We start from the raw sequence: 57671 nt of genomic DNA on the forward strand, positions 1-57671 counted from the left end.
CTGGATGAAGCGATCGGCCAGCGTCGACTTGCCATGGTCAATGTGGGCGATGATGGAGAAATTGCGGATATGACTCAAATCACTCACGGATCAACACTCAAAAAGGCTGCAGGCATAGCCCGCCGAAAAATAGCCGGGAATTGTACCTGATACACGGCGCAAGCGTCACGTTCGCCTGTCACCCGGATTGCATGCAAAAACGCCCCGATCTATCGATCGAGGCGTTCTCAAAGCTGAAACATTGGCAAAAATGCGCCGATCAACCGGCTCTTCGCAGCAGCCAGACACCCGCCAGCGCACAAACCCCGGCCGGTACCAACACCGCGAACAGCGGCGAGAAACCAAACACCAGGCTCGACGGGCCGAGCAAATCCTGGACGATACGGAAGGTGAAACCCACCAGCACACCGGTAAACACTCGCTGACCGAGGGTCACCGAACGCAACGGGCCGAAGATGAAGGAGATCGCCATCAGCACCAGCGCAGCAGTCACCAACGGCTGCAACACCTTGACCCAAAAAGCCAGCCAGTAGCGGCCATTGCTCAGACCTTGCTCGGACAGATAGTGGATGTAGCCCCACAGACCGCTGATCGACAGCGATTCCGGAGCCATGACCACGGTGCTGAGCAATTGCGGGCTCAGGGACACGTCCCAGCGCTCGGTCGGCGTATTCACGACTTCCGTGCTGCGCTCATTGAATCTGGTGGTCGCCACATCGGTGAGCTGCCAGTGATTGCCGTCGAATTCGGCCTTCTTGGCGAAGCTCGAACTGAGCAGATGGCGCTCTTTGTCGAAGTGATAGCGGGTCACGCCATACAGCAGGCCGTTTGGTTGCACGGCGTTGATATGGATGAATTCTTCACCCTGACGGTGCCACATACCGTGCTTGGCACTTTGCGCGTCGCCGCTGCCCTGCGCCAACGAACGATTGGCCTGGGCCATGCTCTCGGTCGCCGGAGCAACGTATTCGCCGATCAGCACGCCGGCCAGCATGAGCACCAGCATCGGCTTCATCACGGCCCAGACGATACGGCCGATGGATACCCCAGCGGCGCGCATGACCGTCAGCTCGCTGCTGCTGGCCAGACTGCCAAGGCCGATCAGGCAACCGATCAAAGCCGCCATTGGCAACATTTCGTAGAGACGGCGTGGCGCGGTCAGCAACACGAAGCTCAGAACATCAACGAGGGTGTAGGTGTCGCTGACGTCACCCATCTCATCGATGAAGGCAAACAGGGTCGCCAGACCGAGGATGATTGCCAGCACGGCGATGATCGCCATGAACACGCTGCTGCCGATGTAGCGGTCGAGTTTAACCACGGGCCACCTCCAGCGCAGCGCTGCGACGGCTGGCCATCTTCAGGCGCAAAGGCTCCCAATAGAGCAGGCCGAGGCCGATGATCAGGAAGATCGCATGCACCCACCACAAGCCGAGGGCCGGCGGGATCTTGCCTTTTTCAAGGGCGCCGCGCGCGGCAATCAGGATGGTCAGGTAAGCCATATAAAGAAGAATCGCCGGCAGCAGCTTGAGGAAACGCCCTTGACGCGGATTCACGCGCGACAGCGGCACCGCCATCAGGGTCACGATAAATACCAGCAGCGGCAGGGACAAGCGCCATTGCAGTTCGGTTTTGGAGCGGATGTCATCGCTGCCCAGCAGAGACGAGGTCGGCATGGCGTCACGGTCGGTGACTTCTTCGCTGACGTCCGGCTTGGGTAGCAGCACGCCGTAGGTTTCGTAGTGGATCGCGCGGTAATCGGCCTGACCCGGACTGCCATCGTAGCGGTAGCCGTTGTCGAGGATCAGATAGCGATTGCCGTCGGGGCGGACTTCCTGGCGACCGCTTTCAGCCACCAGTACGGAGATTCCTCGATCCTTTTGATCGGCACCGAGGTTCTTCTGCGAAATGAACACACTGCCCAGATTGACGCGATCGTCGCTCAGCGTCTCGGTGTAGGTCACCCGAGTGCCGTCGCGCAGGGCTTGAAAGCGCCCCGGCTCGAGGGTGTCGAATTCAGTCAGCGCATCCTGCTTGTTCAGCAGCAACTGAAACTGGTTGGCACCTTGCGGAGCCAGGCCCAGGCTCAGCCATGCTACCACCAGCGCCACCAGGGTCGCCGGGAACAGGGTCATGCGAAACAGCTTCTGCTGGCTCATGCCGGTGGCCGACAGCACGGTCATTTCGCTTTCGAGATACAGGCGACCGTAAGCCAGCAGGATGCCGAGAAACAGGCCCAGCGGCAGGATCAGCTGCAGGAAACCCGGCAGACGAAAGCCCATGATCAGGAACAGAGAGCCCGGATCGAGCTGGCCGGCAGCGGCCTGAGCCAGATATTTGATGAAGCGACCGCTCATGATGATGACCAGCAGCACGGCACTCACGGCGCTGAGGGTCAACAGGACTTCGCGGGACAGATAACGGAAGACGATCAAACCAGACACTCCAGGGTTGTCAGGCTAAGGCGGCCAAACAAGCAAACACATCGACCGGCCCGCAACGCAGAGCCGTCGGAAAAAGATGCGGCATTATCCTGTGATTGAGGTCGCCTGTCACTGCGCACACTCATCCATGTCTGTAATCCTTTGCAGATCGTACAACCTAGGGGGCGTTCTCAATTAGTTTTCACACCGCGCCGGGTCTGCTGTTGTGCAGGGCAAGGCGCGAGAAGCGTGGTTTGGTCATTCCAAATAAGCTTCGAGCAACGCAGCCCTGCACAACAGCAGGCCCGGCCCTTCGGGTTGTGCCTTAAAGCCGGCCAGTCTGCGTTGCAGGCCTTGGAAAGGGAACAACCATTCCCAGCGGCCTGCGCCTTGCCTGGCTGGCTTTAAGACGACAACGCGGTGTGAAAACTAATTGAGAACGCCCCCTAGGGTTGTCAGGCGCAGGGAGCGAGGTTCAAACTGCGGCCCTTGTCGCAGGCTTTGGCCTGCGCCTCTTCTATCTATAAGCAGGCGACTGCGGACACCGTCGAACGCCTGCGTGTTGACCATTCATTCAGGGATCCGGACATGGAACTGGTTGTAAAAAGCGTTAGCCCAGAAACGTTGAAAACCGCCACCCTGGTGGTTGCTGTCGGCGAAGGCCGCAAACTCGGCGTCGCCGCCAAACAAGTCGACGAACTCAGCGGCGGCGCGATCAGCGCCGTCCTCAAGCGTGGCGATCTGGCCGGCAAGGTCGGTCAAAGCCTGCTGCTGCACAGCCTGCCGAACCTCAAAGCCGAGCGCGTGCTGCTGGTCGGCGTGGGCAAGGAAGAAGAACTGGGCGACCGTCCGTTCCGCAAAATCGTCGCCGGCATCCTCAACACCCTGAAGGGTCTGGGCGGCAGCGACGCCGTGCTGGCGCTGGATGAAATCATTGTCAAGAACCGCGACAGCTACGGCAAAACCCGTCTGCTGGCGGAAACCCTGGTGGATGGCGAATACACCTTCGACCAGTTCAAGAGCCAGAAAGCCGAACCGCGCGCCCTGAAGAAAATCACCCTGCTGACCATCAAGGCTGCTCAGGCTGAAGTGCAGCGCGCGGTGAATCACGCCACCGCGATTGCCAACGGCATGGCCTTCACCCGCGATCTGGGCAACCTGCCGCCGAACATTTGCCATCCGACGTTCCTTGGCGAACAAGCGAAGAACCTCGGCAAAGAGTTCAAGGATCTGAAAGTCGAAGTCCTCGACGAGAAGAAGATCAAAGCGCTGGGCATGGGCTCGTTCTACGCCGTCGGCCAAGGCAGCGAGCAGCCGCCGCGCCTGATCGTCATGCAATACAACGGTGGCAAGAAATCCGAGAAGCCGTACGCCCTCGTCGGTAAAGGCATCACCTTCGACACCGGCGGCATCAGCCTGAAGCCGGGCGCCGGCATGGACGAAATGAAGTACGACATGGGCGGCGCGGCCTCCGTGTTCGGCACCCTGCGTGCGGTGCTTGAGCTGAAACTGCCGATCAACCTGGTATGCATCCTCGCCTGCGCGGAAAACATGCCGAGCGGCAATGCGACCCGTCCGGGTGACATCGTCACCACCATGAGCGGCCAGACCGTGGAAATCCTCAACACCGACGCCGAAGGCCGTCTGGTGCTGTGCGATGCGCTGACCTACTCCGAGCGCTTCAAGCCACAAGCAGTGATCGACATCGCCACCCTGACCGGCGCTTGCGTCGTTGCACTGGGAGCGCACACCTCGGGCCTGCTGGGCAACAACGACGAACTGATCGACCAACTGCTGAGCGCCGGCAAAGCCGCTGACGACCGCGCCTGGCAATTGCCGCTGTTCGACGAATACCAGGAGCAACTGGACAGCCCGTTCGCCGACATCGCCAACATTGGCGGGCCGAAAGCCGGCACCATCACTGCCGCGTGCTTCCTGTCGCGCTTCACCAAGAACCTCAACTGGGCGCACCTGGACATCGCGGGCACCGCATGGACCAGCGGTGGCAAGGACAAGGGCGCAACCGGCCGTCCGGTGCCTCTGCTGACCCAGTACCTGCTGGATCGCGCCAAAGCCTGAAACCGATGACTTGCGGCGGCGTTACTCTCCTGTAGCGCCGCTGGCAACTCAGGAACCGCAATGACCAAAGTCGACTTCTATATCCTGCCCAGCGCCGATCCTTCGGCTCGTCTGGATTTTGCCTGCAAGCTCACCGAAAAAGCCTGGCGCATGGGTCACCGCATCTACCTGCACTGCAGCGACGCAGCCCAGCGTGACGATCTCGATGCGCGATTGTGGGCATTCAAGGGTGAAACCTTCGTTCCCCATGGCCCGGCTGACAGCGAACCCGATGGCCTGATCGTTCTGGGCGTGGGTGATGACTGCGGTCAACACCAGGATTTGCTGGTCAATCTCGACCTGAAAGTCCCGGCATTCGCCAATAAATTCGCCCGTGTGGCGGAAGTGGTGGTCGAAGACCCGACGATTCGAGCCGCTGCGCGGGACAGTTTCCGTTTCTACCGCGAACAGGGCTATCCTCTGCAAGATCACCGTTTACAGCGACTCTGAGCATTCCAATGGACACTCCGAAACCGCAGCAAAAATCCGCACATCTGCTGGACGATCTCGAATCGATCCGCCAGTTGCTCGGCGATGACAACCTGCAACCGCCACTGCTGACCGATACGGTCGACGACGGTGAGCAGGAACAGATTCCGATGTTGTTCGATTCTGTCGGCAGCGAGCCGCCGGCCGTCGAATCAGCACCTGCGCCAGCGCCAACAGCTGCCGCACAACCTGCCGCGCCGGTGGATAAAGGCCCGGACGCCTTGCTTCATCTCGACAGCGAACTGCGCGCCGCCGCGCAATTGATCATGCAAGACGTGATCGACGACTTCGCCCCGCACATCGAGACCGAAATCAAACGCCGCCTCGATGCTCGGATGGAACGGCTGCTCAGCCAGTACGAATAACGCACCCCGAGTAGGAGCTGCCGAAGGCTGCGATCTTTTGACCTTTGTTTCTTAAAACAAGATCAAAAGATCGCAGCCTTCGGCAGCTCCTACATTTAAATCCCCTCCGGGCCCGCCCCGCTCGCCCTCGGCCCCATGCCCCGCTATACTCGTCGGCTTTTCCTGAATTAATGCCAATAGGGTCCCGCCGCGCATGGATAAGACCTACCAGCCGCACGCCATTGAAACTTCCTGGTACAACACCTGGGAGTCCGAGAACTACTTCGCCCCGCAAGGCGCGGGCGACTCCTACACCATCATGATCCCGCCGCCGAACGTCACCGGTAGCCTGCACATGGGTCACGGTTTCAACAACGCGATCATGGACGCGCTGATCCGTTTCCGCCGCATGCAGGGTCGCAACACCCTCTGGCAGCCGGGTACCGACCACGCCGGTATCGCCACGCAGATGCTGGTGGAGCGTCAACTCGAAGCCCAGGGCCAGAATCGCCACGATCTGGGCCGCGAAAAATTCCTCGAGAAAGTCTGGGAGTGGAAGGATCAGTCCGGCGGCAACATCAGCCGTCAGATCCGCCGCCTCGGCTCGTCCGTTGACTGGAGCCGCGAGCGCTTCACCATGGACGACGGCCTCTCGGAAGCGGTCAAAGAAGCGTTCGTGCGCCTGCACGAAGACGGTCTGATCTATCGCGGCAAGCGTCTGGTCAACTGGGACACCAAACTGCACACGGCGATTTCCGACCTCGAAGTGGAAAACCACGACGAAAAAGGCTTCCTGTGGAACCTGAAGTACCCGCTGGCCGACGGCGTGAAAACCGCTGAAGGCAACGACTTCCTGATCGTCGCGACTACCCGTCCGGAAACCATGCTCGGCGACTCCGCCGTCGCGGTTAACCCGAACGACGAGCGCTACCAAGCCCTGATCGGCAAGTTTGTCGAGCTGCCACTGGTTGGCCGCCGCATCCCGATCATTGCCGACGACTACTGCGATCCTGAATTCGGCACCGGCTGCGTGAAAATCACCCCGGCCCACGATTTCAACGACTACGAAGTCGGCAAGCGCCACAACCTGCCGCTGCTGAACATCTTCGACAAGAACGCCAACGTGCTGCCGGCAGCCCAGGTGTTCAACCTCGACGGCACGCTGAACGACAGCATCGATGGCGCGATTCCGGCTGAATACGCCGGCCTTGAGCGTTTTGAAGCGCGTAAGCAGATCGTCGCTGCGTTCGACGCCGCCGGCCTGCTGGTCAGCGTCAACGACCACGGCCTGAAAGTGCCGAAAGGCGACCGCTCCGGCACCATCATCGAGCCGTGGCTGACCGACCAGTGGTACGTATCGACCAAGCCTTTGGCCGAGCCTGCGATTGCCGCCGTTGAAGACGGTCGTATCCAGTTCGTGCCCAAGCAGTACGAAAACATGTACTTCTCGTGGATGCGCGACATCCAGGACTGGTGCATCAGCCGTCAGCTGTGGTGGGGCCACCGGATTCCGGCCTGGTACGACGAGTCGGGCAAGGTCTATGTCGGTCGCGACGAAGCCGAAGTGCGTGCCAAGCACAACCTCGGCCCGGACGTGGCGCTGCAGCAAGACAACGACGTACTCGACACCTGGTTCAGTTCCGGCCTGTGGACCTTCTCCACCCTTGGCTGGCCGGAAAAAACCGAATTCCTGAAGAAATTCCACTCCACCGACGTACTGGTGACGGGCTTCGACATCATTTTCTTCTGGGTTGCCCGGATGATCATGCTGACCATGCACCTGATCAAGAACGAGGACGGCACCCCGCAGGTGCCGTTCAAGACCGTTTATGTGCACGGTCTGGTGCGTGATGGCCAAGGCCAGAAAATGTCCAAGTCCAAGGGCAACGTCCTTGACCCGCTGGACATCATCGACGGTATCGAGCTGGAAGAACTGGTGCAGAAACGCACCTCAGGCCTGATGCAGCCGAAACTGGCGAAGAAAATCGAGAAGCAGACCCGCGACGAGTTTGCCGACGGTATCGCCAGCTATGGCACCGACGCCCTGCGCTTCACCTTCTGCTCGCTGGCTTCGACCGGTCGCGACATCAAGTTCGACATGGGCCGCGTTGAAGGCTATCGCAACTTCTGCAACAAGATCTGGAACGCCGCACGTTACGTTCTGGACAAGGGCGAAGACTGCGGCCAGAACGGCGAAGCCTACGAGCTGTCGCTGGCGGATCGCTGGATCATTTCGCAGCTGCAACGCACCGAAGCCGAAGTGACCCGTCAGTTGGATCAGTTCCGTTTCGACCTTGCCGCGCAAGCGCTGTACGAGTTCATCTGGAACCAGTACTGCGACTGGTACCTGGAATTGTCCAAGCCAGTGCTGTGGGACGAGAACGCCCCGGTTGAGCGTCAGCGCGGCACTCGCCGTACGCTGGTGCGGGTACTGGAAGTGGCGCTGCGCCTGGCGCATCCGTTCATGCCGTTCATCACTGAAGAAATCTGGCAGCGCATCGCGCCGCTGGCCGGCATTCAGGGCAAGACGATCATGCTGCAAGCGTGGCCAGTGGCCAACGAAGAACGCATCGATCCGGCCGCCGAAAATGACATCGAATGGCTCAAGGAACTGATGCTCGGCACGCGTAACATCCGTGGCGAAATGAACATCGGCCCGGGCAAACCTCTGCCGATCTACCTGAAGAACGTCAGCGCTGAAGACCAGCGCCGTCTGACCGAGAACGAAGCGCTGCTGAAGAAACTGGCGCGTCTGGAATCGATCACTGTTCTGGCAGCAGGCGAAGAAGCACCGCTGTCCGCGACCGCGCTGGTTGGCGAGATGGAAGTGCTGGTGCCGATGGCCGGTCTGATCGACAAGGGCGCTGAGCTCGCGCGCCTGGACAAGGAAATCCTGCGTCTGCAGGGTGAAGTCCAGCGCGTTGGCGGCAAACTGTCCAACGCCGGTTTCGTTGACAAGGCCCCGCCTGAAGTCATCGAGAAAGAACGCGCCAAACTGGCCGAGGCTGAACAGGCCCTGGGCAAACTGGCCGAGCAGCATGCGCGGATTGCCAGCCTGTAAGGGCAAATCGCAATGAAAAAGGGAGGCCCGGGTGGCCTCCCTTTTTTATTCCTGCAATAAACACGAATCCCTTGTAGGCCTTCGCCTGCTCGCGATGACGGAGTGCCAGTCGACAAATATTCTGGCTAATCCACCGCAATCGCGAGCAGGCTCACTCCTACAATTGGTCGGTGTTGCCTTTAGATGTGGGACAATACCCGCCACTTTCAGCCATACCCGAATCGACCACGCCCATGAACGCCCCCCGCACACCCAAACCTGCGCGCAAGAAGCCTGACTCCGCGACCCCGGCCAAAGCCGTTGCACCGCGCGAAAAGGCCAGCCTGCACCCGCGCAATCGCCATCAGGGTCGTTATGACTTCCCGGCGCTGATCAAGACCACGCCGGAACTGGCGAAGTTTGTGATCACCAACCCGTACGGCAAGGAAAGCATCGACTTCGCCAGCCCCGATGCGGTGCGCGTGTTCAATCGGGCGCTGCTCAAGTCGTTTTATGGCATCCAGCATTGGGACATCCCGGCGGATTACCTCTGCCCGCCTGTGCCGGGCCGTGCCGATTACGTGCACTTCCTCGCGGATTTGCTGGCGAGCATGAACGACGGCAAGGTCCCGCGCGGCGCCATCGTCAACGGGCTGGACATCGGCATGGGCGCCAACTGCGTGTATCCGCTGATCGGTAACAGCGAATACCGTTGGCACTTCCTCGGTTCGGAGATCGACCCGACGGCCGTGGCTGCTGCCAAGGCCATCGTTCAGTCCAACGACCTGAGCAAGGTCATCCAACTGCGCCAACAGGAAAACCGCAAGCACATCCTGATTGGCTTGCTGGAGCCAGGTGAGCGTTTCGACCTGACCATGTGCAACCCGCCGTTCCACGCCTCGATGGACGAAGCGACCAAGGGCAGCGAGCGCAAATGGCGCGCACTGGGCAAGGCTGATCCGAAACGTAAACTGCCGGTGCTGAACTTCGGCGGGCAGTCGGCGGAGTTGTGGTGTGAAGGCGGGGAAGCGCGTTTTGTGACGCAACTGATCGCCGAAAGCGCGAACTTCCAGCACAAAGTGTTGTGGTTCAGCACGCTGGTCTCGAAAGCCTCGAACCTGCCCGCCATTGAAACTGCGCTGAAGAAGGCTGGCGTACTGGAAAGCCAGGTTGTAGAGATGTCGCAGGGGCAGAAGCAGAGCCGCTTCGTGGCGTGGACGTTCCAGACCAAGTCCGAGCAGCAGATCTGGCGCCGCGAGCGCTGGACGCGCTGACACCTGCGTCGTTGCCCCCTGTAGGAGCTGCGGCACGCTGCGATCTTTTTTGATCTTGACCCTGAAGAGCCAGATCAAAAGATCGCAGCCTCGTTTCACTCCACAGCTCCTACAGGCGGCGTAACGCCTCGCCAAATCGCAGACACAAAAAAACCGTGCCCGGATCACTCCGGAGCACGGTTTTTTATTGCTGCGTCTTACTTGTTCACAGCGTCGGTCAGGCCTTTGGCCACAACCAGCTTGATCACTTTCTTCGCAGGGATTTCGATGGCAGCGCCAGTCGAAGGGTTACGGCCAGTGCGGGCAGGACGCTCGGTCACTTTCAGCTTGCCGATACCTGGCAAGGTGATTTCGCCGCCGTTTTCCAGCTGATCGGCAACGATTTGGCCCAGTTGGTCCAGAGCGTTACGCGCGGTGGTTTTCGGCGCGTCGATAGCTTCAGCGATGTCGGCGATCAGTTGGTCTTTAGTAAGAGCCATGTAGTGTTCCTTCCCTATCAAATTCATATGGATTGCAGAGTGCAGTGTCAGCCATCGAGCCCGATCTTCTGGATCTGGCACCCTCGGCGATAACCACGACGAGTCGGGTTATAGATGCCGAAATCAGGGTTTGGTTCGACCTGACAAATGCTGATTGCACGCTTAACGCAGTGACTTCGCGTAAGACCGGGCAAAACTAGCACAGAGACGGGGAAATATCCGCCTCTAGCTACCCATTTGGTCAGCTTTATTGCTCTAAATCGGTAAAAAACTGCATAAGCCCGGCAGCACGACCCGGTTTTGCCCTACAACCCCCCGTTTATACTGCCGTCGACACAGTTTCCCGGTTATGCAGGAGCTGCCGAAGGCTGCGATCTTTTGATTTGGCTTTTGAAAAAAACAAGATCAAAAGATCGCAGCCTTCGGCGGCTCCTACAGAGAGTCTCGACCGGAGATTCGGGTACACTTAGCGCTTTTTCGGGGGAGCCTGCCCTCCTCCCTTCCAACAGCCGAGAAGCCCATGCCGATCCGTCATTGCATCGTCCACCTGATCGACAAAAAACCCGACGGCACGCCCGCAGTTCTGCACGCCCGTGACACGGAACTGGCCGAGTCTGCAGCCATCGAGAACATGCTCGCCGACCTCAACGAGAGCTATAACGCCAAACAGGGCAAAGCCTGGGGTCTGTTCCATCCGGAATCCGGTGCGTTCCCGTTCAGTGGCTGGCTGAAGGAATACATGGAAGGCGGCAAGGACTTCACCGCGTTCAGCAAAGTCGCGGTCGAGCATTTGCAAAAGCTGATGGAAGAATCGAACCTGTCGGTCGGCGGCCACGTGCTGTTCGCCCACTATCAGCAAGGCATGACCGATTACCTGGCGATCGCCCTGCTGCACCACAGCGAAGGCGTGGCGGTGACCGATGAGCTGGACGTGACCCCGTCGCGCCACCTCGACCTCGGTCAGTTGCACTTGGCGGCGCGCATCAACGTCTCCGAGTGGCAGAACAACAAGCAGTCCAAGCAGTACATCTCGTTCATCAAGGGCAAGAACGGCAAGAAGGTTTCGGAATACTTCCGTGACTTCATCGGTTGCCAGGAAGGCGTCGACGGCCCGGGCGAGACGCGCACGCTGCTCAAGGCCTTCAGCGACTTCGTCGAGAGCGAGGACTTGCCGGAAGAATCCGCCCGCGAGAAGACCAAGACCCTGGTCGATTACGCCAGCAGCCAGGCCAAACTCGGCGAACCCATGGGCCTGGAAGAACTCTCCGAGCTGATCGACGAAGAGCGCCCGAAAGCCTTCTACGATCACATCCGCAACAAGGATTACGGCCTGTCGCCAGAGATTCCGGCGGACAAACGCACCTTGAATCAATTCCGCCGCTTCACTGGCCGTGCCGAGGGCCTGTCGATCAGTTTTGAAGCGCACCTGCTGGGCTCGAAGATCGAGTACGACGAAGAAGCCGGCACCTTGGTGATCAAGGGCCTGCCGACCTCGCTCACCGATCAGCTGAAGCGCCGTAACTGATGCTCGGCAATGTGCTGAAGAAGGTTGCGCTGGTTCTGCTGGTGGTCGTGGTTTATCAGAACTGGGGCAAGATCGAGCGGGTGTTCAATCCGTCGCAAATGGTCTCGGAGCAGACACGGGCGCAAGCCAATGTCGTGCTCTACGCCACCGACTGGTGCGGCTACTGCAAGCAGACCAAACGCTTTCTCGACAGCAAGGGAATTCCCTTCAAGGAGTTCGATATCGAGAAGGATGCCGAGGCGCGCAAGGCGTATGAGGCATTGGGTGGACGCGGGATTCCGTTGATTGATGTCAACGGCACGTTGATTCGCGGGTTTGACCCGAACGAAATCCTCGCAGCCCTGAAATAACCTGTAGGAGTGAGCCTGCTCGCGATAGCGGTGTGTCAGTCGATAAATCCGCCGATTGACACACCGCTATCGCGAGCAGGCTCACTCCTACAAAGTTTTGCTACAGACTTGAGAGATCAGCGGGCTTCGATGCGGAAACCAAAGCGCGGGAAGTGCACATGCACCACACCGCCACGCTCGTCTTCGCGACGAATGATCAACTCTTCGCTACCGGCAAACAACAACTCACCCACCACCGGATCAACCCCGTAATCCGTCGCCGAGATTGCCACCTGCTGGCCAGCCTTGAAGCCGTTCGGGTCAACGAACTGCTCATCCGGCAAATCTGCCGGCGTCGCGCTACGAGCAACTTCCAGTGCTTCCTCAGAGGTCATCGCGCTCGCCGCGCCATGGCCAAAGCCCAGCACTCGACCCAACCACGCCGAAACGGCCGGATACTCATCCACCAGCGGCGCCGTGACGTGAGTCGCCTTGAGGAACCACATTGGATGCGCCAGTGCGAAGTCGGCAATCGACGGCTCACCGAACAGGAAGTCACCCTGCTCGCGCTGCAATTGCTGCTCCAGCCGCGCCATGATCGTCGGCCACTGATGCTTGGCCTGTTCGGCGGATAAACGCGTGGCACTGCCACCCGAGAACAGACCTGCACGGTCGGCGATAAACGCCTTGATCGCTTCCGGTGGCAGCTTGGCGAAACGCACAGCCACCGATTCCGGCTGGAATACCAGACTTACGGCATGCTGGAACACCACCGAATCAACCCAGGTGGCGAAACTCGCGGTGGTCATTTCCTGACCTTCAGGAAAGAAGCTCGGCAGGGCTTTTTCCTGCTCCAATCGACGGGCGATCAGCGAAGTGTCGCAATAGATGTCTGCGCCGATTTGCAGCACCGGAGTCTTGCGATAACCGCCGGTCAGGGCGGTCAGATCAGGTTTCGGCATCACTGGCGAAATGTGTACCGAGCGCCACGACAAGCCTTTGAAGCCCAGTAGCAGGCGGGCCTTCTCGGCAAATGGAGAGGTCGGGTAATGATGCAGAATCAACTCGGACATGCTCGGCTCCGCCGCTCAGATAGTGAGCTGGCAGCTTAGCGTGCATTTGCTTAGCAGCCTACAGATCTGGCTGATGGGAACCAATCAGTCAGATTGATAAGACGCGACCAGACATTCCTTGGCACTCTTGCGCAACTTTTTGATCAGCCGTTCCTGGCGCAACGCATCACTTTTGTCGCGGCACAGTTCAGTGTAAACCAATGCCATGGCCGGGCTGGAGAGGAAGAACCGTGCGCCTTTGCCACTTTGATGCTTGGCGAAACGACGCACCGGATCGTCGCTGATCCCGCAATACAACGAACCATTGGCAGCGCGAACGAGGTAGACGAACCAGGATTTGCTCACCGGCTCGGCAACATCGACAGATTTTTCGCTAAGGCTGGTCACTTCGGGATCAGAACGTGTAGGAAACAGGCGGCGATCTTATCAGCGACTGGCCTGAAATGCCCTCAGTCCCTTCAACGCCTGCGCTCGCACGGCATTGCGTACCAGCGGCGTCCAGCCGAGCAGCAAGCCTTTGAACCCCAGTGCCTGACGGGACCAGCGCCACAGATCGAAGTGGTCGTGGTGCTCGCAGATCCTGCCGTCACGGAAGACGAAACGCGCCTGGATATCGTTGATGACGATGTTGCCGGTCTGGCTGAACAGGTAAGTCGCGACCCAATGCGCGCCGCCGCTGCGCTCGTCGGCGCGGACGTTGTCGAAGGTCAGCGAGAAATCCCTGGCCCGAGTGGTAAGCATGCGCCACATGTCGCCGGCATCGCGCCCGCGCAGTTCGCCAAAGGCCTGGTCGCTGAACACCACGTCGTCGGTATAGCACGCGGCCATGGCCTCGGCATCCAGACGCTGGAAGGCTTCGTAGAAGCGGGTGATCAACTCGGCGTGGACTTCACTCATGGGCAATCTCCAGATAGGTACAGATTGCCAGCACGATAATCTGCAATGGGCGGAAACACTATCGGCATTCGCCCACCGAATACGGCAACACACAAAACTCCTGTAGGAGCTGCGGCACGCTGCGATCTTTTGATGTTGATTTACCAAGGATAAAATTCAAAAGATCGCAGCGTGCCGCAGCTCCTACAGGGGTCAGATTCTTTCGCTCTGCACTTGCACGTACAGCGCACGCCCGGCTCCGAGGCCGGCGAGGATCGCACCTGTGCCAATGATGCCGAAGATCCAGCCCACCGCGTTCCAGCCGCCGGTCCAGTCATGCACCACGCCGACCGCGAACGGCCCCATCGACGCCAGCGTGTAACCGAAGCCCTGAGACATGCTCGACAGGTTCGCCGCAACATGGGAATCGCGCGAGCGCAACACGATCAGGGTCAATGCCAGACTGAACGTACCGCCCTGCCCCAGACCCAGCAGAATCGCCCAGCCCCACAAACCTTCGATCGGCGCATAGAGACAGCCGAACAGGCCACCGAGGGTCAACGCCATGACCACGACAATCGCCAGACGCTGATCCTTGCCACGGGTCGCCAGCCACGGCGCTGCCAGCGAACTGGCGAGCTGGATAATTACCGAACCGGACAACACCAGACCTGCCTGAGTCGGCGTCAATCCACGACCGATGAGGATCGACGGCAACCAGCCGAACACGATGTACGCCAGCGACGATTGCAGGCCCATGTACAAGGTCACCTGCCAGGCCAGCGGATCACGCAGCAAACCGCGCACGCGATAGGCGACATTGTGTGCGCCGTGTTTCTGGCCGACCTGCGGCAGCCAGAACAACGCCGCCACCAGCGCCGGGATGACCCAGAAGCCCAGGCCAATTGTCCAGTCGCCGCCAAAATGCTCGCTTAGAGGCACGCTCGTGCCCGCCGCCATTGCCGCGCCCAGGCACAGGGCCATGGTGTAGACGCCGGTCATGGTGCCGGCGTGTTTGGCGAAGTCGCGTTTGACGATGCCCGGCAGCAATACGCCGACGATGCCGATACTCGCGCCGCCCAGTACGCTGCCGGCGAACAGACCGATTTCACCAAAGCTGCTGCGCAAAATGATGCCGCCGGCCAGTGTCAGCAGAATCCCCAACACCACACGTTCAGCACCGAAACGCCGCGCCAGAATCGGCGCCAGCGGTGCGAACAAACCGAGGCACAGCACCGGCAGCGTGGTCAGCAATCCTGCCTGAGCCGCCGACAGACCGAGGCTTTTCGACACGTCGCTGAGCAGCGGCGCCATGCTCGACAGGGCCGGACGCAGGTTCAACGCGACCAGAATCAAGCCGAGCAGCAACAGCCAGGGCCGGCGCACCAGCGGATGGCTTTGTTGCACTTGCTCGTCATCGGCCTCGGCATCGATCAGCAGCTCTTCAAGCTCCGTTGTGCGTTTGGGGGTTGTGGATATCTCACTGCGGGACATGGATTTCTCGGTTTCAAGGTTCATTGATCAACTGCCTCGACAAGGCTTTGGCCCGCTCCGGGTCGCGTTGTTCGACCGCATCGAGCAACGCGATGTGCAGGTCGAACACTTCCTGACGGCGCGGGACGATGTTCAGGGTCTGGCGCAACTGCGCGCCGACGATGCTGGAGAAATAGCCGTACAGCTCGCTGAGGGCCGGGTTGTGCGCGGCGTCGACCAAGCGGCGGTGGAACACCAGATCGCAAGCGATGAAGGTGTCGAGGTCGCCGTGGTAGTGACTGCCGCTGGTGCCAAGGGCCTCGCGCAACGCAGCGAGGTCTTCGTCGGTACGCCGCAATGCCGCCAAACCGATGGCTTCGACTTCGAGGATGTGCCGGGTTTCACGCGCCTGATCCAGCGAGCAGCGCGACAGCGCCTTCAGCGTGTCGAGCGGATCGACCAGCGCGCGCAAATAACTGCCGTCGCCCTGACGAATCTCGATCAGCCCGGAAAACGCCAGCACCCGCATGGCTTCACGCACGGTGTTGCGGCTGATGCCCAGCTCAGCGCACAGCTCGGGTTCGGTCGGCAGACGCTCGCCGACTTGCCAGGTACCGCTGTTGATGCGCTGACGAAGTTGATCCAAGGCCTGATCGACCAGGGATCGTTTGATGAGTGGAGAAATGTCTGACATAGGATTCGCCCTTTCATCCAATCATAGGATGAATTTTCTGACATGTTAGTCAGACCCGTGTAGGACGGCAACCACCTAGGGTCAATCGGAGACCCATGAAGCGGTATTTTCGATTGGTCAAAATTACCCTTTAAGGGTAATTTCAGGGACAGGGTTTTGGTTTCTTATGGAAAAGAACACACCCCATTATGAGCTGGCGGTGATAAAGGCTGAGGTGAGGCGGTTAGGTCAAAAAGCTTTCACCAAAGCTTCGGTCAAATCAGCGGAGAAGCTCGGCTTCAACCTCAGCGAAATGCTAGAGATCGTTTTCGAGCTAAAAACCAGGATGTTGTACAAATCGATGACTACTTATGACGATCATCGAATCTGGCAAGACGTGTATCACATCAATTCACGAGATCAGGAGATTTACATCAAGGTGACCTACCGCCCCGGCGGCAGCCCACCGGTAATCTCCTTCAAGGAGAAGAACCCATGAAAACCCAGCAATGTGTCAGCTGCGGTGCACGTGAGGGAATGAGGCATTTCCAGGGTCGCGGAGAAACCCTGAGTGTCAAAGGCATGGAGCGCCGTGTAGACGATCTATCTGGTTGGGAGTGCCAGAAGTGCGGTGAAGTGGAATGGGATTTCGACACCGATAGTGCTGAGCGTTATTGTGATGCCGGTGACGAGCTGGTTCTCGCTGGCAGACAAATGATCGGCGCCGAGATGAAACGTATTCGACGCAAATTGCACCTGACGCAGAAAGAGACGGTACAACTGCTCTCTGGTGGCGGGCATAACGCATTCTCTCGCTACGAACGCGGCGAGTTACTTCCACCCAAAGCATTGGTGCTGCTGATGCGTCTATTGGATCGTCATCCCTACATGCTCGTCGATATCCAGACCTTGGCTGAAGGCGCAGACCTGCGAGGTTTCACGCACACCGTACACAAGGAACACGAAACCCTCAGCGTTTCCTGACTCCAAAAAACAAACCCGGCACAAGGCCGGGTTCGTTTTACTCACAAACCATCAATGCAAAATCTGACTCAAGAACAACTTCGTCCGCTCATTCTGCGGATTATCGAAGAAGTCATTCGGCGCCGCCTGTTCAACGATCTCACCCTTGTCCATGAAGATCACGCGGTTGGCCACGGTGCGGGCAAAGCCCATTTCGTGGGTTACGCAGAGCATGGTCATGCCGTCTTCAGCCAGACCGATCATGGTGTCCAGAACCTCTTTCACCATCTCCGGATCAAGCGCTGAAGTCGGTTCATCGAACAGCATGATTTTCGGTTTCATGCACAGCGCGCGGGCGATCGCCACACGCTGTTGCTGACCGCCGGACAGTTGCCCCGGAAACTTGTGCGCCTGCTCCGGAATGCGTACGCGTTCCAGGTAATGCATGGCAATTTCCTCGGCCTTGCGCTTGGGCATCTTGCGTACCCACATCGGCGCCAGGGTGCAGTTCTGCAAAATGGTCAGGTGCGGGAACAGGTTGAAGTGCTGGAACACCATGCCGACTTCGCGGCGGATCGCTTCGATCTGCTTGAGGTCGTTGGTCAGTTCCACGCCGTCGACGACGATGCGGCCCTGCTGGTGTTCTTCCAGACGATTGAGGCAGCGAATCGTCGTCGATTTACCGGAACCCGACGGGCCGCACAGGACGATACGCTCGCCCTGTTTGACGTTGAGGTTGATGTCTTTGAGCACGTGGAACTGGCCGTACCACTTGTTGACGCCCTGCATCTGAATAATGCCTTCAGGACCTGCAGGCTTTTTGATTGCTTCACTCATTTACACAACTCCTAACGCTTGTGGCCAGTGTCGAGCTTGCGTTCCAGATGCATGGAATAGCGCGACATACCAAAACAGAAAATCCAGAACACCAGGGCGGCGAACACGTAGCCTTCGGTGGCCATGCCCAGCCATTTCGGATCGGCAGCGGCTTGCTTGACGCTGTTGAGCAGGTCAAAGAGGCCGATGATGATCACCAGACTGGTGTCCTTGAACAGCGCAATGAAGGTGTTGACGATGCCGGGGATCACCAGCTTCAGGGCTTGCGGCAGAATCACCAGGCCCATCGAACGCCAGTAACCGAGGCCCATCGCCGCAGCCGCTTCGTACTGACCTTTGGGGATCGCTTGCAGACCGCCGCGCACCACCTCAGCCACATAGGCCGACTGGAACAGGATCACGCCGATCAGCGCCCGTAGCAGTTTGTCGAAGTTCATGCCCTCAGGCAGGAACAACGGCAGCATCACCGAAGACATGAACAGCACGGTGATCAACGGCACGCCGCGCCAGAACTCGATGAAGGTCACGCAGACCACACGAATCGCCGGCATGTTCGAGCGTCGCCCCAGCGCCAGCACAATCCCCAACGGCAAGGCACCGGCGATGCCGACGGTGGCGATCACCAGGGTCAGCATCAGGCCGCCCCACTGGCTGGTCGCCACGTTGGTCAGACCGAACCCGCCATGCAGCAAGGTGAAGGCAATGATCGGGTACAGCACCAGAAAGCTCAGCCCGTAGATCGCTTTGTGCGGCACACGCGCGATGAACAATGGCGCCGCGCCGATCACCGCCAGCCACACGGTCAGGTCGACGCGCCAGCGCAGTTCCGGCGGGTAGTAGCCGTACATGAACTGGCCGAAACGCTGCTGAATGAACACCCAGCAGGCGCCGTCCTTGGTGCAGTCGGCGCGAGTGGTACCGACCCAGTTGGCATCAATGATTGCCCAACTGAGGATCGGTGGCACGACGAGGTAGATCAGGTAGAACGCAAACAGGGTCAGCAGGGTGTTGAGCCAGCTGGAGAACATGTTCGCGCGCATCCACGCCACCACGCCGATGCTGCTGTTGGGTGGAGGCATGTCGGGTTTGAAAGTATGAGTACTCATGCGCTTTTCCTTACCGCTCGATCAGCGCAATGCGCTTGTTGTACCAGTTCATCAGCAGAGAAATGCTGATACTGATCGCCAGGTACACGCTCATGGTGATGGCAATCACCTCGATCGCCTGACCGGTCTGGTTAAGCACCGTGCCGGCGAACAGCGAGACCATTTCCGGGTAACCGATACCGGCGGCCAGCGAAGAGTTTTTCGCCAGGTTGAGGTATTGGCTGGTCAGCGGCGGAATGATCACGCGCAGGGCTTGCGGAATGATCACCTTGCGCAGGGTCGGGCCGTTGCGCAGGCCGAGCGAACGCGCCGCTTCGGTCTGACCATGGCTGACCGACTTGATCCCGGAACGCACGATCTCGGCAATGAACGCCGCGGTGTATACGGTCAGGGCCAGAGTCAAGGCGAGCAATTCCGGGATCAGCACCCAGCCGCCGACAAAGTTGAAGCCTTTGAGCTCAGGCATTTCCCAGTGCAACGGGGCACCGAAGATCAGTGCGCACAGGGTCGGGATCACTAGCAGAATCGCCAGACCAACCCAGAACTTGTGGAACGGCACGCCGGTTTCTTCAAAGCGCTTGTTCGCCCAGCGTGTCATCAGCACGATGCCGACAATGGCCACCACGATACTGATCACGAACGCCCAGAAACCGTCGGCGGCCAGCGCGGCCGGCATGTTCAGGCCACGGCTGCTGACGAAGAAGGTGTCACCGAAGTTATGGCTGTTGCGCGGCCCTGGCATGGTCAGGAATACCGCGAAGTACCAGAACAGAATCTGCAGCAGTGGCGGAATGTTGCGGAAGACTTCCACATACACGGTTGCCAGTTTGCTGATGATCCAGTTCTGCGACAGGCGCGCCACACCGATGATGAAACCGAGGATCGTCGCCAGAATCACGCCGATGACGGTCACCAGCAGGGTATTGAGCAGACCGATGACAAAGACGCGGGCATAGCTGTCCGCTTCGGTGTAGTCGATCAGGTGTTGAGCGATGCCGAAGCCGGCACTGCGCTCAAGAAAGCTGAAGCCGGAAGTGATGCCCCGGTGCTGCAGGTTGGTTTGGGTGTTGTCGAACAGGTACCAGCCCATCGAGACCACCGCGACAACGGTGATGATCTGGAATAGCCACGCACGCACTCGTGGATCGCTGAGGCTGAGCCTCTGCTTTGGTGCGCCGATTGAATTTTGCATGAAGTGCCCCGCAAGAAATGGAACAGAACATCACCCGGCGGTTGGCCCGCCGGGTGATAGAACCATTAGCGCACTGGTGGTGCGTACTGAATGCCGCCGTTGTTCCACAGGGCGTTCAGGCCACGGTCGATTTCCAGCGGAGTGCTCTTGCCGAGGTTTTTCTCGAAGATTTCGCCGTAGTTGCCGACTTGCTTGACGATCTGCACAACCCAGTCCTTCGGCAGTTTCAGGTCTTTGCCGTATTCGCCGTCGGCACCGAGCATACGAGCGACGTCCGGGTTCTTGGTCGACTTGGCTTCAGCCTCGACGTTCTTCGAGGTGATGCCGGCTTCTTCGGTGTTGAGCAGCGCGTAGCCAACCCAACGCACGATGGCCAGCCACTCGTCGTCGCCGTTACGCACGACCGGACCCAGTGGTTCTTTGGAAATGGTTTCCGGCAGAACCACGTAGTCTTTCGGCGATGCCAGCTTGGAGCGCTGGGCAAACAGCTGAGACTTGTCGGAGGTCAGTACGTCGCAACGACCGGATTCCAGCGACTTGGCGCTTTCATCGGAGGTGTCGAAAGTGATCGGGGTGTATTTCAGACCGTTGCCGCGGAAGTAGTCGGAAACGTTCAGTTCGGTAGTGGTACCGGCCTGGATGCAGATGGTTGCACCGTCCAGCTCTTTGGCACTTTTCACGCCCAGCTTGTTGTTCACCAGAAAGCCGATGCCGTCGTAGTAGGTAATGAAGCCCGGGAATTTCAGGCCCATGCCCGCATCGCGGGAACTGGTCATGGTGGTGTTGCGCGACAGGATGTCGATCTCGCCCGATTGCAGCGCGGTGAAGCGCTCCTTGGCGTTCAACTGACTGAACTTGACCTTGGTCGCGTCGCCGAATACGGCAGCGGCCACAGCGCGGCAGACGTCAGCGTCGATCCCGAGGATCTTGCCGGTAGCGTCCGGTACCGAGAAGCCCGGCAGACCGTCGCTCACGCCACACTGCACGAAACCTTTCTTCTGCACTGCATCCAGGGTTGCACCCGCCTGAGCGAACCCGCTGACACCGAGTACTGTTGCTGCAGTCACGATGGCCAGGGTGGATTTCAACATCTTCATTCAAACCTCCAGTTTTGCTCTTGTTGTGTCGGAGCTTGAGTCCAGTCGCACCCTTTTGAGGCGTTGTTGACCCGTGTTGGCTTTTTTTGGGGTCAACCGACGTAAGACCTTCGCTATGAGTCTAGTAGGAGAAAATCCACATCATGGACAACTCACTTCTCACCAATCGGCCGAACGGGCTGTAGCCCTTTCACGTTCGCTGCGCCCGTAGCGGCCATTGGCGAACATCCATCACCGGATTTTTTGCAATCCCGTCGCCAGTCGTACACTGATAGTGTTACCGCCGGGCGTAGGATCTTTCGTACAGTTCCCTCCATAGCAAAGCCCGTACCACACCGACTGCGGAAACGATTCGGCGACAGGTCAATAGCAAAACTTGTAACCTTGCGACATCTTCTTAACGGATCAACCAGACGCGCACTCGAATCACGCACTCAATGAGAGCGCCCGCACATATTTGGAGCAGACATGACCGAGCCCTTGATTCTTCAGCCTGTTAAGCCCGCAGACGCCTGCGTGATCTGGCTGCACGGCCTCGGCGCCGATCGCTATGACTTCCTGCCCGTAGCGGAAGCCTTGCAGGAAAGCCTGTTGAGCACGCGTTTCGTGCTACCGCAGGCGCCGACTCGTCCAGTGACGATAAATGGCGGATATGCCATGCCGAGCTGGTACGACATCAAGGCGATGAGCCCGGCGCGAGCGATTGATCGCGATGAGCTGGAAGCCTCTGCCGATCGCATCATCGAATTGATCGAAAACGAGCGCGCCAGCGGAATAGACGCCTCGCGGATTTTCCTCGCAGGGTTTTCCCAGGGTGGCGCCGTGGTCCTGCACAGCGCATTTGTGAAATGGCAGGGGCCGTTGGGCGGTGTGCTGGCGTTGTCGACGTATGCGCCGACCTTTAATGATGAGATGCAGCTTTCAGCCAGTCAGCAGCGGATTCCCGCGATATGCCTGCACGGCCAGTTTGATGGCGTGGTGCAGAACTCGATGGGACGCAGCGCCTACGAGCATTTGGTGAAGCATGGTGTCACCGTGACATGGCAGGAATACCCAATGGAGCACGAAGTGTTACCCGAGGAAATTCGCGACATTGGCGTCTGGTTGAGCGAGCGTCTGCGCTGATCACGCCAGCATTGCCTGTCCTTTGATCATCCCACTACGCCGCGCCCGTTTCTTGCATTACACTGGCCGGCGTACATTCCTTAACCAATTGATGAGATGACCGTGCTCGAAGCACTCAAGAAAATGTTCGGTAAAAGCGAGGCTGAGCAGCTCGCGCCAGTTCCCAGTGTGCCGTCGCACGCCCCCGGTCATCGCCACGATGCGCCCCAGGCCGACCGCCCCGCTGCCGTAGCAGCACCGAAGCAAGACCCAAAACCCGTTCCGGCCGCGCCAATCGTCGCCGAGCCTGCACGCAGTGAAGAGCCGAAACCGGCCAGACCGCGTCGCGAACCGAAGCCCAAGGCTCCGGTCATTCCGTGGAAGCTCGAAGATTTCGTCGTCGAGCCACAGGAAGGTAAAACCCGCTTTCACGATTTCAAACTGGCTCCAGAACTGATGCACGCCATTCAGGATCTGGGCTTCCCGTATTGCACGCCGATCCAGGCGCAAGTGCTGGGTTTCACCCTCGCCGGCAAAGACGCCATTGGCCGCGCGCAAACCGGTACCGGTAAAACCGCCGCGTTCCTGATCTCGATCATCACCCAACTGTTGCAAACACCGCCGCCGAAAGAACGCTACATGGGCGAACCCCGTGCGCTGATCATCGCGCCGACCCGTGAGCTGGTGGTGCAGATCGCCAAGGACGCCGCCGACCTGACCAAGTACACCGGCCTCAACGTCATGACGTTTGTTGGCGGCATGGACTTCGACAAGCAGCTCAAGCACCTCGAAGCGCGCCACTGCGACATCCTCGTCGCGACCCCGGGCCGCCTGCTCGACTTCAACCAGCGTGGCGACGTGCACCTGGACATGGTCGAAGTGATGGTGCTGGACGAAGCCGACCGCATGCTCGACATGGGATTCATCCCGCAAGTGCGGCAGATCATTCGTCAGACCCCGCCGAAAAGCGAACGCCAGACGCTGCTGTTCTCCGCGACCTTCACCGAAGACGTGATGAACCTCGCCAAGCAGTGGACGACCGATCCGTCCATCGTCGAAATCGAAATCACCAACGTCGCCAACGAAAACGTCGAGCAACATATTTACGCCGTGGCCGGTGCCGACAAATACAAACTGCTCTACAACCTGGTCAACGACAATGGCTGGGAGCGGGTGATGGTCTTCGCCAACCGCAAGGACGAAGTCCGCCGCATCGAAGAGCGTCTGGTGCGCGACGGTGTGAACGCTGCGCAGTTGTCCGGCGACGTGCCACAACACAAACGCATTAAAACCCTGGAAGGCTTCCGCGAAGGCAAGATCCGCGTTTTGGTCGCCACCGATGTTGCCGGTCGCGGCATCCACATCGACGGCATCAGCCACGTGATCAACTTCACCCTGCCGGAAGTGCCGGACGACTACGTGCACCGCATCGGCCGTACCGGTCGTGCGGGCGCTGACGGCGTGTCGATCAGCTTCGCCGGTGAGGACGACTCCTACCAGTTGCCGTCCATCGAAGAGAAGCTCGGTCGCAAGATCAGCTGTGAAACGCCGCCGACGCACCTGTTGCGTGCGGTTGAGCGCAAACGTCCGCAGTAAGCGCCGTTTGAAAGCGAAGCGCAGCCGGCAACGGACTGCGCTTTTTTTTCGCCCGGGATTTGATCGGAGCTTGCGAGACACAACTAAAAGTCCATAATGGACAAATAAGTTTAAATAAAAACTCCGGAGCCTGACATGTCCAGTACGCCCTACGTGATCGACCAGCATCAGGCCCGCGAGTTATTGGCGCGTCTCGATGTGCCGCAGATCCTGCGCAAGCTGTTTCACGACCTTGCAACGGGTAACGCCGTGCAGCCGGCGCAGCAGCTGGTGGAATTCCCGCAGGGTGCTGGCGACTTCATCAATTATCTAGGCGTGCTGGCCGAGGATGGCGTTTACGGGGTCAAGACTTCGCCGTACATCGTTCGCGAGCAAGGTGCGCTGGTAACGGCGTGGACGCTGTTGATGTCGATGAAAACCGGTCAGCCGTTGTTGCTGTGTGATGCAGGTGAACTGACCACTGCGCGTACGGCGGCGACTACAGCGGTGGCGGTTGATGCGCTCGCGCCTTTGGACGCTGAACATTTGGCGATTATTGGGAGCGGCAAGGTTGCTCAGGCGCATCTGCACTATGTGAAATCGCTGCGTGACTGGCAGAGCATCAGCCTGTATTCGCCAAGTTTGTCCGCCGACATGCAAACTCAATCACTGTTGAAAGCCATTACGCCCAATCTGAAGATCGCTGACAGCCGTGAAGCGGCCATCGCCGAAGCTGATGTGATCATGCTCTGCACCTCCTCAGCCGGGCCGGTGATCGATCCGGCCGCGTTGAGCAAACCGACGCTGATCACCTCGATCAGCACCAACGCCCCGCGCGCCCATGAAGTCCCGCCGCAGAGTCTCAATGACATGCAGGTGTTCTGTGACTATCGTCTGACCACGCCGGGGTCGGCGGGTGAGATGTTGATTGCCAGTGAACAGCATGGCTGGAGCCAGGATTCGATTGTTGGTGACCTCGCCGACCTGCTCAGCGAGAAAGTGCAGCGCCCGGGTTACGACCGTCATGTGTTTTTCCGCTCAATCGGCTTGGGCCTGGAAGACATTGCCCTGGCCAATGCGGTTTATCACTTAACCCACTAACACCAAAAATCCCTTGTGGGAGCGAGCCTGCTCGCGAATGCGGTCTGACATTCACCGAAGATGTCGACTGATACGCCGCTTTCGCGAGCAGGCTCGCTCCCACAGGGGACTAGCGAACGCCTTGATATTGCGTACTCACTGGAGAACCTCATGAGCCAGGCAGATTTCATCATCATCGGCGGCGGGATTGCCGGCGCTTCCACTGGTTTCTGGCTGTCGCCCCACGCCAAAGTCATCGTGCTCGAGCGCGAATCCCATCCGGCCTATCACTCCACCGGCCGCTCCGCTGCGCTGTTCACCGCCGCCTACGGCACACCGCAAGTGCGCGCACTGACCCAGGCCAGCCGTGAGTTTTTCGATCATCCGCCCGCCGGTTTCTGCGAACATCCATTGCTGACCCCACGCGGCGAAATGACCGTCGATTTCACCGGTGACCCCGCCGAACTCAACAACCAATACCTCAGCGCCAAAGCCACAGTCCCTGAGATGCAGTTGCTCACTGCCGACGAAGCCTGCGCGCGGCTACCGATCCTGCGCCGGGAAAAAGTCCACGGCGCGATCTACGATCCAAGTGCCAGCGACATCGACACCGACGCCTTGCATCAGGGCTACCTGCGTGGCATTCGTCGCAATAACGGTGAAGTCCACACCGAGTGCGAAGTGCTCGGCCTGAGCCGCGACGCCGACGGCCTCTGGCAGGTGCAAACCAACGGCCAGACTTTCAGCGCACCGATGATCATCAACGCCGCCGGCGCCTGGGCGGACAAGATCGGCGCACTGGCCGGCGCCAAGCCGCTGGGCCTGCAGCCGAAACGCCGCGCCGCGTTCATCTTCGCCGGCCCCGAAGGCGTCGACATTCATCACTGGCCGATGCTGGTCAGCCTCGATGAGTCCTTCTATATGAAGCCCGACGCCGGCATGTTCCTCGGCTCGCCGGCCAACGCCGACCCAGTCGAACCTCACGACGTGCAACCGGAAGAACTGGACATCGCCATGGGCATTTACCAGATCGAAGAGGCCACCACGCTGACCATCCGCCGCCCGACCCGCACCTGGGCCGGTCTGCGCAGTTTTGTCGCCGACGGCGATCTGCTCAGCGGTTTTGATCAACAGGTGCCGGGGTTGTTCTGGGTCGCCGCGCAAGGTGGCTACGGCATTCAGACTTCGCCGGCAATGGGCCAGGCCAGCGCGGCGTTGGTGCGTGGCGAGCCCCTGCCCGAGCACTTGCGCAACTTCGGCCTGAGCAGCGCCATGCTCGCCCCGGCCCGCCTCGCCTGATCGCCCCATCCGGATGACGCGCCCAACGGATTGCGGCACACTCGCAGCGCCTCCTGATCACGGAGGCGTTGACGCTGCCTGGAGTTCCACTGTCATGACCGCCCCTGAATTCGACCCGGCCCTGGATAACTTCCGTGCCATCGCCGATGCCATCGCCACGCTGTTCTTTCCGCACGCCGAAGTGGTGCTGCACGATCTGCGCACGCAGAAGGTCGATTACATCGCCAACAACCTGTCCAAGCGCGAGATCGGTGACGACTCATCGCTGGAAGACATGCTCAGCGAAGATGTCAGCGACAGGAACATCGGCCCGTACGAGAAGCTCAACTGGGACGGTCAGAAGATTCGTAGCCTGAGCAGCGTCCTGCGCGACAGCGAAGGCCTGCCACTGGCGGTGCTGTGCATCAACCTGAATATTTCGTTGTTCGAGAATGCCAAGGCTGCGCTGGACCTGTTCCTGTCGCCGAGCAAACTGATCCCGCAACCGGATTCCCTGTTTCGTGATGACTGGCAGGAACGCATCAACACCTTCCTCCATGCCTGGCTGCGCGAGCGGCAACTGAGCCTGAATGTGCTGACCCGCGATCACAAACGGGAGCTGGTGCTGGCACTGCACGCCGAAGGCGCGTTCAAGGGCAAGAGCGCCTCGAACTATGTGGCCAATGTGCTGAACATGGGGCGGGCGACGGTGTACAAGCATTTGAAGGAAATGAAGGGCTAGAGATTTGCGGTGATTGAACCGACCCCATCGCTGGCAAGCCAGCTCCCACAGTTTTTTTGTTGCACACAACATCTGTGTACGACTCAATCACTGTGGGAGCTGGCTTGCCAGCGATGACGGACTATCAGTCGCCGTAAATGTCGGACTTGAAATACTTCTCGGAAATCTTCTGGTACTCGCCACTCGCGCGAATACCATCAATCGCGCCATTCAACTGGCTGACCAATTCAGTATTGCCTTTGCGCACCGCAATCCCGGCGCCCTCGCCGACGTACTTCGGATCCTTCAACTCAGGCCCGACAAACGCATAACCCTTGCCACGCGGCATCGACAAAAAGTCGTTCAACGGAATGGTATCGGCAAAAATCGCATCGAGGCGCCCCGCCGCCAGGTCCATGTAGATCTCTTCGTTGTTACTGTAGCGCTTGACGTTGATGCCCTTCGGTTCGAACACCTCGGTGGCGTAACGATCAGTAGTCGTTGCGCGCTGCACGCCGACGTTCTTGCCCTTGAGGCTGGCGTATTGATCATCAACCGTGGCGCCTTCCTTCATCACCAGACGCGACGAAGTGAAGTAGTACTTGTGGGTAAAATCCACCGACTTCTTGCGGTCTTCGTTGATCGTCATCGACGACAGCGCCATGTCGATCTTCTTCACTTTCAGCGAAGGAATCAGACCGTCGAACTCACCTTCGACCCACACGCACTTGACCTTCATCTGCGCGCACAGGGCGTTGCCGATGTCGTAGTCGAAACCGACGATTTCGCCCTTGTCGGTTTTCGACGCGAATGGCGGGTAAGCGGCTTCAATGCCGATGCGCAGGGTTTGTTCGGCGGCGAACGCGCTGGCGCAGGACAACAGGCTGAGGGCCAGACCGGTGATGAGGGGGAGTTTCTTCATGTTCGTTCTCTCGCGGGTTGTTGTTGGTTTGGCAAGAAAGAGCTGAAACGGAGGGAGATACTTTTTTGTACTTATAAATCCATATTGGACTTATATGTATAGGCAGTCAATCAGGCAAAGACAGAGGTTTTTGGTGTTGCAGATGACGTCATCGCGAGCAGGCTCACTCCTACAGGGGGAACGCATTCCAATTGTAGGAGTGAGCCTGCTCGCGATGGCTGACTAGAGGGCGACTCAGGGTTTATTTCTTCCAGCGATCCGCAGCCGCATGATCGCTGTCCCGCCCCTCAACCCAACGCGGCCCGTCACTGGTGTTTTCCTTCTTCCAGAACGGCGCACGGGTTTTCAGGTAGTCCATCACAAAGGCGCAGGCATCGAACGCGGCCTGGCGATGGGCACTGGCGGCGCCGACAAACACAATCGGTTCACCCGGCTCCAGCGCGCCGATGCGATGCAGCACTTCGAGCTTCAACAGCGGCCAGCGCTGCTCGGCTTCGATGACGATCTTGCCGAGGGCTTTTTCGGTCATGCCTGGATAGTGCTCAAGGAACATTCCCGCCACATCCAGTCCATCGTTGAAGTCGCGCACATAGCCGACAAAACTCACTACCGCGCCGACGCCGACATTGGCCGCATGCATCGCGTTGACTTCAGCGCCGGGATCGAACGGCGTGGCCTGCACACGAATCGTCATGGCTCAGCCTCCGGTCACGGTAGGGAAGAACGCCACTTCGTCGCCATCGACCACCGGCTCGTCGAGCTGGCAGAGGTCTTCGTTGCGCGCGCACATCAGGTTCTGCTCGCTCAGTACTTCAGCGCCATCACGTTTCGCCAGCAATGCGCGCACGTCTTCAACGGTGGCGAAATCGCCTTCAACGTTCACCGAATCGACGCCCAGCGCTTCACGGTAACGGGCAAAAAACTTCACGGTCAGGTTCATGGCTGCTCCGCTTGAAAGTGCCCGCTCTTGCCGCCGACCTTTTCCAGCAGACGCACGCTTTCGATGGTCATGCCGCGATCCACGGCTTTGCACATGTCGTAGATGGTCAGGGCGGCGACGCTGGCGGCGGTCAGCGCTTCCATCTCGACGCCGGTCTGCCCGGACAGCTTGCAGCGGGCGACGATGCGCACCGCGTCTTCACCTTCGGCGCTGAGTTCGACTTTGACGCCAGTGAGCAGCAGCGGGTGGCACAGAGGAATCAGATCGCTGGTTTTCTTCGCCGCTTGAATGCCGGCAATGCGCGCCACGGCGAACACGTCACCCTTGGGATGGCCGCCGCTGACGATCATCTGCAGGGTTTCGGGGAGCATGCGCACCAGCGCTTGGGCCGTCGCTTCACGGAACGTCACGGCTTTTTCGGTGACGTCGACCATGTTGGCGCGACCTTGGGAATCGAGATGAGTCAGCACGGGATTACTCCTGATCAGGAGCGGGGATTGTAAACCTGCGGGTCAAATTTCTGCGAGTGAGATTACCGTCACCCCGCAAATCCCCTGTAGGAGTGAGCCTGCTCGCGATAGCGGTGTGTCAGCCAACACTCATGTTGAATGTCACACCGCTATCGCGAGCAGGCTCACTCCTACAATGGTTTTGTGTTCAGGCATAAAAAACCGGGCGGCTGTTGGGCCGCCCGGTTTTGGGTGAAGGGTTACAAATGGGTTTCGGCGTATTCAGCCAAGATCGAGCGAGGCACCCCTTGCAGGGTGATGTGCACACCGTTGGGGAAATCCTTGAAGCGTTCGGTCAGGTAGGTCAGCCCGGAGCTGGTCGCGGACAGGTAAGGGGTGTCGATCTGTGCGAGGTTGCCCAGGCACACCACTTTGGAACCGGCGCCGGCACGGGTGATGATGGTTTTCATCTGGTGCGGCGTGAGGTTCTGGCATTCGTCGATCAGGATCAGGCTCTGCTGGAAGCTGCGACCACGAATGTAGTTGAGCGATTTGAACTGCAACGGCACTTTGCTGAGGATGTAATCGACGCTGCCATGGGTATTTTCGTCATCCATGTGCAAGGCTTCGAGGTTGTCGGTGATGGCGCCCAGCCAAGGCTCCATTTTTTCCGCTTCGGTGCCGGGCAGGAAGCCGATTTCCTGGTCCAGGCCCTGCACGCTGCGGGTCGCGATGATGCGGCGATAACGCTTGCTGACCATGGTCTGCTCAATCGCAGCAGCCAGTGCCAGAATGGTTTTACCGGAGCCTGCGGCACCTGACAGGTTGACCAGATGAATGTCCGGATCGAGCAGCGCGTACAGCGCCAGACTTTGATAAATGTCGCGCGGTTTAAGGCCCCACGCTTCCTGGTGCAGCAGCGGTTCCTGGTGCAGGTCGAGAATCAGCAAGCGGTCTTCTTCAATCTCCTTGATCCAGCCGACGAAGCCCTGCTCATCAATGATGAACTCATTGATGTGTACCGCCGGCAAATTGTCGATCAATTGCACCTGGTGCCAGGTGCGGCCGTGATCCTGACGGGTTTCAACCTTGCTCACGCGGTCCCAGAAGGAGCCGGTCATGTTGTGGTAACCGTTGGGCAGCAGGGATACGTCGTCGACCAGTTGGTCGGTGCTGTAGTCCTCGGAGGCGATACCGCAGGCGCGCGCCTTGAGGCGCATGTTGATGTCTTTGGTGACCAGCACCACCGGTTTTTTCGGCTCGCGGGTGTGCAGGTCGATCAGTTGGTTGATGATTTTGTTGTCGTTCAGGTGCTCGGGCAGAATCAGGTTCGATTCAGCCTGCTTGCTCATCAGAATTGACAGCAAGCCCTTCGGCCCGCCCTTGCCGCGCTGGATCGGTACACCCAGTTCGACGTCTTCCGGGGAAGCATCACCCAGGGTCTTGTCGATCAGCCGGATGGCCTGACGGCATTCGGCGGCCACGCTGTGATGCCCGCTCTTGAGCTTGTCCAGCTCTTCAAGCACGGTCATCGGGATCGCAACGTGGTGTTCTTCGAAATTCAGCAGGGCGTTTGGATCGTGAATCAATACGTTGGTATCGAGTACATACAGGATTGGCTGGTTGGAGGAAGGGCTACGTCCGTGATCATCCATACTCGGTCACCTATGTCAGAGCCAGTAGACGCAATACCTGAGCGGTGCTGCGCCTCGAAGTGACTGCCGAAATCTCACCTGCGGAGATTCAAGTGACTGCAAACAAACGGGTCTTGGAAGACGCCACCTGTGTTGCAGGTTTCGGCGGTCTGTCTTCGTAATACTCCAAAACCGATGACATAAAAAAGTACTTTGACGGTTTTTTTAAGTTTATTTTGCAAAGTGACGAAAAGCCCTTGGCGGACTCCGTCGACACCGTTAGAGTCGGAAGTCCGCCTGCATCAAATCCTCTGAAAAAATCGCCCTACGCCCAATGTTTCCGGGCTTTTGCCGTTTCTCAGCGAAACGCGTCCTGACAGTCTTCCCAGCCAATGCCGCTCTGCGCGGTTTGCGTGATCAGCCACGGCAACGAGGTCTTCACCGCGTCTTGTTTCATGTTGAAATTGATCACCCCGTGACGCCACAGCAGCATCAGGGTCAGCACTCGCTGTGCACTCGCCGCGCCTTTGAGTTTGCCGGCACCGTCCTGGGCATCGATGTCCCACAGTGCCACTTGCAGCCCTTGGCTATTGAAGAAGCCTTGTGCATCACTGCGGCGCTGGCCCTCCGGCGGACGGAACAGCGGCACGTAGTTTTCCGGCAGTTTGGTCTTCACCAGATCGGCGCTGCGGCGCACTGAATCCTGCCAGTCCTGCCAGTGACTGTGGGAGCGGAACTCCCAACCCTGCACACCGACGCATTGTTTCGAGAAGCTCGCTTGCAGGCTGGTGACCGAGCGATCGGCCAACCGCGCCTGGATATCCTTGCCCAACACGAAGAACGTGCCACTGAGGTTCGATTTGCGCAGGTACTCGGTGAGCCAGTCGGTGTTGTCCGGCTGCAGGTTGGCGGCGCTGTCGAAGGTCAGCAGAAACAGCCGGTCGTGCATCTCGTCGCCATTGCGCTCGTAGTCGCCGAAACGATCGAATTCGTTGCTGGTCTGCGGTGACAAGGCCGCCTTGCGCATCAATTCGTCCAGATACTGCAAATGGAAGATCCGGCTCGGCTCGGCCCACTTGGTGTAATAACTGTCGTCGCTGACCACGAACTTCGCGGCCTGCTCGCGCAGGGTCGGCAGGTCTTCGACGAGGAAGCAGAACGAGGCATCCTGGTCGCAGCTTTGCTGGGCGTAGTTGTAGTTGGTCAACAGCCGCTGCCAGAGGTGCTGGCGCAGGCTGTTGACCGCGTCGATATTGATCGTGCGCAGGCCCAGACGCTGAGCCAAAGCAGCTTCGTCAATCGATTCGGTGCCGAGCAGGCCACGGGCGAACATGAGGATTTCTGCCCGGGACGCGACGTCGAACAAGGTCGGACTGGTCAGTTGTTCCGGCCAGGTGCTGCGATCCAGCGTCGCCACATCGCCCGGCGCCGCAACGGCACCGAAGCTCAACAGCCATGCGGTGAATAAAAGAACAATGCGCAAAAGGGATGTCTCCATAACAAAACCCGCGCGGCACTATAGCTGATAAGCCACGACGCTGATCCCTGTAGGAGTGAGCCTGCTCGCGATAGCAATAGATCAGTCACCACCCTGTTGAATGTCAGACCGCTATCGCGAGCAGGCTCACTCCTACAGGGAATGCGCCAAGCCGTCGATCACCTATCACGCTCATAGCTGGAGTCAACTCGGACAACCCCCTAGAATCGCCCCCACGATTAAAGGAGACGACTTCATGCTGATGGTGATTTCCCCCGCCAAGACCCTCGATTACGAAACACCGCCGGCGACCCAGCGCTTCACTCAGCCGCAATACCTCGACCATTCCCAGGAACTGATCCAGCAACTGCGCGACCTGACCCCGGCGCAGATCAGCGAACTGATGCACGTATCGGACAAGATCGGCGGGCTCAACGCCGCGCGTTTCGGCAGCTGGACGCCCGCGTTCACCCCAGAGAATGCCAAGCAGGCACTGCTCGCCTTCAAGGGTGACGTCTACACCGGTCTCGACGCGCAATCCTTCAGCGAAGCCAATTTCGATTACGCGCAAAAACACCTGCGCATGCTCTCCGGCCTCTACGGCCTGCTGCGTCCGCTGGACTTGATGCAACCGTATCGCTTGGAAATGGGCACCAAACTGGCCAACGCCCGTGGCAAAGACCTTTATGCCTTCTGGGGCACGCGCATCAGCGAATGGCTGAACGAAGCGCTGGCCGATCAGGGCGACGACATTCTGCTCAACCTCGCCTCAAACGAATACTTCTCGGCGGTCAAACGCACAGCGTTGAACGCGCGGATCATCAACACCGAGTTCAAGGATCAGAAGAACGGCCAGTACAAGATCATCAGCTTCTACGCGAAGAAGGCTCGCGGCCTGATGAGCCGTTTCGTGATCCAGGAAAAAATCAACGATCCAGCGCTGCTCAAGCAATTCGATGTACAGGGTTATCGCTACAGCGCTGAACAGTCGAAACCCGACAATCTGGTGTTTTTGCGCGACCACGCACCTGAATAAAGCATGCCCAATGCACGACTCTTTCTATAAAGAGTCGTGCAGCTCGCACGATGTCAAAAATCCCCCGCCTGTTTTCGCCATTTTAATGGCGCCAGAAATACCTCCCTGTCTTTTCTAAGATTAGTTTCACTCGACACTGATCATTTTTTTCAGTAGTGGCACCTAAATTTTTTCACCGTAGTGGCACAAAACTATCTAACGTGATTATTCGCCTGTTAATAAAGGTCGGAAACGAAAGTGCTATCAAATTGAGATTAGTGCCATCTCTGACAATATTTCAAGAAATTTCAGATTTCGCGATGAGCGGACAGGAACTTCGTCCGAATGCATAGCTCATACCACCGGTAACGATTCTCGCCGAGTTTGTACGAGATAACTTACGCAGAGCAGAAAGCCATGTAACCAAGTTGTCACAGCAACTTGCCCGAATGACTAACTAGTCTGATTACGGAACGATGGACAGGAGATACGCACCATTAATATCCCCTACAAAGGCCATGGCCGCGCCCCTATAAACGTGCTCGCCTGAGCACCAAACCGCTTGATTTACGGGACTTTCATCCTGCCATCGAGCGCGCAAGACGATTGCACAAGAGTCTTCCACAAGGAAGATCGGCTGCATAACAGGGCAAGTCATAACAACAAGGCCTGGTTGCGCACATCTTGAGTGCACTTATTTAGACACTCGAAACTTAGTATGCCTGCACACGGCATTGTGGCGCCTGTAAGCCGCACTTTCGAGTGCACTAATGAACGCTGAACACCATTAACTCCGGCCTTCTAAGGCCTGATATATACAGAGGTAATTGCGATGCGCATCAGCATATTTGGTTTGGGTTACGTTGGCGCAGTATGTGCCGGTTGCCTGTCTGCACGGGGCCATGACGTGGTTGGCGTCGATGTTGCCAAAGACAAGATCGACATGATCAACGCTGGCAAATCCCCCATTGTTGAACCGGGCCTGGGCGAACTTCTGCAACAGGGTATCCAGACCGGTCGTCTGCGTGGCACGACCAACTTCGCCGAAGCGATTCGTGACACTGACCTGTCGATGATCTGCGTTGGCACGCCGAGCAAAAAGAACGGCGACCTCGAACTGAACTACATCGAAGCGGTATGCCGCGAGATCGGTTTTGTTCTGCGTGAAAAGACCACCCGCCATACCATCGTCGTACGCAGCACCGTACTGCCGGGCACTGTTGCCAACGTGGTGATCCCGATTCTCGAAGACTGCTCGGGCAAGAAGGCCGGCGTCGACTTCGGCGTTGCGGTCAACCCTGAGTTCCTGCGCGAATCCACCGCCATCGCCGACTACGACCTGCCACCGATGACCGTCATCGGCGAGTTCGACAAGGCTTCGGGCGACGTTCTGCAATCGCTGTACGAAGAACTCGACGCACCGATCATCCGCAAGGACATCGCTGTCGCCGAGATGATCAAGTACACCTGCAACGTCTGGCACGCGACCAAAGTGACCTTCGCCAACGAGATCGGCAACATCGCCAAAGCGGTCGGCGTTGATGGCCGTGAAGTGATGGAAGTGGTCTGCCAGGACAAGACCCTCAACCTGTCCCAGTACTACATGCGCCCGGGCTTCGCCTTCGGCGGCTCGTGCCTGCCGAAAGACGTGCGCGCCCTGACCTACCGCGCCGGTTCCCTGGACGTCGAAGCGCCGCTGCTCAACTCGCTGATGCGCAGCAACGAATCGCAAGTGCAGAACGCCTTCGACATTGTTGAAAGCCACGACAAACGCAAAGTCGCCCTGCTCGGCCTGAGCTTCAAGGCCGGCACCGACGACCTGCGCGAAAGCCCGCTGGTAGAACTGGCCGAGATGCTGATCGGCAAGGGTTACGACCTGAGCATCTACGACAGCAACGTCGAGTACGCCCGTGTTCACGGCGCGAACAAGGACTACATCGAGTCGAAAATCCCGCACGTATCGTCCCTGCTCAACGCGGACTTCGATTCGGTGATCGACAACTCCGACGTGATCATCCTCGGCAACCGCGACGAGAAATTCCGCGCGCTGGCCCAACAAGCGCCGCACGGCAAACAGGTCATCGACCTGGTCGGCTTCATGGCCAAAGCCACCGACGCCGGTACTCGCACCGAAGGTATCTGCTGGTAAAGCAGCCCTGTAGGAGCTGTCGAGTGAAACGAGGCTGCGATCTTTTCGGGAACACCAAAATCCCAAGCGAAAGATCAAAAGATCGCAGCCTTCGGCAGCTCCTACATGTCCTTGCAAGTTTTTGTAAGCCTGCCTTAACCCCATCGGGCCCGGCCCGAGATAGAGACGGATGCAGATTATGCACAGGCTAAAGCACGGCCTACTTCAGGCCGCCGGTTGGCTGTTTTACCTAAGTTTGTTGATGGGCCTGGCCTTGATGCTGCCCACGTCCACATTCGACTCCGAGTCGAAGGACTTCATTTTCCTGATTGGCGCCGTGGGTATCTGGCGCTACTCGATGGGTGCAACGCACTTTGTGCGCGGCATGATTTTTCTCTACATCGTTTACCCGCACCTGCGCCGCAAAGTGCGCAAGCTGGGTAAGGCGGCGGACCCGTCGCATGTGTTCCTGATGGTCACCAGTTTCCGTATCGACGCGCTGACCACGGCGCAGGTCTACAGCTCGGTGATCCGTGAAGCCATCGATTGCGAACTGCCGACCACCGTGGTCTGCTCGATCGTCGAAATGTCCGATGAGCTGCTGGTCAAGGCACTGTGGGCGCGGATGAATCCGCCAGATCGCGTCAAGCTCGACTTCGTGCGCATTCCCGGCACCGGCAAACGTGATGGCCTGGCCTACGGTTTCCGCGCGATCTCCCGTCACCTGCCGGACGACCGTGCAGTCGTCGCGGTGATCGATGGCGACACCGTGCTCGGCGAAGGCACCGTGCGCAAGACCGTGCCGTGGTTCCAGCTGTTCGGCAACGTCGGCGGCCTGACCACCAACGAATTCTGCGAAGTGCGCGGCGGCTACATCATGAGCGAATGGCACAAGCTGCGTTTCGCCCAGCGCCACATCAACATGTGCTCGATGGCCCTGTCCAAGCGCGTACTGACCATGACCGGTCGTATGTCGGTGTTCCGCGCCACCGTGGTGACCAACCCGGAATTCATCGCCGACGTTGAAAGCGACTCGCTGCAACACTGGCGTCTGGGCCGCTTCAAGTTTTTGACCGGCGACGACAAGTCGAGCTGGTTCAGCCTGATGCGCCTCGGTTACGACACCTTTTACGTGCCTGACGCGGCGATCAACACCGTGGAACACCCGCCGGAAAAAAGCTTTATCAAGGCCAGCCGCAAACTGATGTTCCGCTGGTACGGCAACAACCTGCGGCAGAACTCGCGAGCGCTGGGCCTGGGTGTGAAACGCCTCGGCGCCTTCACCTCGGTGGTGCTGTTCGATCAACGCGTATCGATGTGGACCTCCTTGCTCGGCCTGACCGTGGCGATCATCGCCAGCTTCAAATACGGCACCGCGTTCATCCTGGTTTACCTGCTGTGGATCGGCATCACCCGCCTGATCCTGACATTGCTGCTGTCGTGCTCCGGTCACCGCATCGGCCCGGCTTACCCAGCGATTCTGTATTACAACCAGATCGTCGGTGCGCTGGTGAAGATCTACGTGTTCTTCCGCCTCGACCAACAATCCTGGACTCGCCAACCCACATCCCTGACCCGTGATCTCGCCAGCTTTCAACGTTGGTTCAACACCTGGTCGTCTCGGACCATGACCTTCTCCGCCGGCAGCATTTTTGTCGCCGTGCTGCTGATGATGGTCTGACCCGCCCCTATTGAATTAACAAGGAAATCGCCCCTATGAATACCGCCGTCAACGCCAACGTAGTGCATGAATCCGAAGCCCAGCGCCAACACGCCCGCGTGAAAATCCCGGCCAAGCTGCGCTTCTTCGGTCCAGACCGGACGCCGGTCGAAGCGCGGGTCATCGACCTGTCTGCCGGTGGTCTGGCGTTCAACGCCGGGCAACTTCAGTTGACCATTGGCCAGGTGTACAAGGCGCGTCTGCAATTCGTCATCGACAACCTCGGCATCGCCATGGACGTTGAACTGCAAGTGCGTTCCTTCGACCGCCAGACCGGCCGTGCCGGCTGCCAGTTCCAGAACCTTGAGCCGCAGGACATTTCCACCCTGCGCCACTTGATCACTTCGCACCTGGCCGGCGACATCGTCAGCATCGGCGAAGTACTGGCAACCCTGCAGCGCGACAACTTCACCAAAGCGCGCAAGGTCAAGGACGGCGGCTCCGGCATGACCCCGTTCGGGCGCCTGAAAGCAGTGACCTTCAGCGCCGGTATCTTCGCGGTCGGTCTGGTCGCGGCGGGGCTCATTTTCAAATCGGTATACGGCATGTACTTCGTCAGCCACGCGCAGGCCGGTCTGGTCAGCGTACCGGGGATGAACATCACCATGCCGCGCGACGGCACCGTGCAGAGCCTGGTCAAGTCCGATGGCGTCGCGGCCAAAGGCGCGCCACTGGCGACCTTCAGCACCAGCATGCTCGATGTGCTCAAGGGCCATCTGGAAGAAGATCAACTGTCCCCGGCCAAGGTTGAAGAACTGTTCGGCAAGCAAATGACCGGCACCCTGACTTCGCCGTGCGATTGCACCGTGGCCCAGCAACTGGTGGCGGACGGTCAGTACGCAAGCAAAGGTGATGTGATCTTCCAATTGGTGCCGCGCAACACCCAGGCCACCGTCGATGCGCGCTTCTCTTATCGCCAGTTCGGCGACGTGCGTCCGGGCACCCCGGTGAGCTTCCAGATCGCCGGCGAAGACAAGACCCGCACCGGCAAGATCGTCAGCAGCACCAGCCTGAAAAGCGCCGACCTGTCCTCCGACATCCGCGTGCAGATCCAGCCTGACGAGCCGCTCGACAGCAGCCTCGCCGGCCGTCCGGTGGAAGTGAACAGCGACCGTGGCCCGAACCTGAACTGGCTGATCGACAAAGCCATGGCTGCCGGTCTTTAAGTCGAGGACATGCCTGTGACTACTCCTATCTTCAACACACCGCCAACCCTGTGGGAGCGAGCCTGCTCGCGATGGGAGCGCCGCGGTTTGTCTGATGTACCGAGTTGCCTGAATCGCGAGCAGGCTCACTCCTACATGGGGACCGTGTGTGCCTTGGCATTGGCGGTGAGTCTGGCCGGTTGCGCCGGCCTGCCCGATCAGCGTCTGGCCAACGAAGCGCTGAAGCGTGGCGACACCGCCACCGCCGCGCAGAACTATCAGCAACTGGCCGATCTGGGTTACAGCGAAGCGCAAGTCGGCCTCGCGGATATCCAGGTCGACAGCCGCGACCCTGCACAAATGAAACAGGCCGAAGCGACTTATCGCGCTGCCGCCAGTGTTTCGCCGCGTGCGCAGGCACGTCTTGGCCGTCTGCTGGTGGCCAAACCGGGTTCCACCGAAGCCGAGCATCAGGAAGCCGAAAGCCTGCTGAAAAAAGCCGCCGCCAATGGCGAAGGCAACACGTTGATCCCGCTGGCGATGCTCTACCTGCAATACCCGCACAGCTTCCCCAACATCAACGCGCAGCAGCAGATCGATCAGTGGCGCAAATCCGGTTACCCGGAAGCAGGTCTGGCGCAGGTGCTGCTGTATCGCACTCAGGGCACTTACGACCAGCACCTGGATGACGTGGAAAAGATCTGCAAAGCCGCGCTCAACACCACCGACATTTGCTACGTCGAACTGGCGACCGTGTACCAGAAACGCGCGCAGCCAGAGCAACAGGCCGAGCTGATCAAACAAATGCAGGCCGGTTACGCCCGTGGCACCGTCACTGCGCAACGCGTTGATTCCGTGGCCCGTGTACTGGCCGATTCGACCCTGGGCAAGCCTGACGAAAAAACCGCGCAGTCGCTGCTTGAACCAATCGCTCCGGGCTACCCGGCGTCGTGGGTGACTCTCGCGCAATTGCTCTACGACTACCCGGAACTGGGTGACGTCGACCAGATGATGAAGTACCTCGACAACGGCCGCGCCGCCGACCAGCCGCGCGCCGAACTGTTGCTGGGCAAGCTCTACTACGAAGGGAAAATGGTCCCGGCCGACGCCAAAGTCGCTGAAGAACATTTCCAGAAAGCCGTCGGCCGTGAAGTCGCCGCCGACTACTACCTCGGCCAGATCTATCGCCGTGGCTACCTCGGCAAGGTCTATCCGCAGAAGGCCCTCGACCATCTGCTGACCGCTGCGCGCAACGGCCAGAACAGCGCCGACTTCGCCATCGCGCAACTGTTTTCCCAAGGCAAGGGCACCAAACCCGACCCGCTCAACGCCTACGTGTTCAGCCAATTGGCCAAGGCGCAAAACACCCCGCAAGCCGATGAGCTGGCGACCACCCTCGCCGCGCAACTGCCGCCCGAGCGTCTCGCCGAAGCGCAGCGTCTGCTGCAACAGGAGCAAGCCAGCCGTGGCGCTCTGAACCCGAACACGCTGCAACTGCACGCCCTGCAAGAAGAAGACGGCGAGGAAAAATTATGAAGTTGAATCCATTCGTGAAGGCCGGTATTGGCCTCACTTTCGCGCTGATCTGGTCTTGCCCGACACTGGCCGCGATGACTGAAACCAAGAACTTCGGCCTCGAAGTGAAAGTCACCGGCCAGTCCGAAGACGACCGTGATCTTGGCACCGCCAGCGGCGGCGACGTCAACGGCGTCGGCCTCGACCTGCGTCCGTGGATCTACGGCGAAAGCGGCGCGTGGAGCGCCTACGCCATGGGCCAGGCCGTGACCTCGACCGACATCATCGAAACCGACACCCTGCAACAATCCGACGGTGAACAAGCCACCGACAACAGTGATCGCAAAACCAAGAAAAACTACCTGGCGATGCGCGAGTTCTGGGTCGGCTACAGCGGCCTTACCCCGTACCCAGGCGAGATGCTCAAGTTCGGTCGCCAGCGCCTGCGCAATGACGACGGCCAATGGCGCGACACCAACATCGAAGCGTTGAACTGGACCTTCGACACCACCCTGTTGCGCGCCAACGCCGGTGTCGCCGAACGCTTCAGCGAATACCGCACCGACCTCAAAGAGCTGGCGCCGAAAGACAAGGATCGCCTGCACGCCTACGCCGATGCCGCTTACCAGTGGACACCGGGGCAATGGGTCGGCATTCGTGGTCACCACACCCACGATGACGGCAAACTCGATTACGCCGAACCCGGTGTTCCGCGCGACTCGCTGGACAAGACCGAGAACGGTGACATCAGCTGGATCGGCCTGACTGCCGACAGCGACGCCTACAACTGGCGCAACACCAACACCGTCAACTACTGGGGCAGCATCACCGGCATGAGCGGCGACCGCGACACGGTCAACGCGCTGAACGCCGATGGTTCGCGCCCGGCGCAAGCCAAGCGCAGCGATGACGTCAACGGCTGGGCTACTGACATCGGTGTGCGTCTGCGCCTCGATCCGCAATGGCAAGTCGGCGGCGCCTATGCCCGCGCCAGCGCCGATTACGAGCAAAACGGTCTGGAGAGCAACCGCTCCAACTACACCGGTACGCGCTCGCGGGTGCACCGTTTCGGCGAAGCGTTCCGTGGCGAAATGAACAACATGCAGACCGCAACGCTGTTCGGTTCGTGGATGGTCAACGACGAGTACGACGCCAGCCTGATCTACCACAAGTTCTGGCGTGTCGACGGCAACAAGCCAGTCGGCAGCAACGGTATCAACGCGGTGGAAAACAACACCGACGACGCCACCGGCGCGATCCTTTCCAGCACCTCGCTGCCGCTTGAAGACGGCAACAAGGACCTCGGTCAGGAGATGGATCTGGTCGTCACCAAGTACTTCAAGCAAGGCCTGTTGCCGGCGGCGTTGAGCCAGTCGATCGACGAGCCTTCGGCCCTCGTGCGTTTCCGTGGCGGTGTGTTCAAACCGGGCGATGCCTACGGCAAGCAGGTTGATTCGTACATGCACCGCGCGTTCATCGACGTGATCTGGCGCTTCTGATGCAAACCGCCAAGGGAGTGCCCGACATGATCAGCACCAGGATAGGCTCACTCAGCCTGCTGGCCGGCGCGATGCTGCTGGCCAGCGCTGGCGCCTTCGCCAATGTGGAGCCGGCCAAGCCTGCGACCACGGCCAAGGAGCTGCAACAGGCCAAGACGTATACCGTCAGCAGCGCACCCACCGAGGCGCTGAATCTGGCCGCGCCGAAACTGCCGGACATTTCCGGCTACACCGCCGAAGCCGCTGCGGCGAAAATCAACCGCAGCAAACCGGGCAAGATCAGCGTGCGCCGGATGATGCAGGAAGACGCGCTGAAGGACTTCATCGGCGGCGACAACAAGATGGCCGAATGGGTGGTGCGTCAGCACGGTATCCCACAGGCGATCTTCGTCGACGACGGTTACATGAACCTCAAGGACTTGGCCAAGAAACTGCCCAAGCAGTACTTCAGCGAGACCGCGCCGGGCGTCTACCTGTCGAAGCTGCCGATCGTTGTGGGCCGTAAAGGCATCCTCGAAATCGACGGCCAGACCCAGGAACTGCGCCTGTCGCAAGAGGCCGGTGCGTTCATGGTCAACGACGGCCAACTGTTCGTGCGTGACACCAAAGTCACCGGCTGGCGCGAAAAGGAAAACGGCCCGGCAACCTTCCGTTCGCCGAAGGAATTCCGTCCGTTCCTGCTCGCCTGGGGTGGCACCGAGACCTACATCGTCAACAGCAAGATGGCCAGTTTCGGCTATGCCAACAGTAAATCGTACGGGGTGAGTATTTCCCAGTACACGCCGAACATGGCCAAGGTCCTCAAGCGTCCTGAACCGACTGGCTGGATTGTCGGCTCCGAGTTCTCCGACATGTGGTACGGCTTCTACTGCTATGAGACCCGCGACTTTGTGGTCAAGGGCAACACCTACAAAGACAACATCGTCTACGGCATCGACCCGCACGACCGTTCCCACGGCCTGATCATTGCCGAGAACACCGTGCACGGCACGAAGAAGAAGCACGGGATCATTATTTCCCGTGAGGTCAACGACAGCTTCATCTTCAACAACAAGAGCTTCGACAACCACCTCTCGGGCCTGGTGATCGACCGTAACAGCGTCAACAACATCATTGCCTACAACGAGATCTACAAGAACCACACCGACGGCATCACCCTCTACGAGTCCGCCGACAATTTGCTGTGGGGCAACAAGGTCATCAGCAACAAGCGCCACGGCATTCGCATTCGTAACAGCGTGAACATCCGCCTCTACGAAAACGTTGCCATGGCCAACGGTCTGACCGGCGTCTACGGCCACATCAAAGATCTGACCGACACCGACCGTGACATCAAGCTCGATCCGTTCGATGCGCAGGTGTCGCTGATCGTCGTTGGCGGTGAACTGGCGGCCAACGGCAGCGGACCGCTGTCGATCGACTCACCGTTGAGTGTCGAGCTGTATCGCGTGTCGATGCTGGCGCCGACCAAATCCAGCGGCATCAGCTTCAACGGCATCCTCGGCGAGCGCCAGGATGAAATTCTCGACCTGCTGGTGCGCCAGCAGAAAGCCGTGCTGATCGACCCTGTCGAACGCCAGACCGAAATGCAGGACTGAGGATAATTTTATGCACCCACACTTGATCAAATTACTCAGCCTGTCGGCCCTGACCGTGGGCATTCTCGCGGCCAGTAACGGCGCCCGTGCCGATGACGCAGCTGGCGCGACGCCGCCAAAGTTCAGCGCCGAACCGTGCTGCAACCTGTGCCCGGCGGCGCATGACGCGAAGAACTACACCACGCGTTATCAGCAGAACTTCACCACCCTGGTGCAGGCGCAAGGCGACTGGCTGTTCCGGACGCAGGAAGATTTGCGCACCGAATTCAACACCACCCCGGCCGGCTACAAACGCCTGCAACAGCTGCACGATGCGTTCAAAGCCAAAGGTGTCGAACTGGTGATCGTCTACCAGCCGACCCGTGGCCTGGTGAACCGCAACAAGCTCAACCCGCAGGAAAAAGCCGCGTTCGATTACGAGAAAGCGCTGGGCAACTACAAGACCATGCTCGGCCGTTTCGCCAAGATGGGTTACGTGGTGCCGGACCTGTCGCCGCTGACCAACGAATCGCTGCCGGACACCCTGCCCGCCCACGATTTCTACTTCCGTGGCGACCAGCACTGGACGCCATACGGTGCGCAGCGCACGGCGAAAATCGTCGCTGAAAAGGTCAAGCAGATCCCGGCCTTCGCCGACGTGCCCAAGCGTGAATTCGAGACCAAGCGCTCCGGACGCATGGGCAAGACCGGTACCCTGCACAACATGGCCGGGCAACTCTGTGGCACCAGTTACGCGATTCAGTACATGGACCAGTTCACCACCGAGCCTAAGGGCGAAGCGGGTGACGGCGATCTGTTCGGCGACTCCGGCAACCCGCAAATCACCCTCGTCGGTACTTCGCACAGCGGCAAGAACTACAACTTCGCCGGTTTCCTCGAAGAGGCCATCGGCGCTGACATTCTCAACGTCGCCTTCCCCGGCGGTGGCCTGGAAGGTTCGATGTTGCAGTACCTCGGCAGCGACGAATTCCAGAAGACCCCGCCGAAGATTCTCATCTGGGAATTCTCGCCGCTGTACCGCCTCGATCAGGAAACCATCTATCGCCAGATGATGTCTCTTCTCGACAACGGCTGCGAAGGCAAAGACGCGCAAATGTCCGCGAGCACCACGCTCAAGCCGGGCAGCAAACAAGAACTGCTGGTCAACAGCAAGAACCTGAACCTGCAGAACAGCAGCCATCAGGTCGACATCCGCTTCGCCGACCCTTCGGTGAAAACCCTGCAAGCCACCCTCTGGTACATGAACGGTCGCCACGAGGACATCAAGATCGAGAAACCGGAAACCTCCGACACCGACGGTCGTTTCGCCTTTGAGCTGCGCACGGACGAAGACTGGGCCACGCAGAACCTGCTGGCGGTCGAAGTCCAGGGCCCGGAAGCGGGTACCGCGCCACAGAAAGTCGAAGCGAAAATCTGCAAACGCAACGTATTCCCGGGCGCTGGGCAACAAACCGCTCAGGTCGGGCAATGAGGTCTGCTATGCGAAACTCGAAACTGAAAACTCTTTTAGCGCCGACGCTGCTCGGGCTGGCGATCTTCGCCGGCACCGCGCAGGCCGCCGCGCCACTGCGTCCACCTCAGGGCTATTTCGCGCCTGTGGATAAATTCAAGACCGGTGACAAAAGCGAAGGCTGCGATGCGATGCCGACGCCGTACACCGGGCCGCTGCAATTTCGCAGCAAATATGAAGGTTCGGACAAGGCCCGCGCGACGCTGAACGTGCAGTCGGAAAAGGCCTTTCGCGACACCACCAAAGACATCACCACGCTGGAACGCGGCACCGCCAAACGCGTGATGCAGTTCATGCGCGACGGTCGTCCGGAACAGCTCGACTGCACGCTGAACTGGCTGACCGCGTGGGCCAAGGCCGATGCGTTGATGTCGAAAGACTTCAACCACACCGGCAAGTCGATGCGCAAATGGGCGCTGGGCAGCATGGCCTCTTCGTACATTCGCCTGAAGTTCTCCGACTCGCATCCGCTGGCCCAGCATCAGCAGGAAGCGCAGTTGATCGAGGCGTGGTTCAGCAAAATGGCCGATCAGGTGGTCAGCGACTGGGACAATCTGCCGCTGGAAAAAACCAACAACCACTCGTACTGGGCCGCATGGTCGGTGATGGCGACGTCGGTCGCGACCAACCGCCGCGACCTGTTTGACTGGGCGGTGAAGGAATACAAGGTTGGCGTCAATCAGGTCGACGCCGACGGCTTCCTGCCGAACGAACTCAAGCGCCAGCAACGCGCCCTCGCCTATCACAACTACGCCCTGCCGCCGCTGGCGATGATCGCCAGTTTCGCCCAGGTCAACGGGGTTGATTTGCGTCAGGAAAACAACGGTGCGCTGAAGCGACTCGGTGATCGGGTGTTGGCGGGGGTGAAAGACCCGGATGAATTCGAGAAGAAGAACGGCAAAGAGCAGGACATGACCGATCTGAAAGAGGACATGAAATTCGCCTGGCTCGAACCGTTCTGCACGCTCTACACCTGTGCGCCGGATGTGATCGAGAAGAAGCACGGCATGCAGCCGTTCAAGACTTTCCGCCTCGGTGGGGATCTGACCAAGGTCTATGACCCATCCCATGAAAAGGGCAACAAAGGCTCATAAAGCAAAAGCCCCTCACCCTAACCCTCTCCCAAAGGGAGAGGGGACTGACCGAGGTGGCTGTGCGAGTTACGCCGAAATGAAATACCGAGTCGATCTCAGGTGTTGAAAAACAATCGAGATCAGGCTGCAAGGAAATACCGAGTCGAACTCCATTTTTGAAAACTATGGAGATCAGGCTGCAAAGAAATATCGAGTCGATCTCCTTTGCTGAAAACCATGGAGATCAGGCTCCCTCTCCCTCCGGGAGAGGGCGGGGGGTGAGGGCAGGTTTTCAAGGCCCGGCACAACCCTGACAGAAACACCGTTTCACCCCTCCACTACCACGGGGGGTTTGGGGGGGCTTTGGCCCTTGACTGTTGGTTCAAACATGGAGAGATCGGGATGGTATTTTCATCCAACGTGTTCCTGTTTCTGTTCTTGCCGATCTTTCTCGGCTTGTACTACTTGAGCGGGCAACGCTATCGCAATTTGCTGCTGCTGATCGCCAGCTACGTGTTCTATGCCTGGTGGCGTGTGGACTTCCTCGCGCTGTTCGCCGCCGTCACGCTGTGGAACTACTGGATCGGCCTCAAAGTCGGTGCCGCCGGCGTACGAACCAAACCGGCGCAGCGCTGGCTGTTGCTCGGTGTCGCAGTCGACCTGTGCATCCTCGGCTACTTCAAGTACGCCAACTTCGGCGTCGACAGCATCAACGCGATGATGACATCGGTCGGTCTTGAGCCGTTCATCCTCACCCACGTGCTGCTGCCGATCGGTATCTCGTTCTACATTTTCGAATCGATCAGCTACATCATCGACGTGTATCGCGGCGACACCCCGGCCACGCGCAACCTGATCGACTTTGCCGCGTTCGTGGCGATCTTCCCGCACTTGATTGCCGGCCCGGTTCTGCGTTTCCGCGACCTCGCCGACCAGTTCAACAACCGCACGCACACCCTCGACAAGTTCTCCGAGGGCTGCACGCGGTTCATGCAGGGTTTCATCAAGAAGGTCTTCATCGCTGACACCCTCGCAGTGGTCGCTGACCATTGCTTCGCCCTGCAAAACCCGACTACGGGTGATGCCTGGCTCGGCGCGCTGGCCTACACCGCGCAGCTGTATTTCGACTTCTCCGGTTACAGCGACATGGCCATTGGTCTGGGCTTGATGATGGGTTTCCGTTTCATGGAAAACTTCAAACAGCCGTACATCAGTCAATCGATCACCGAGTTCTGGCGTCGCTGGCACATCAGCCTGTCGACCTGGCTGCGTGACTACCTGTACATCACCCTCGGCGGTAACCGTAAAGGCACGCTGATGACCTATCGCAACCTGTTCCTGACCATGCTTCTCGGTGGTCTGTGGCACGGCGCGAACATCACTTACATCGTCTGGGGCGCCTGGCACGGCATGTGGCTGGCGATTGAAAAAGCGCTGGGCCTGGACACCTCGCCGCGCAGCCTCAATCCGATCCGCTGGGCGCTGACCTTCCTGCTCGTGGTCATGGGCTGGGTGATCTTCCGCGCCGAGAATCTGCACGTTGCCGGTCGTATGTATGGCGCGATGTTCAGCTTCGGTGAATGGTCGTTGTCGGAACTCAATCAGGCCAGCCTCACCGGTCTGCAAGTGGCGACTCTGGTCGTGGCGTACGTGACGCTGGCCTTCTTCGGTCTGCGCGATCTGTACACCAATCAGCCGCCAGCCAAAACCAGACCTGAAGTCAACGTCGAGGCCAACGGCCCTGCGACGGCGACCCCGGGGATGATCAAGGCAGCGCCTGGCGAAAACCCGGCAAGCATCCATGAGCCTGGCTACACCGTCGGCGTCGAAGCCCAGGTGCAACCGGCCTACTGGAGCGCTGACTGGTCGCGCTACGTGATGCGCGGCTTGATCCTGCTGCTGTTCATCGCCTCGATTCTCAAACTCTCGGCGCAAAGCTTCTCGCCGTTCCTTTACTTCCAGTTCTGAGGGATCTGACATGACCCGCTCATTACGCATCTTCTACATCGCCCTCTTCCTGGTGACCTTGTTAGTCTTGGGTCTGTGGTCGGTTCGCAGCTTCTTCGGCTTCAGCACCAATGCCGATGCGACGGTGCTCAACGGCCGCTGGACCAAGGCTGTGGAAACGCACTACGACGATGAATTCCCGATCAAGCGTCTGGGCACCAACCTCTGGGCCGCGCTGGATTTCAAACTGTTCAACGAAGGTCGTCCGGGCGTGGTGCTCGGTCGCGATCAGTGGTTGTACAGCGATGAGGAATTCAACCCGATCGTCAACGAAGAGCTGAACCTGCAAGGCAACTACGCGCTGGTCGAAGGCGTGCGCCAGACCCTGAAAGACAAAGGCGTGAAACTGGTGATGGCGATCGTGCCGGCCAAGGTTCGTCTATACCCGGAGCATCTGGGTGAAGTGAAACCGGCGAGCATTCACGAAAATCTCTATGAGGATTTCCACCACCGCGTGGCGGCGGACAAGATCCTCGCCCCTGACCTGCTCAAGCCACTGCAACAGGCCAAGCAGAATGGTCAGCAAGTGTTCCTGCGCACCGACACCCACTGGACGCCGGAAGGCGCCGAGATCGCCGCGAACACCCTGGCAAAAACCATCGCCGACAAGTTCCCGCTCAGTGGCGAGCCGCAGCGCTTTGTCACCACCCCGGCGGAGAAGGTTACGCACAAGGGCGATCTGCGCTTGTTCCTGCCGCTCGATCCGCTGTTTGAAAACCTGATGCCGGCGCAAGAGCCGCTGCAAAAGCGCAACACCGTCGCGGCCGGCGAGCAGCCTGCCGGTGACGACGCGCTGTTCGCCAGCAACGAAGTGCCGGTGGCACTGGTCGGCACCAGCTACAGCGCCAACCCCAACTGGAACTTCGTTGGTGCGCTGAAACAAGCGCTGCACAGCGACGTGGTGAGCTACGCCGAAGACGGCCACGGCCCGATCCTGCCGATGCTCAGCTACCTGAAAAGCGATGACTTCAAGAACAGCCCGCCACAGGTGCTGATCTGGGAGTTTCCTGAACGATATCTGCCTGTGAACAACGAAATCGGCGACGCCGACCCGCAGTGGGTCGCAGAGCTTAAACAAGCCGGCGCGCGCCAACAAAACGTAGCAATCAACACTAAATCCGAGACGCCCGATCGGGCGCAAAACTGAAAGAGAGGTACACCATGACTTTCACTACTACTCCTCGTCGTCTCGCTAAAAGCTTCGCTCTGGTTGCTGGCCTCAGCGTGCTTTCCGTCCCTGCCTTTGCCGGTGGCGATGCCGCGCTGTACGGCCCGACCGCACCGAAAGGCTCGTCCTTTGTGCGCGTCTATAACGCCAGCAACGCTGAAGTCAGCGCCACTGTCGGCAGCACCAATCTGAGCGACGTTGCGCCACTGGCCAGCAGTGACTTCAGCTTCATGCCGGGCGGTGATTACAGCGCCAAGGTCGGCAGCCAGACCCTGCCGGTGAAACTCGCCGGTGACCATTACTACACCCTGGTCAACAACGCTTCCGGCGCGCCGCAACTGATCGAAGAGCCGCCGTTCAAGAACAAGCAGAAATCCCTGGTACGCGTGCAGAACCTCAGCGACAAGCCGCTGACCCTGAAGACCGCCGACGGCAAGACCGACGTGGTGCCGAACGTGGCTGCCAAGGGCCGTGGCGAGCGTGAAATCAACCCGGTGAAAGTCAGCCTGGCGCTGTACGAAGGCGACAAGAAAGTCGGCGACGTCAAACCGGTCGCCCTGGAACGCGGTGAAGCCGCGGTGCTGTACGTCACCGGCAGCGGCAGCAGCCTGTCGCCAGTCTGGGTGAAACGCCCGGTGTCGACCCGCTAACAAATTTCCCGATGAGACGCTGACCCCTGTAGGAGCTGCGGCACGCTGCGATCTTTTGACTTTTTATGAAGATCAAGATCAACAGATCGCAGCCTTCGGCAGCTCCTACAAGGGAATGCGGCGGCCTCTCGGTACGAAACAAAAACAAGAGTGAAACGACACAGCGTTCGTGCCTCTAACCAATCGATTTTATGGAGTAAACAATATGATTCCGGTGATCTTGTCAGGTGGTAGCGGTTCACGTCTTTGGCCGCTTTCGCGTAAGCAGTTCCCTAAGCAATTCCTCGCCCTGACCGGCGAACACACACTGTTCCAGCAGACCCTCGAGCGCTTGGTGTTCGAAGGCATGGACACCCCGATCGTGGTCTGCAACAAGGATCACCGCTTCATCGTCAACGAGCAGTTGGCCAATCGCAATCTCGAATGCCAGCGCATCCTGATGGAACCGTTCGGCCGCAACACCGCGCCGGCCGTGGCGCTGACCGCGATGATGCTGGTCAATGAAGGTCGTGACGAACTGATGCTGGTGCTACCGGCTGACCACGTGCTGGAAGACCAGAAAGCCCTGCAACGCGCTCTGGCCCTGGCCACCGTCGCCGCCGAAAACGGCGAAATGGTGCTGTTCGGCGTGCCGGCGACCAAACCGGAAACCGGTTACGGCTACATCAAGTCCACCGGCGATTCGCTGCTGCCCGAAGGCGTTAGCCGCGTCTCGCACTTCGTCGAAAAACCCGACGTCAAACGTGCCACCGAGTACGTCGAATCCGGCGGTTACTACTGGAACAGCGGCATGTTCCTGTTCCGCGCCAGCCGCTTCCTCGAAGAGCTGAAAAAGCATGATCCGGACATCTACGACACCTGCCTGCTGACCCTTGAGCGCAGCGAGCAGGACAATGACACCGTGACCTTCGACGAAGCCACCTTCGCTTGCTGCCCGGACAACTCCATCGACTATTCCGTGATGGAAAAAACCCAGCGCGCCTGCGTAGTGCCACTGACCGCTGGCTGGAGCGATGTCGGCTGCTGGTCGTCGCTGTGGGAAGTCAACGAGAAAGACGCCAACGGCAACGTCAGCAAAGGCGACGTGGTCATTCAGGACAGCAAGAACTGCATGATCCACGGCAACGGCAAACTGGTGTCGGTGATCGGTCTGGAAAATATTGTCGTGGTCGAGACCAAAGACGCCATGATGATCGCCCACAAAGACAAGGTTCAGGGCGTCAAGCAAATGGTCAATACGCTCAATGAGCAAGGCCGCAGCGAAACCCAGAACCACTGCGAGGTTTACCGTCCGTGGGGCTCGTACGACTCGGTGGACATGGGCGGGCGTTTCCAGGTCAAGCACATATCAGTGAAACCGGGCGCGTGCCTGTCGCTGCAGATGCATCACCACCGCGCCGAACACTGGATCGTGGTCAGCGGCACCGCCGAAGTGACCTGCGATGAAAACGTGTTCCTGCTCTGCGAAAACCAGTCGACCTACATCCCGATTGCCTCGGTGCATCGCCTGCGCAACCCGGGCAAGATCCCGCTGGAAATCATCGAAGTTCAGTCGGGTTCGTACCTGGGCGAAGACGATATCGAACGCTTCGAAGATATCTACGGTCGCTCCACCCCGGTCGAGCGCGGCGTGTCGGTGAAAACCATCGCGCAATAACGTTCAGCAAGACAAGAAGCCCCCGTCCAGCCCGCTGCGTCCCCTATCCGCAGTGGGTTGGGCGGGGGCTTTTTCTTTCGAATCAGCCCATTTTCAAAGGCCTTGCTTTCTGCTTTGCGAACGTTTTCCAGTTGTCCAACTGCTGACTCGACAACGCCTTGAGCTTTCCGGTTTTAAAGAACGCTGTGTGCAATTCCTGCTTGGTCACATGACCTGAATCGATCATGAATTTCGCCATGTTTCCGCCCCAATGCTGAGGTCCCCCCCCGACATTCGTGGTGAAGTAGGCCGTTTGATACTCGGCCCCCGGGTACATCGCAGTGAACACTTCGTAGGCAAAAAAATCGGCGATGTATTCGTCATAGTTACTATTGGCAACGCTCGTATCCGTTAATGGCTGAAAGCCAACATGTGCATGTGAAAGGTAGTGCATGGCTTCATGGACGATCGTTGAGCGTATCTTGTCGGCGTTGAGCCGGCCATTTTCCGAATAATCCGGCGCAGTGACCCCCATATAGATAACGCCCTTGGGCGAAGTCCACGCAGGAGGATTCGCGGCAAGATTTTCTTTATTGAAGTACATACTGCCATTACCGGGAATCTCACGGATCTTTTCGGTGAGCTGTTCATGCGTCACATCGACAACATTGATCGCCCCCACCTGTAATCCAAACAATTGATTCGCTGTCTTCGCGAGACGGGAAAGATCTACATAGTCTTGAGTTCGCCAGCTTTTTGAAGCGACGTTGGCTGATTGTTTCCCGGGAGCCAGGATCACAGGCTGAAACACGTTCGGGGCTTGCGCTACCGATCCCGGCGGCGGTGGTCGTGGTGGCGCCATGGGGCCCGCGCCGGGAAGCGGTGGCCGAGGCGGAGCCATCGGGCCGGCACCGGGCGGCGCCGGGGGGGCAGGCCGTGGTGGCGGTGGACGGGGCGGTGGCAACGACGACACATCCGGTTTTTGTGGTTTCCTACCGTCACCATCAACAAGCGTTACGGGATTGTTAAGCACCATCCGATAAAGATTCAGACCGTCAATGGCCCCAGCCGGATCCGGATTTATCCAGCGCTGCAACCACGGGATGTAATACCGAAAGCCGTAGTAGTACAGCCCGCTGGCATCACGTTCCTTGCCCGAATAACGCACGGTACGGTAACTGACCTCGGACTCGCTGCTCCACGCCGTTTCGCCGAATGGATAGTAGGTTTCCTGACTGATTATCCGCGCGTCTTCGCCCAACTCGAGACTGGCCGAGCCGAGATGATCGGTGAAGGTGTAGCGATAGCGATCATTGCCACCGGGCGGAGGCAGCGTTTGCCAATGCAGGACACTGGCGCTGTTAAGCCCGGCCTGTACCGAAACAACCTGCAGTGTCTCGCCAGCGCTGTCGATACGTAACTCCAGTCCCGGCAGATAACGCACCTCGGTGAGCACCGTGCGCGCATTAGTCTGCAAAGACCTGATCTTGCGTACGCGTTGCCCCCCGGCGTCGTAAAGATAAGTTTCCTGATCGTCAGATTCGCCCATCCGCTCCACCGGGCTGACCGATTGCAACTGGTTGCGCATGTTCCATCGCACCCGTCTGCGTTGATCCAGCTCGAGCAAATTGCCGCGTGCATCGAAGGCCGCTGCAATGTGCTCCTCGGTCGGCGGCAGGTCGTTGCGCCAAGGCAGGCCGCGATTGCTGTAGCGGGAGGTCTTGAATTGACGCCCATGGGCTTGAGCACCGACATGCGTCAACTCGAGCAAATTGCCGCCGGCATCATAACGATAGGTTTGCCGGTAGTTGCTGAATGCCGCCGGATCGGCGCGACCGGCAAACTCCGGCCCCTGGTTCCGCGCCCCCGCCTCCCAGCCGCTCGCCTCGTTCAATTGATAGAGACTGTCGTAAGTAAATCGGCTGATCGGCTCGATGCGCTGGTTGGCAAAAAATCGGATGGGCTGGGCTTTGTCCTCAATGCTCAACACATTGCCCATCGGGTCGTAGGCGTAGACCAATTGCTGCAATAACTGGCCGCTGGTGCTGCTAGCACTGCGGCTGGTCAAACGACCGTTCTGCGGCTGATAGGCCAATGTGCTGCGTACACCGTTGCCCGCCAACTCATGCTCGACTTGCCCGTCGGCGTTGTAACGAATGTCACTGACCATCGGTCGGCTATCGGCCTGGTGCTTCAACTGCAAATGCGCGGCACGCAAACGCCCGTCGACTGTCAGTTCAACCCCCTGCCTATTACCTCGCGCGTCGACTTGTTCGAGCACTTGAGCAAGCGGGCCAAAGCGCCATCGGCTAGTGGCGCCCTCGCCCGGCTCAAGCAACCGTGCACGTTCTTCAATCAGTTCGGGCCAATCGGGGGTGACGGGATCCTGGGTGAAGTGGCGAGTGTTTTCGTTGCATTGGCCGCTGATCGCAAAGGTTTCAAACAACACGCTGCCCGCCGGATCGTCATGGCGGATTAACTGGCCGAGCTGATTTCTGTTCGGGTCACCGGCTCCGAGCCGGCCATAGCTGTAACGCTCGACGCACCGGCGCGGCGTCGCAACGGTTTCTTCGAACATCGTCACCGGTCGCAGCAATACGTCATATTCCACGTCACGACGGGTTCCCCGGCTGTCCCAATCAAGCAGCACTTGCCCGCCGAGACCGTACAACGCGACCTGCGTACCAGCGTCGACGTTATCCGAGCGCAACACTTGGTTACTCAACGAGTAAACCGTGGCCAGAGTGGCCGGGGTCTGTGGGTCGGACATTTGCAGTGCCCACGAACGCGGGTCCCACTGCGCAACAGCGCGCCCGGGCATGTCATGCAAGGTGCGGTGGATGCGACTTTGAGTGGCGCCGACGCCATCGCCGCGCCAATAGTCGACCGTGCGAATCAAAAGCCCACGAGGGTCGCTCGCCGTAAGCGTCGGAGTGTTGTAATGGACCCCCATATGTCTCGTACCCTACATTCAATGACTGCGCCATTTCGTCCCAGCGAAGACATATAACCGCTCGGACGCCCGGATGCCTACTGTCAGAAATTACAGTTACGACCCACGGTCGCGTTCGATTGCCGCGCCAATGAAGACGATATCGAACGCTTTTTCATACCCTTGCCAGTTAACGCGCGATCGCCACACGCTTGCTCATCGACTGGCGGATTTTAGTAAAGGCATGCGCAGATACACTGGCATTTGTTCTGGTGAACAAGCCTCTCTTGCCCGGTTGATAACGGGTGATACTGGCAGTTCCTTCAACGGTCTGATAATGGATATTCCATGCCTGCAGTTTTCGATCGAATTTCATGAATGCAAAAGCGTTTTTAAACTCCTGCATTTGTCCACTGTCGTTAACGGCAAAACCGTAATCGGGGTATTCCATCGCAGCACCGAGACCCAAACCACGTTCGCTACGAGGCAGGTTATTGAACTGGGCATCTTCCTTGCCACCTTCCACATGACGCACTCGAAGCACGTTTTTGTTCAACTGCTCGACCGTCAGCGAACAACCACTGAAGGCCGGGGTGAAGACGTGATCCGGCTGGACCCCGGACGGATTGACGGGGATATCGACATAGCCCCCCTGAGGTGCCCAATAGCCGGCGACCGCGTTGGCTTTATCAGGCATCTCGCCGGCAGCGATGTCGACAATTCTCAATGCGTTGAAAGCACCACTGCTTGCGCCTGAGTAAGCCAGTTTATCCATCGTGAAGATGAATTCGGCGCCGCCCGCGGTATTACTGAGGCCGTTGACGACAGCTTTGGAATAACGCCCAGGCGTCGGGTCTAAATACTTGGTGTCGACCACAACCTTGCCGAACTCGGGTGCTTGCAATGCCTTGCCGATATTGGTCGGGTTGCCCATCGCAGGTACAAATCGATTGGGTTCGCCTTTATCCTTGAATGCGAGGGCGGGGATCTGGCGATCGGAAGCTGTGGCAATGACCGGTTCCCATAAGCCATTGGCCAACTGTTTACGGGTAACCGCTCCGTCGCTATCGATATAGGTAACGGGGTTGTTCAGTGCCATTGTGTAGAGGTTGCTCCCATCGATATAGCCTTTGGGATCCGGGTTCATCCAGCGCTGTAACCACGGGATGTAATACCGATAGCCGTAGTAATACAGACCCGTTGCATCGCGCTCTTTACCGGAGTAGCGAATCGTTCGATAACTGACTTCAGACTCCCGGTTCCATGCCGTCTCGCCGAATGGGTAGAACGTTTCCTGACTGATGATTCGCCCGTCTTCGGCCAGTTCAAGACTGGCCGATCCGAGGTGGTCGCAGAAGTAGTAACGGTACTGATCATCATTGTCCGAAGATGGTCGATCCTGCGGGTGCAACACGTTTACGCTGTTGAGTCCGGTCTGTGCCGAAATGACCTGCATTACCTCGCCAGCACTGTCGGTACGCAACTCCAGCCCCGGCAAATAGCGCACTTCGTTGATGACGGTGCGCGCGTTAGTCTGCAGCGAACGGATCTTGCGCACACGCTGACCACTGGCGTCATACACATACACTTCGCGATCGTCGAGCCCGCCGCGCCTTTCCACCGGGGTGACTGATTGCAACTGATTACGCAGGTTCCACTGCACGTTATGCCCTTGATCCAGCGCGAGCAGATTGCCACGAATGTCATAGGCCGCCGCGATCTGCGCTTCGCTGGGCGGCACACCGTTGAGATAGGGCAAACCGCGATTGCTGTAACGGGCAACTTGCAACTCACGTCCTTGGCCTTGTCCACCGAGATGATTCAGCTTCCTCAGATTGCCGCCCGTATCGTAGTGATAATTCTGCTGATAGTTGCTGACTGCCGCGGGGTCAGTACGACCGGGCGTACTCGCCCCCTGACTCGCTGCACCCGTCCCCCACCCGGTCGCCACGATCAACCGGTAAAGGCTGTCGTAGACAAACTCGCTGAGCGGATCGATACGCTGGTTGGCGAAATAGCGGATCGGCATTGCCTGATCCCTGATGCTGACAACGTTGCCCATGCGGTCATAGGCGTAGATCAGATCCTGCAATATCGCACCGCCAGTTTTGCGCGCGTGACGATTCATCAGGCGACCGTCCTGCGGCCGGTACTGCAAACTCGTTCGCACACCGTTGCCGGCCGTTTCCCGCTCGACCTGGCCGTCGGCGTTGTAGTGGATATCACTGACCAGAACCTGCTCGACGGGCTCGTCCTTGAGTTGCAACCGGATAGCGTGCAACCGGCCATCGACAGTCTGGGTGAACCTCTGCCGATTGCCACGGGCATCGATTTGTTCGAGTACTTGCCCGTGTGCTCCGATACACCAACTACTGACCGCACCGTCGCCAGGCTCCAGTAACTGCAAACGCTCGTCGATCGGTTCGGGCCAGTCCGCACTGGTCAGTTGCAACGTGAAGTGGCGAGTGCTTTCGAGGCGATGGCCGCTGAGTGCAAAACGGTTGAACTGCAGGCTGCCGGCCGGATCGTCGTGACGGATCAACTGACCGAACTGGTTTCGCGCTTGCTCGCCTTGACCCGGCGCGCCGTAGACAAAACGCTCGGCACATGACCGCGGCTGCGCAGGAGCAGTTTCGAACACCGCTAGCGGACGCCGCATCAGGTCATATTCAATTTCACGCACACTGCTGCGGCTGTCCCAGGTCATCAGCACTTCAGCCGCGAGCCCCCGCAGTTCGATCTGCGTCCCGGCATCGACACTGTCAGTGCGCAACTCCTGACCGCTGAGGGCATACACCGTCGTCAGGTTGGCCGGTGTTTGCGGGTCGGTGGCTTGCTGCGCCCACAATCGCGGATCCCACTGCCGGATCGTGCGCCCGGCCTCGTCACAGACCATTCGGCTGGTACGCGATTGCGCCGCAAGACTGGCGTCGGCACGCCAGTAATCGAGGCTGCAAATGGTTAACCCGCGAGGGTCGACCACTACGAGTCGAGGAGTTTTGTAGTGCAGATCCATAGCGCTACTCCGCAGGACAAGTCGATTTCAACTGCTGCAGAGCATCTGAGCAGTTGGACAACGCTCAGGCTACTGACAGAAATGACAGTGCCGACCGGCGGCAAATCCCGCTCGCGTTCATGTCCATTTGCTTTGCCCTTCGGTAGGATGAAGTTCACGTGATTGCGGAGACTCGAACATGTTCATCGGCATCCTGCTGGTCATCACCTGGCTGATCCTGTTACTGCGCTACCCGGCCAAGGCCTTGCCGGTTTCGGTGGCCGCCGCGATAGGTCTCGGGCTGGTGGCGATGTGGGTCGTCTGGCTGGACAACCGCGAGATCAAGCAATTGGCGCGGCTTGAGTTGCGCATCAGTTATGCGCCCGAACAGTGCCCGGCTGATCGTCCCTTGCAGCTGAAAATGAACAATGGCAACAATGTACCGCTGACCGAATTGCGCTGGCGCATCGCCGCCTACGCGCCGGGCGATACGGTCAACCTTGCCGACAATCAGTACACTGCCCCACGTTATCGCGGCCCCGGTGAATTACAGGCCGGCGGCAATTGGCAGGATTGTCTGCCGCTGCCG

At 59.0% G+C, this 57671-nt stretch carries 49 protein-coding genes (2 of these 49 running past the window's edge); 28 read left to right on the forward strand and 21 right to left on the reverse strand.

The window, feature by feature from the left end; all coding sequences use genetic code 11:
* The 3 genes from lepA to lptF all read right to left on the reverse strand — a co-directional run.
* Window positions 1-87: the beginning of a translation elongation factor 4 gene (gene lepA / locus AK821_RS28910; RefSeq protein ID WP_038357686.1), read on the reverse strand. It extends 1713 nt beyond the left edge of the window; only the first 87 of its 1800 coding nucleotides appear in the window; it begins with the start codon at window positions 85-87; its stop codon lies off the left edge, out of view.
* Between the two features lie 172 nt (window positions 88-259).
* Complete coding sequence (gene lptG, locus AK821_RS28915) at window positions 260-1321, reverse strand: LPS export ABC transporter permease LptG (protein WP_064393277.1); 1062 nt, start codon at window positions 1319-1321, stop codon at window positions 260-262.
* The gene (gene lptF, locus AK821_RS28920) at window positions 1314-2435 is read right to left on the reverse strand and encodes an LPS export ABC transporter permease LptF (protein ID WP_064393278.1); all 1122 of its coding nucleotides are present in this window, start codon (window positions 2433-2435) and stop codon (window positions 1314-1316) included. Before lptF ends, lptG begins: the two co-directional genes overlap by 8 nt.
* Window positions 2436-3011: 576 nt before the next feature.
* On the opposite strand from lptF, the gene AK821_RS28925 reads away from it, so the two are divergent.
* From AK821_RS28925 to rlmF, 5 genes are all read left to right on the forward strand, one after another.
* Window positions 3012-4502, forward strand: a complete 1491-nt coding sequence (locus tag AK821_RS28925; RefSeq protein ID WP_064393279.1) for a leucyl aminopeptidase — start codon at window positions 3012-3014, stop codon at window positions 4500-4502.
* A gap of 60 nt (window positions 4503-4562) precedes the next feature.
* A complete protein-coding gene (locus AK821_RS28930; protein ID WP_064393280.1) occupies window positions 4563-4991 on the forward strand; it encodes a DNA polymerase III subunit chi in 429 nt (142 codons plus the stop codon).
* A gap of 8 nt (window positions 4992-4999) precedes the next feature.
* Window positions 5000-5395 carry a hypothetical protein gene (locus tag AK821_RS28935; RefSeq protein WP_064393281.1) on the forward strand — a complete coding sequence of 132 codons (396 nt, stop codon included), beginning with the start codon at window positions 5000-5002 and terminating at the stop codon, window positions 5393-5395.
* A gap of 193 nt (window positions 5396-5588) precedes the next feature.
* On the forward strand, window positions 5589-8435 hold the full coding sequence (locus tag AK821_RS28940) for a valine--tRNA ligase (RefSeq protein ID WP_064393282.1): 2847 nt from the start codon (window positions 5589-5591) through the stop codon (window positions 8433-8435).
* A gap of 233 nt (window positions 8436-8668) precedes the next feature.
* Window positions 8669-9688: a 23S rRNA (adenine(1618)-N(6))-methyltransferase RlmF gene (gene rlmF / locus AK821_RS28945; RefSeq protein WP_064393283.1), complete on the forward strand. Its 1020-nt coding sequence runs from the start codon at window positions 8669-8671 to the stop codon at window positions 9686-9688.
* Window positions 9689-9885: 197 nt separating this feature from the next.
* Here the strand turns inward: rlmF and AK821_RS28950 are convergent, their stop codons facing one another.
* On the reverse strand, window positions 9886-10167 hold the full coding sequence (locus AK821_RS28950) for an HU family DNA-binding protein (protein ID WP_003221909.1): 282 nt from the start codon (window positions 10165-10167) through the stop codon (window positions 9886-9888).
* Window positions 10168-10687: 520 nt separating this feature from the next.
* Here AK821_RS28950 and yejK point away from each other — a divergent pair.
* Window positions 10688-11692, forward strand: coding sequence for a nucleoid-associated protein YejK (gene yejK / locus AK821_RS28955; protein ID WP_007909053.1), 1005 nt, complete (start codon window positions 10688-10690; stop codon window positions 11690-11692).
* Entirely contained in the window at window positions 11692-12042 is a 351-nt protein-coding gene (locus AK821_RS28960; protein WP_064393284.1) for a glutaredoxin family protein, read from the forward strand. Before yejK ends, AK821_RS28960 begins: the two co-directional genes overlap by 1 nt.
* Window positions 12043-12158: 116 nt before the next feature.
* Here the strand turns inward: AK821_RS28960 and AK821_RS28965 are convergent, their stop codons facing one another.
* From AK821_RS28965 to AK821_RS28985, 5 genes are all read right to left on the reverse strand, one after another.
* Window positions 12159-13094 (reverse strand): glutathione S-transferase family protein, encoded by a 936-nt coding sequence (locus tag AK821_RS28965; protein ID WP_064393285.1) that lies wholly within the window; start codon window positions 13092-13094, stop codon window positions 12159-12161.
* A gap of 84 nt (window positions 13095-13178) precedes the next feature.
* Entirely contained in the window at window positions 13179-13481 is a 303-nt protein-coding gene (locus AK821_RS28970; RefSeq protein ID WP_008083651.1) for a GIY-YIG nuclease family protein, read from the reverse strand.
* Window positions 13482-13520: 39 nt separating this feature from the next.
* On the reverse strand, window positions 13521-13991 hold the full coding sequence (locus AK821_RS28975) for a nuclear transport factor 2 family protein (RefSeq protein ID WP_064393286.1): 471 nt from the start codon (window positions 13989-13991) through the stop codon (window positions 13521-13523).
* A gap of 192 nt (window positions 13992-14183) precedes the next feature.
* Window positions 14184-15488 (reverse strand): CynX/NimT family MFS transporter, encoded by a 1305-nt coding sequence (locus tag AK821_RS28980; protein ID WP_064393287.1) that lies wholly within the window; start codon window positions 15486-15488, stop codon window positions 14184-14186.
* Window positions 15478-16137, reverse strand: coding sequence for a FadR/GntR family transcriptional regulator (locus AK821_RS28985; protein WP_064393288.1), 660 nt, complete (start codon window positions 16135-16137; stop codon window positions 15478-15480). The genes AK821_RS28980 and AK821_RS28985 overlap by 11 nt, the downstream gene beginning before the upstream one ends.
* Window positions 16138-16303: 166 nt before the next feature.
* On the opposite strand from AK821_RS28985, the gene AK821_RS28990 reads away from it, so the two are divergent.
* A complete protein-coding gene (locus tag AK821_RS28990; protein WP_064393289.1) occupies window positions 16304-16615 on the forward strand; it encodes a type II toxin-antitoxin system MqsR family toxin in 312 nt (103 codons plus the stop codon).
* Window positions 16612-17100, forward strand: a complete 489-nt coding sequence (locus tag AK821_RS28995; protein ID WP_064393290.1) for a type II toxin-antitoxin system MqsA family antitoxin — start codon at window positions 16612-16614, stop codon at window positions 17098-17100. Before AK821_RS28990 ends, AK821_RS28995 begins: the two co-directional genes overlap by 4 nt.
* A gap of 51 nt (window positions 17101-17151) precedes the next feature.
* On the opposite strand, the gene AK821_RS29000 is transcribed toward AK821_RS28995, so the two are convergent.
* The 4 genes from AK821_RS29000 to AK821_RS29015 all read right to left on the reverse strand — a co-directional run bounded on the left by AK821_RS29000 (window position 17152) and on the right by AK821_RS29015 (window position 21311).
* Window positions 17152-17916 (reverse strand): amino acid ABC transporter ATP-binding protein, encoded by a 765-nt coding sequence (locus AK821_RS29000; RefSeq protein ID WP_038357653.1) that lies wholly within the window; start codon window positions 17914-17916, stop codon window positions 17152-17154.
* An 11-nt stretch (window positions 17917-17927) separates the two neighbouring features.
* Entirely contained in the window at window positions 17928-19022 is a 1095-nt protein-coding gene (locus tag AK821_RS29005) for an amino acid ABC transporter permease (protein ID WP_064393291.1), read from the reverse strand.
* Window positions 19023-19032: 10 nt separating this feature from the next.
* Window positions 19033-20214, reverse strand: coding sequence for an amino acid ABC transporter permease (locus tag AK821_RS29010; protein ID WP_064393292.1), 1182 nt, complete (start codon window positions 20212-20214; stop codon window positions 19033-19035).
* Between the two features lie 65 nt (window positions 20215-20279).
* Window positions 20280-21311 (reverse strand): amino acid ABC transporter substrate-binding protein, encoded by a 1032-nt coding sequence (locus AK821_RS29015; RefSeq protein ID WP_007914328.1) that lies wholly within the window; start codon window positions 21309-21311, stop codon window positions 20280-20282.
* 468 nt (window positions 21312-21779) lie between these two features.
* On the opposite strand from AK821_RS29015, the gene AK821_RS29020 reads away from it, so the two are divergent.
* The 5 genes from AK821_RS29020 (at window position 21780) to AK821_RS29040 (ending at window position 27090) form a co-directional block, all read left to right on the forward strand.
* Window positions 21780-22436, forward strand: a complete 657-nt coding sequence (locus AK821_RS29020) for an alpha/beta hydrolase (RefSeq protein WP_064393293.1) — start codon at window positions 21780-21782, stop codon at window positions 22434-22436.
* A gap of 96 nt (window positions 22437-22532) precedes the next feature.
* The gene (rhlB, locus tag AK821_RS29025) at window positions 22533-24011 is read left to right on the forward strand and encodes an ATP-dependent RNA helicase RhlB (RefSeq protein ID WP_064393294.1); all 1479 of its coding nucleotides are present in this window, start codon (window positions 22533-22535) and stop codon (window positions 24009-24011) included.
* 135 nt (window positions 24012-24146) lie between these two features.
* On the forward strand, window positions 24147-25091 hold the full coding sequence (locus AK821_RS29030) for an ornithine cyclodeaminase family protein (protein ID WP_064393295.1): 945 nt from the start codon (window positions 24147-24149) through the stop codon (window positions 25089-25091).
* Window positions 25092-25241: 150 nt separating this feature from the next.
* On the forward strand, window positions 25242-26369 hold the full coding sequence (locus tag AK821_RS29035) for an NAD(P)/FAD-dependent oxidoreductase (protein WP_064393296.1): 1128 nt from the start codon (window positions 25242-25244) through the stop codon (window positions 26367-26369).
* Window positions 26370-26463: 94 nt separating this feature from the next.
* On the forward strand, window positions 26464-27090 hold the full coding sequence (locus tag AK821_RS29040) for a helix-turn-helix transcriptional regulator (RefSeq protein ID WP_064393297.1): 627 nt from the start codon (window positions 26464-26466) through the stop codon (window positions 27088-27090).
* A 124-nt stretch (window positions 27091-27214) separates the two neighbouring features.
* Here the strand turns inward: AK821_RS29040 and AK821_RS29045 are convergent, their stop codons facing one another.
* The 6 genes from AK821_RS29045 to AK821_RS29070 all read right to left on the reverse strand — a co-directional run bounded on the left by AK821_RS29045 (window position 27215) and on the right by AK821_RS29070 (window position 32497).
* Entirely contained in the window at window positions 27215-27991 is a 777-nt protein-coding gene (locus tag AK821_RS29045) for an ABC transporter substrate-binding protein (RefSeq protein WP_064393298.1), read from the reverse strand.
* 241 nt (window positions 27992-28232) lie between these two features.
* Window positions 28233-28685, reverse strand: coding sequence for a molybdopterin synthase catalytic subunit MoaE (gene moaE, locus AK821_RS29050; protein WP_064393299.1), 453 nt, complete (start codon window positions 28683-28685; stop codon window positions 28233-28235).
* 3 nt (window positions 28686-28688) lie between these two features.
* On the reverse strand, window positions 28689-28931 hold the full coding sequence (moaD, locus tag AK821_RS29055) for a molybdopterin converting factor subunit 1 (protein WP_064393300.1): 243 nt from the start codon (window positions 28929-28931) through the stop codon (window positions 28689-28691).
* Window positions 28928-29401, reverse strand: coding sequence for a cyclic pyranopterin monophosphate synthase MoaC (moaC, locus tag AK821_RS29060; protein ID WP_064393301.1), 474 nt, complete (start codon window positions 29399-29401; stop codon window positions 28928-28930). The genes moaD and moaC overlap by 4 nt, the downstream gene beginning before the upstream one ends.
* Window positions 29402-29640: 239 nt before the next feature.
* Window positions 29641-31035 carry a PhoH family protein gene (locus tag AK821_RS29065; protein ID WP_008080207.1) on the reverse strand — a complete coding sequence of 465 codons (1395 nt, stop codon included), beginning with the start codon at window positions 31033-31035 and terminating at the stop codon, window positions 29641-29643.
* A gap of 337 nt (window positions 31036-31372) precedes the next feature.
* Window positions 31373-32497 (reverse strand): polysaccharide deacetylase family protein, encoded by a 1125-nt coding sequence (locus AK821_RS29070; RefSeq protein ID WP_064393302.1) that lies wholly within the window; start codon window positions 32495-32497, stop codon window positions 31373-31375.
* Between the two features lie 250 nt (window positions 32498-32747).
* Here AK821_RS29070 and yaaA point away from each other — a divergent pair, with 250 nt between their 5' ends.
* The 13 genes from yaaA to AK821_RS29135 all read left to right on the forward strand — a co-directional run bounded on the left by yaaA (window position 32748) and on the right by AK821_RS29135 (window position 51176).
* Window positions 32748-33527: a peroxide stress protein YaaA gene (yaaA, locus tag AK821_RS29075; RefSeq protein WP_064393303.1), complete on the forward strand. Its 780-nt coding sequence runs from the start codon at window positions 32748-32750 to the stop codon at window positions 33525-33527.
* 811 nt (window positions 33528-34338) lie between these two features.
* Window positions 34339-35655 (forward strand): nucleotide sugar dehydrogenase, encoded by a 1317-nt coding sequence (locus AK821_RS29080; RefSeq protein WP_008087506.1) that lies wholly within the window; start codon window positions 34339-34341, stop codon window positions 35653-35655.
* Between the two features lie 178 nt (window positions 35656-35833).
* The gene (alg8, locus tag AK821_RS29085; RefSeq protein ID WP_301303247.1) at window positions 35834-37315 is read left to right on the forward strand and encodes a mannuronan synthase; all 1482 of its coding nucleotides are present in this window, start codon (window positions 35834-35836) and stop codon (window positions 37313-37315) included.
* 35 nt (window positions 37316-37350) lie between these two features.
* Complete coding sequence (locus tag AK821_RS29090; RefSeq protein WP_064393305.1) at window positions 37351-38520, forward strand: alginate biosynthesis protein Alg44; 1170 nt, start codon at window positions 37351-37353, stop codon at window positions 38518-38520.
* Between the two features lie 9 nt (window positions 38521-38529).
* Window positions 38530-40035: an alginate biosynthesis TPR repeat lipoprotein AlgK gene (gene algK, locus AK821_RS29095; RefSeq protein WP_305889162.1), complete on the forward strand. Its 1506-nt coding sequence runs from the start codon at window positions 38530-38532 to the stop codon at window positions 40033-40035.
* Complete coding sequence (locus AK821_RS29100) at window positions 40032-41513, forward strand: alginate export family protein (RefSeq protein WP_064393307.1); 1482 nt, start codon at window positions 40032-40034, stop codon at window positions 41511-41513. The genes algK and AK821_RS29100 overlap by 4 nt, the downstream gene beginning before the upstream one ends.
* Window positions 41514-41539: 26 nt before the next feature.
* On the forward strand, window positions 41540-43111 hold the full coding sequence (gene algG / locus AK821_RS29105; RefSeq protein WP_064393330.1) for a mannuronan 5-epimerase AlgG: 1572 nt from the start codon (window positions 41540-41542) through the stop codon (window positions 43109-43111).
* Between the two features lie 10 nt (window positions 43112-43121).
* Window positions 43122-44582 carry an alginate O-acetyltransferase gene (locus AK821_RS29110; protein ID WP_064393308.1) on the forward strand — a complete coding sequence of 487 codons (1461 nt, stop codon included), beginning with the start codon at window positions 43122-43124 and terminating at the stop codon, window positions 44580-44582.
* An 8-nt stretch (window positions 44583-44590) separates the two neighbouring features.
* The gene (locus AK821_RS29115) at window positions 44591-45715 is read left to right on the forward strand and encodes a mannuronate-specific alginate lyase (protein WP_064393309.1); all 1125 of its coding nucleotides are present in this window, start codon (window positions 44591-44593) and stop codon (window positions 45713-45715) included.
* A gap of 381 nt (window positions 45716-46096) precedes the next feature.
* Window positions 46097-47662, forward strand: a complete 1566-nt coding sequence (locus AK821_RS29120; protein WP_064393310.1) for an MBOAT family O-acyltransferase — start codon at window positions 46097-46099, stop codon at window positions 47660-47662.
* Window positions 47663-47672: 10 nt separating this feature from the next.
* On the forward strand, window positions 47673-48848 hold the full coding sequence (locus AK821_RS29125) for an alginate O-acetyltransferase (RefSeq protein WP_064393311.1): 1176 nt from the start codon (window positions 47673-47675) through the stop codon (window positions 48846-48848).
* 14 nt (window positions 48849-48862) lie between these two features.
* Window positions 48863-49519: an alginate O-acetyltransferase AlgF gene (locus AK821_RS29130; protein ID WP_064393312.1), complete on the forward strand. Its 657-nt coding sequence runs from the start codon at window positions 48863-48865 to the stop codon at window positions 49517-49519.
* A gap of 205 nt (window positions 49520-49724) precedes the next feature.
* Window positions 49725-51176, forward strand: coding sequence for a mannose-1-phosphate guanylyltransferase/mannose-6-phosphate isomerase (locus AK821_RS29135; protein WP_064393313.1), 1452 nt, complete (start codon window positions 49725-49727; stop codon window positions 51174-51176).
* 82 nt (window positions 51177-51258) lie between these two features.
* Here the strand turns inward: AK821_RS29135 and AK821_RS29140 are convergent, their stop codons facing one another.
* Window positions 51259-54108 carry an RHS repeat-associated core domain-containing protein gene (locus AK821_RS29140; RefSeq protein ID WP_082355506.1) on the reverse strand — a complete coding sequence of 950 codons (2850 nt, stop codon included), beginning with the start codon at window positions 54106-54108 and terminating at the stop codon, window positions 51259-51261.
* Between the two features lie 169 nt (window positions 54109-54277).
* Window positions 54278-57103 carry an RHS repeat domain-containing protein gene (locus AK821_RS29145; protein WP_064393315.1) on the reverse strand — a complete coding sequence of 942 codons (2826 nt, stop codon included), beginning with the start codon at window positions 57101-57103 and terminating at the stop codon, window positions 54278-54280.
* Window positions 57104-57281: 178 nt separating this feature from the next.
* Here AK821_RS29145 and AK821_RS29150 point away from each other — a divergent pair, with 178 nt between their 5' ends.
* Window positions 57282-57671, forward strand: the 5' portion of a protein-coding gene (locus AK821_RS29150; RefSeq protein WP_064393316.1) for a hypothetical protein. Its footprint extends 75 nt past the window's final position; only the first 390 of its 465 coding nucleotides appear in the window; it begins with the start codon at window positions 57282-57284; the stop codon falls past the right edge of the window.

It is taken from the genome of Pseudomonas sp. RIT-PI-r, assembly GCF_001297015.1.
In the GTDB taxonomy this organism is placed as follows: domain Bacteria; phylum Pseudomonadota; class Gammaproteobacteria; order Pseudomonadales; family Pseudomonadaceae; genus Aquipseudomonas.

Excerpts from the sequence above, each read along its gene's own strand:
- AK821_RS28985 (WP_064393288.1), bottom strand. The coding sequence starts at position 16,137 with ATGTCAGACATTTCTCCACTCATCAAACGATCCCTGGTCGATCAGGCC.
- AK821_RS29145 (WP_064393315.1), bottom strand. The coding sequence starts at position 57,103 with ATGGATCTGCACTACAAAACTCCTCGACTCGTAGTGGTCGACCCTCGC.
- AK821_RS29140 (WP_082355506.1), bottom strand. The coding sequence starts at position 54,108 with ATGGGGGTCCATTACAACACTCCGACGCTTACGGCGAGCGACCCTCGT.
- AK821_RS28925 (WP_064393279.1), top strand. The coding sequence starts at position 3,012 with ATGGAACTGGTTGTAAAAAGCGTTAGCCCAGAAACGTTGAAAACCGCC.
- AK821_RS29005 (WP_064393291.1), bottom strand. The coding sequence starts at position 19,022 with ATGAGTACTCATACTTTCAAACCCGACATGCCTCCACCCAACAGCAGC.
- AK821_RS29010 (WP_064393292.1), bottom strand. The coding sequence starts at position 20,214 with ATGCAAAATTCAATCGGCGCACCAAAGCAGAGGCTCAGCCTCAGCGAT.
- AK821_RS28960 (WP_064393284.1), top strand. The coding sequence starts at position 11,692 with ATGCTCGGCAATGTGCTGAAGAAGGTTGCGCTGGTTCTGCTGGTGGTC.
- AK821_RS29100 (WP_064393307.1), top strand. The coding sequence starts at position 40,032 with ATGAAGTTGAATCCATTCGTGAAGGCCGGTATTGGCCTCACTTTCGCG.
- AK821_RS29065 (WP_008080207.1), bottom strand. The coding sequence starts at position 31,035 with ATGGATGATCACGGACGTAGCCCTTCCTCCAACCAGCCAATCCTGTAT.
- AK821_RS29080 (WP_008087506.1), top strand. The coding sequence starts at position 34,339 with ATGCGCATCAGCATATTTGGTTTGGGTTACGTTGGCGCAGTATGTGCC.
- AK821_RS29020 (WP_064393293.1), top strand. The coding sequence starts at position 21,780 with ATGACCGAGCCCTTGATTCTTCAGCCTGTTAAGCCCGCAGACGCCTGC.
- AK821_RS28990 (WP_064393289.1), top strand. The coding sequence starts at position 16,304 with ATGGAAAAGAACACACCCCATTATGAGCTGGCGGTGATAAAGGCTGAG.
- AK821_RS28950 (WP_003221909.1), bottom strand. The coding sequence starts at position 10,167 with ATGGCTCTTACTAAAGACCAACTGATCGCCGACATCGCTGAAGCTATC.
- AK821_RS29030 (WP_064393295.1), top strand. The coding sequence starts at position 24,147 with ATGTCCAGTACGCCCTACGTGATCGACCAGCATCAGGCCCGCGAGTTA.
- algG (WP_064393330.1), top strand. The coding sequence starts at position 41,540 with ATGATCAGCACCAGGATAGGCTCACTCAGCCTGCTGGCCGGCGCGATG.
- rhlB (WP_064393294.1), top strand. The coding sequence starts at position 22,533 with ATGACCGTGCTCGAAGCACTCAAGAAAATGTTCGGTAAAAGCGAGGCT.
- AK821_RS29135 (WP_064393313.1), top strand. The coding sequence starts at position 49,725 with ATGATTCCGGTGATCTTGTCAGGTGGTAGCGGTTCACGTCTTTGGCCG.
- AK821_RS29090 (WP_064393305.1), top strand. The coding sequence starts at position 37,351 with ATGAATACCGCCGTCAACGCCAACGTAGTGCATGAATCCGAAGCCCAG.
- moaD (WP_064393300.1), bottom strand. The coding sequence starts at position 28,931 with ATGAACCTGACCGTGAAGTTTTTTGCCCGTTACCGTGAAGCGCTGGGC.
- AK821_RS28995 (WP_064393290.1), top strand. The coding sequence starts at position 16,612 with ATGAAAACCCAGCAATGTGTCAGCTGCGGTGCACGTGAGGGAATGAGG.
- yejK (WP_007909053.1), top strand. The coding sequence starts at position 10,688 with ATGCCGATCCGTCATTGCATCGTCCACCTGATCGACAAAAAACCCGAC.
- AK821_RS29110 (WP_064393308.1), top strand. The coding sequence starts at position 43,122 with ATGCACCCACACTTGATCAAATTACTCAGCCTGTCGGCCCTGACCGTG.
- yaaA (WP_064393303.1), top strand. The coding sequence starts at position 32,748 with ATGCTGATGGTGATTTCCCCCGCCAAGACCCTCGATTACGAAACACCG.
- AK821_RS28935 (WP_064393281.1), top strand. The coding sequence starts at position 5,000 with ATGGACACTCCGAAACCGCAGCAAAAATCCGCACATCTGCTGGACGAT.
- AK821_RS29035 (WP_064393296.1), top strand. The coding sequence starts at position 25,242 with ATGAGCCAGGCAGATTTCATCATCATCGGCGGCGGGATTGCCGGCGCT.
- AK821_RS29015 (WP_007914328.1), bottom strand. The coding sequence starts at position 21,311 with ATGAAGATGTTGAAATCCACCCTGGCCATCGTGACTGCAGCAACAGTA.
- moaE (WP_064393299.1), bottom strand. The coding sequence starts at position 28,685 with ATGACGATTCGTGTGCAGGCCACGCCGTTCGATCCCGGCGCTGAAGTC.
- AK821_RS29120 (WP_064393310.1), top strand. The coding sequence starts at position 46,097 with ATGGTATTTTCATCCAACGTGTTCCTGTTTCTGTTCTTGCCGATCTTT.
- AK821_RS28930 (WP_064393280.1), top strand. The coding sequence starts at position 4,563 with ATGACCAAAGTCGACTTCTATATCCTGCCCAGCGCCGATCCTTCGGCT.
- AK821_RS28940 (WP_064393282.1), top strand. The coding sequence starts at position 5,589 with ATGGATAAGACCTACCAGCCGCACGCCATTGAAACTTCCTGGTACAAC.
- algK (WP_305889162.1), top strand. The coding sequence starts at position 38,530 with ATGCCTGTGACTACTCCTATCTTCAACACACCGCCAACCCTGTGGGAG.
- AK821_RS29115 (WP_064393309.1), top strand. The coding sequence starts at position 44,591 with ATGCGAAACTCGAAACTGAAAACTCTTTTAGCGCCGACGCTGCTCGGG.
- AK821_RS29130 (WP_064393312.1), top strand. The coding sequence starts at position 48,863 with ATGACTTTCACTACTACTCCTCGTCGTCTCGCTAAAAGCTTCGCTCTG.
- rlmF (WP_064393283.1), top strand. The coding sequence starts at position 8,669 with ATGAACGCCCCCCGCACACCCAAACCTGCGCGCAAGAAGCCTGACTCC.
- AK821_RS29000 (WP_038357653.1), bottom strand. The coding sequence starts at position 17,916 with ATGAGTGAAGCAATCAAAAAGCCTGCAGGTCCTGAAGGCATTATTCAG.
- alg8 (WP_301303247.1), top strand. The coding sequence starts at position 35,834 with ATGCACAGGCTAAAGCACGGCCTACTTCAGGCCGCCGGTTGGCTGTTT.
- AK821_RS29125 (WP_064393311.1), top strand. The coding sequence starts at position 47,673 with ATGACCCGCTCATTACGCATCTTCTACATCGCCCTCTTCCTGGTGACC.
- AK821_RS28965 (WP_064393285.1), bottom strand. The coding sequence starts at position 13,094 with ATGTCCGAGTTGATTCTGCATCATTACCCGACCTCTCCATTTGCCGAG.
- AK821_RS29040 (WP_064393297.1), top strand. The coding sequence starts at position 26,464 with ATGACCGCCCCTGAATTCGACCCGGCCCTGGATAACTTCCGTGCCATC.
- AK821_RS28975 (WP_064393286.1), bottom strand. The coding sequence starts at position 13,991 with ATGAGTGAAGTCCACGCCGAGTTGATCACCCGCTTCTACGAAGCCTTC.
- AK821_RS28980 (WP_064393287.1), bottom strand. The coding sequence starts at position 15,488 with ATGAACCTTGAAACCGAGAAATCCATGTCCCGCAGTGAGATATCCACA.
- AK821_RS29045 (WP_064393298.1), bottom strand. The coding sequence starts at position 27,991 with ATGAAGAAACTCCCCCTCATCACCGGTCTGGCCCTCAGCCTGTTGTCC.